Source organism: Glycocaulis albus (assembly GCF_014639075.1).
GTDB lineage: Bacteria > Pseudomonadota > Alphaproteobacteria > Caulobacterales > Maricaulaceae > Glycocaulis > Glycocaulis albus.
Genome location: NZ_BMFS01000001.1, coordinates 275,995 through 333,378 on the forward strand (window position 1 = coordinate 275,995; position 57,384 = coordinate 333,378).

At 64.3% G+C, this 57,384-nt stretch carries 45 protein-coding genes, 1 tRNA gene and 1 pseudogene (2 of these 47 cut by a window edge); 28 read left to right on the forward strand and 19 right to left on the reverse strand.

The genetic code is table 11. The annotated features are described in order from the left end of the window. From IEV75_RS01435 to IEV75_RS01455, 5 genes are all read left to right on the forward strand, one after another. Positions 1 to 448, forward strand: partial view of a glucose 1-dehydrogenase gene (locus IEV75_RS01435; RefSeq protein ID WP_188450764.1) — the 3' portion only. Its footprint begins 329 nt before the window's first position; the window shows 448 of its 777 coding nt (coding positions 330–777); the start codon falls outside the window, past its left edge; its stop codon occupies positions 446 to 448. 151 nt (positions 449 to 599) lie between these two features. Then, entirely contained in the window at positions 600 to 1,244 is a 645-nt protein-coding gene (gene kynB / locus IEV75_RS01440) for an arylformamidase (RefSeq protein WP_188450765.1), read from the forward strand. Next, positions 1,244 to 2,449: an aminotransferase class V-fold PLP-dependent enzyme gene (locus IEV75_RS01445; RefSeq protein WP_188450766.1), complete on the forward strand. Its 1,206-nt coding sequence runs from the start codon at positions 1,244 to 1,246 to the stop codon at positions 2,447 to 2,449. The genes kynB and IEV75_RS01445 overlap by 1 nt, the downstream gene beginning before the upstream one ends. A gap of 64 nt (positions 2,450 to 2,513) precedes the next feature. Further along, positions 2,514 to 3,617 carry an SMP-30/gluconolactonase/LRE family protein gene (locus IEV75_RS01450; RefSeq protein WP_217978769.1) on the forward strand — a complete coding sequence of 368 codons (1,104 nt, stop codon included), beginning with the start codon at positions 2,514 to 2,516 and terminating at the stop codon, positions 3,615 to 3,617. After that, positions 3,614 to 4,396: an SDR family NAD(P)-dependent oxidoreductase gene (locus IEV75_RS01455; protein ID WP_188450767.1), complete on the forward strand. Its 783-nt coding sequence runs from the start codon at positions 3,614 to 3,616 to the stop codon at positions 4,394 to 4,396. The genes IEV75_RS01450 and IEV75_RS01455 overlap by 4 nt, the downstream gene beginning before the upstream one ends. A 4-nt stretch (positions 4,397 to 4,400) precedes the next feature. On the opposite strand, the gene IEV75_RS01460 is transcribed toward IEV75_RS01455, so the two are convergent. Then, positions 4,401 to 4,721: a 2Fe-2S iron-sulfur cluster-binding protein gene (locus IEV75_RS01460; RefSeq protein WP_188450768.1), complete on the reverse strand. Its 321-nt coding sequence runs from the start codon at positions 4,719 to 4,721 to the stop codon at positions 4,401 to 4,403. Positions 4,722 to 4,759: 38 nt separating this feature from the next. After that, the gene (locus IEV75_RS01465) at positions 4,760 to 5,986 is read right to left on the reverse strand and encodes an NAD(P)/FAD-dependent oxidoreductase (RefSeq protein WP_188450769.1); all 1,227 of its coding nucleotides are present in this window, start codon (positions 5,984 to 5,986) and stop codon (positions 4,760 to 4,762) included. On the opposite strand from IEV75_RS01465, the gene tsaE reads away from it, so the two are divergent. From tsaE to IEV75_RS01495, 6 genes and pseudogenes are all read left to right on the forward strand, one after another. Then, positions 5,985 to 6,566 carry a tRNA (adenosine(37)-N6)-threonylcarbamoyltransferase complex ATPase subunit type 1 TsaE gene (tsaE, locus tag IEV75_RS01470; protein WP_233351708.1) on the forward strand — a complete coding sequence of 194 codons (582 nt, stop codon included), beginning with the start codon at positions 5,985 to 5,987 and terminating at the stop codon, positions 6,564 to 6,566. The genes IEV75_RS01465 and tsaE overlap by 2 nt on opposite strands. Next, the gene (locus IEV75_RS01475) at positions 6,559 to 7,644 is read left to right on the forward strand and encodes an aminoglycoside phosphotransferase family protein (protein ID WP_188450932.1); all 1,086 of its coding nucleotides are present in this window, start codon (positions 6,559 to 6,561) and stop codon (positions 7,642 to 7,644) included. The genes tsaE and IEV75_RS01475 overlap by 8 nt, the downstream gene beginning before the upstream one ends. Next, complete coding sequence (locus IEV75_RS01480; protein ID WP_233351709.1) at positions 7,641 to 8,363, forward strand: nucleotidyltransferase family protein; 723 nt, start codon at positions 7,641 to 7,643, stop codon at positions 8,361 to 8,363. Before IEV75_RS01475 ends, IEV75_RS01480 begins: the two co-directional genes overlap by 4 nt. Then, on the forward strand, positions 8,360 to 11,473 hold the full coding sequence (addB, locus tag IEV75_RS01485) for a double-strand break repair protein AddB (protein WP_188450770.1): 3,114 nt from the start codon (positions 8,360 to 8,362) through the stop codon (positions 11,471 to 11,473). The genes IEV75_RS01480 and addB overlap by 4 nt, the downstream gene beginning before the upstream one ends. Then, complete coding sequence (gene addA, locus IEV75_RS01490; RefSeq protein ID WP_188450771.1) at positions 11,470 to 15,168, forward strand: double-strand break repair helicase AddA; 3,699 nt, start codon at positions 11,470 to 11,472, stop codon at positions 15,166 to 15,168. The genes addB and addA overlap by 4 nt, the downstream gene beginning before the upstream one ends. A gap of 74 nt (positions 15,169 to 15,242) precedes the next feature. Beyond that, positions 15,243 to 15,531: pseudogene (locus tag IEV75_RS01495) on the forward strand (thioredoxin family protein). A gap of 315 nt (positions 15,532 to 15,846) precedes the next feature. On the opposite strand, the gene pyrF reads toward IEV75_RS01495, so the two are convergent. From pyrF to IEV75_RS01510, 3 genes are all read right to left on the reverse strand, one after another. Further along, entirely contained in the window at positions 15,847 to 16,536 is a 690-nt protein-coding gene (pyrF, locus tag IEV75_RS01500; protein WP_188450772.1) for an orotidine-5'-phosphate decarboxylase, read from the reverse strand. Continuing rightward, positions 16,533 to 17,360, reverse strand: coding sequence for an SDR family NAD(P)-dependent oxidoreductase (locus tag IEV75_RS01505; protein WP_188450773.1), 828 nt, complete (start codon positions 17,358 to 17,360; stop codon positions 16,533 to 16,535). Before IEV75_RS01505 ends, pyrF begins: the two co-directional genes overlap by 4 nt. 71 nt (positions 17,361 to 17,431) lie before the next feature. Continuing rightward, a complete protein-coding gene (locus IEV75_RS01510; protein WP_188450774.1) occupies positions 17,432 to 18,775 on the reverse strand; it encodes an alpha/beta hydrolase family protein in 1,344 nt (447 codons plus the stop codon). A 145-nt stretch (positions 18,776 to 18,920) separates the two neighbouring features. Between IEV75_RS01510 and IEV75_RS01515 the strand changes: the two genes are divergently transcribed. From IEV75_RS01515 to IEV75_RS01540, 6 genes are all read left to right on the forward strand, one after another. Next, on the forward strand, positions 18,921 to 20,147 hold the full coding sequence (locus IEV75_RS01515) for an argininosuccinate synthase (protein WP_188450775.1): 1,227 nt from the start codon (positions 18,921 to 18,923) through the stop codon (positions 20,145 to 20,147). Positions 20,148 to 20,206: 59 nt separating this feature from the next. Beyond that, a complete protein-coding gene (locus IEV75_RS01520) occupies positions 20,207 to 21,478 on the forward strand; it encodes an NHL repeat-containing protein (protein ID WP_188450776.1) in 1,272 nt (423 codons plus the stop codon). 67 nt (positions 21,479 to 21,545) lie between these two features. After that, positions 21,546 to 23,969, forward strand: a complete 2,424-nt coding sequence (locus IEV75_RS01525) for an FtsK/SpoIIIE family DNA translocase (RefSeq protein ID WP_188450777.1) — start codon at positions 21,546 to 21,548, stop codon at positions 23,967 to 23,969. A gap of 185 nt (positions 23,970 to 24,154) precedes the next feature. Continuing rightward, positions 24,155 to 24,847, forward strand: coding sequence for an endonuclease III (nth, locus tag IEV75_RS01530; RefSeq protein WP_188450778.1), 693 nt, complete (start codon positions 24,155 to 24,157; stop codon positions 24,845 to 24,847). Positions 24,848 to 25,048: 201 nt separating this feature from the next. Further along, positions 25,049 to 27,316, forward strand: coding sequence for an ABC transporter C-terminal domain-containing protein (locus IEV75_RS01535; RefSeq protein WP_188450779.1), 2,268 nt, complete (start codon positions 25,049 to 25,051; stop codon positions 27,314 to 27,316). Positions 27,317 to 27,459: 143 nt separating this feature from the next. Further along, positions 27,460 to 27,615, forward strand: coding sequence for a hypothetical protein (locus tag IEV75_RS01540; protein WP_188450780.1), 156 nt, complete (start codon positions 27,460 to 27,462; stop codon positions 27,613 to 27,615). Positions 27,616 to 27,620: 5 nt separating this feature from the next. Here the strand turns inward: IEV75_RS01540 and IEV75_RS01545 are convergent, their stop codons facing one another. The 3 genes from IEV75_RS01545 to katG all read right to left on the reverse strand — a co-directional run bounded on the left by IEV75_RS01545 (position 27,621) and on the right by katG (position 34,268). After that, positions 27,621 to 30,428 carry a phosphoenolpyruvate carboxylase gene (locus tag IEV75_RS01545; protein ID WP_188450781.1) on the reverse strand — a complete coding sequence of 936 codons (2,808 nt, stop codon included), beginning with the start codon at positions 30,426 to 30,428 and terminating at the stop codon, positions 27,621 to 27,623. 56 nt (positions 30,429 to 30,484) lie between these two features. Further along, a complete protein-coding gene (locus IEV75_RS01550) occupies positions 30,485 to 31,942 on the reverse strand; it encodes a pyridoxal phosphate-dependent decarboxylase family protein (RefSeq protein WP_188450782.1) in 1,458 nt (485 codons plus the stop codon). A 148-nt stretch (positions 31,943 to 32,090) separates the two neighbouring features. Then, entirely contained in the window at positions 32,091 to 34,268 is a 2,178-nt protein-coding gene (gene katG, locus IEV75_RS01555) for a catalase/peroxidase HPI (RefSeq protein ID WP_188450783.1), read from the reverse strand. A 230-nt stretch (positions 34,269 to 34,498) separates the two neighbouring features. On the opposite strand from katG, the gene IEV75_RS01560 reads away from it, so the two are divergent. Further along, entirely contained in the window at positions 34,499 to 35,422 is a 924-nt protein-coding gene (locus IEV75_RS01560) for a formylglycine-generating enzyme family protein (RefSeq protein ID WP_188450784.1), read from the forward strand. Positions 35,423 to 35,535: 113 nt separating this feature from the next. Here the strand turns inward: IEV75_RS01560 and IEV75_RS01565 are convergent, their stop codons facing one another. Beyond that, on the reverse strand, positions 35,536 to 37,293 hold the full coding sequence (locus IEV75_RS01565; RefSeq protein ID WP_188450785.1) for an arylsulfatase: 1,758 nt from the start codon (positions 37,291 to 37,293) through the stop codon (positions 35,536 to 35,538). Then, positions 37,274 to 38,935, reverse strand: a complete 1,662-nt coding sequence (locus tag IEV75_RS01570) for a sulfatase (protein WP_188450786.1) — start codon at positions 38,933 to 38,935, stop codon at positions 37,274 to 37,276. Before IEV75_RS01570 ends, IEV75_RS01565 begins: the two co-directional genes overlap by 20 nt. A 101-nt stretch (positions 38,936 to 39,036) precedes the next feature. Between IEV75_RS01570 and IEV75_RS01575 the strand changes: the two genes are divergently transcribed. From IEV75_RS01575 to IEV75_RS01590, 4 genes are read left to right on the forward strand one after another with little or no spacing between them, the layout of a single operon-like run. Next, positions 39,037 to 39,708, forward strand: a complete 672-nt coding sequence (locus IEV75_RS01575) for a TetR/AcrR family transcriptional regulator (RefSeq protein ID WP_188450787.1) — start codon at positions 39,037 to 39,039, stop codon at positions 39,706 to 39,708. A 23-nt stretch (positions 39,709 to 39,731) separates the two neighbouring features. Then, on the forward strand, positions 39,732 to 40,769 hold the full coding sequence (locus IEV75_RS01580; protein ID WP_188450788.1) for a glutathione S-transferase N-terminal domain-containing protein: 1,038 nt from the start codon (positions 39,732 to 39,734) through the stop codon (positions 40,767 to 40,769). 3 nt (positions 40,770 to 40,772) lie between these two features. Next, the gene (locus IEV75_RS01585) at positions 40,773 to 41,435 is read left to right on the forward strand and encodes a glutathione S-transferase family protein (protein ID WP_188450789.1); all 663 of its coding nucleotides are present in this window, start codon (positions 40,773 to 40,775) and stop codon (positions 41,433 to 41,435) included. After that, positions 41,432 to 42,694: a 2-hydroxychromene-2-carboxylate isomerase gene (locus IEV75_RS01590; protein ID WP_188450790.1), complete on the forward strand. Its 1,263-nt coding sequence runs from the start codon at positions 41,432 to 41,434 to the stop codon at positions 42,692 to 42,694. Before IEV75_RS01585 ends, IEV75_RS01590 begins: the two co-directional genes overlap by 4 nt. Here the strand turns inward: IEV75_RS01590 and IEV75_RS01595 are convergent. From IEV75_RS01595 to IEV75_RS01605, 3 genes are all read right to left on the reverse strand, one after another. Beyond that, positions 42,663 to 43,676 carry an NAD-dependent epimerase/dehydratase family protein gene (locus tag IEV75_RS01595; RefSeq protein ID WP_188450791.1) on the reverse strand — a complete coding sequence of 338 codons (1,014 nt, stop codon included), beginning with the start codon at positions 43,674 to 43,676 and terminating at the stop codon, positions 42,663 to 42,665. The genes IEV75_RS01590 and IEV75_RS01595 overlap by 32 nt on opposite strands. Before the next feature lie 68 nt (positions 43,677 to 43,744). Next, positions 43,745 to 44,023 (reverse strand): hypothetical protein, encoded by a 279-nt coding sequence (locus IEV75_RS01600; protein WP_188450792.1) that lies wholly within the window; start codon positions 44,021 to 44,023, stop codon positions 43,745 to 43,747. 60 nt (positions 44,024 to 44,083) lie between these two features. Then, on the reverse strand, positions 44,084 to 44,272 hold the full coding sequence (locus IEV75_RS01605) for a DUF3008 family protein (RefSeq protein WP_188450793.1): 189 nt from the start codon (positions 44,270 to 44,272) through the stop codon (positions 44,084 to 44,086). A 190-nt stretch (positions 44,273 to 44,462) separates the two neighbouring features. Here IEV75_RS01605 and IEV75_RS01610 point away from each other — a divergent pair, with 190 nt between their 5' ends. Together IEV75_RS01610 and IEV75_RS01615 are read left to right on the forward strand one after the other, a co-directional pair. Continuing rightward, entirely contained in the window at positions 44,463 to 45,224 is a 762-nt protein-coding gene (locus tag IEV75_RS01610; protein ID WP_233351710.1) for a cytochrome c oxidase assembly protein, read from the forward strand. Beyond that, positions 45,224 to 45,760, forward strand: coding sequence for a CopD family protein (locus IEV75_RS01615; RefSeq protein ID WP_188450794.1), 537 nt, complete (start codon positions 45,224 to 45,226; stop codon positions 45,758 to 45,760). Before IEV75_RS01610 ends, IEV75_RS01615 begins: the two co-directional genes overlap by 1 nt. Here the strand turns inward: IEV75_RS01615 and IEV75_RS13855 are convergent. Next, the gene (locus IEV75_RS13855; protein WP_217978797.1) at positions 45,673 to 46,245 is read right to left on the reverse strand and encodes a DUF2231 domain-containing protein; all 573 of its coding nucleotides are present in this window, start codon (positions 46,243 to 46,245) and stop codon (positions 45,673 to 45,675) included. The genes IEV75_RS01615 and IEV75_RS13855 overlap by 88 nt on opposite strands. An 18-nt stretch (positions 46,246 to 46,263) precedes the next feature. Between IEV75_RS13855 and coxB the strand changes: the two genes are divergently transcribed. The 3 genes from coxB to IEV75_RS01635 are packed head-to-tail and all read left to right on the forward strand — an operon-like array spanning position 46,264 to position 49,774. Further along, entirely contained in the window at positions 46,264 to 46,920 is a 657-nt protein-coding gene (gene coxB / locus IEV75_RS01625; RefSeq protein WP_233351719.1) for a cytochrome c oxidase subunit II, read from the forward strand. After that, positions 46,917 to 49,418, forward strand: coding sequence for a cytochrome c oxidase subunit I (gene ctaD, locus IEV75_RS01630; RefSeq protein ID WP_188450797.1), 2,502 nt, complete (start codon positions 46,917 to 46,919; stop codon positions 49,416 to 49,418). Before coxB ends, ctaD begins: the two co-directional genes overlap by 4 nt. After that, positions 49,415 to 49,774, forward strand: coding sequence for a hypothetical protein (locus IEV75_RS01635; protein WP_188450798.1), 360 nt, complete (start codon positions 49,415 to 49,417; stop codon positions 49,772 to 49,774). Before ctaD ends, IEV75_RS01635 begins: the two co-directional genes overlap by 4 nt. 98 nt (positions 49,775 to 49,872) lie before the next feature. Here IEV75_RS01635 and IEV75_RS01640 read toward each other — a convergent pair whose 3' ends face one another. After that, the gene (locus IEV75_RS01640; RefSeq protein WP_188450799.1) at positions 49,873 to 51,207 is read right to left on the reverse strand and encodes a ferredoxin reductase family protein; all 1,335 of its coding nucleotides are present in this window, start codon (positions 51,205 to 51,207) and stop codon (positions 49,873 to 49,875) included. A gap of 131 nt (positions 51,208 to 51,338) precedes the next feature. Here IEV75_RS01640 and IEV75_RS01645 point away from each other — a divergent pair, with 131 nt between their 5' ends. Next, positions 51,339 to 53,576 (forward strand): acyl-CoA dehydrogenase, encoded by a 2,238-nt coding sequence (locus tag IEV75_RS01645; protein WP_188450800.1) that lies wholly within the window; start codon positions 51,339 to 51,341, stop codon positions 53,574 to 53,576. Positions 53,577 to 53,645: 69 nt separating this feature from the next. Here IEV75_RS01645 and IEV75_RS01650 read toward each other — a convergent pair whose 3' ends face one another. The 4 genes from IEV75_RS01650 to IEV75_RS01665 form a co-directional block, all read right to left on the reverse strand. Next, positions 53,646 to 55,175, reverse strand: coding sequence for a serine hydrolase domain-containing protein (locus IEV75_RS01650; protein WP_188450801.1), 1,530 nt, complete (start codon positions 55,173 to 55,175; stop codon positions 53,646 to 53,648). 39 nt (positions 55,176 to 55,214) lie between these two features. Next, a complete protein-coding gene (locus IEV75_RS01655) occupies positions 55,215 to 56,390 on the reverse strand; it encodes a serine hydrolase domain-containing protein (protein ID WP_188450802.1) in 1,176 nt (391 codons plus the stop codon). 226 nt (positions 56,391 to 56,616) lie between these two features. Continuing rightward, positions 56,617 to 56,706 (reverse strand) — tRNA-Ser (locus IEV75_RS01660). Between the two features lie 280 nt (positions 56,707 to 56,986). After that, a protein-coding gene (locus tag IEV75_RS01665) for a calcium/sodium antiporter (RefSeq protein WP_188450803.1) crosses the window boundary here: on the reverse strand, positions 56,987 to 57,384 show its final stretch. It continues 547 nt past the right edge of the window; the window shows 398 of its 945 coding nt (coding positions 548–945); its start codon lies off the right edge, out of view — the gene reads right to left on this strand; it ends in the stop codon at positions 56,987 to 56,989.

Consider the following 57,384-nt stretch of genomic DNA (forward strand, 5'->3'; position numbering starts at 1 on the left):
CGCCTTTGACAAGACGTTCGACGTCAATGTGAAGGGGCCGTTCTTCCTCTCCACCGGCGCGATCCACATGATGAAAGAGACAGGCGGCGGCTCGATCGTCAATGTCGCCTCGGTCAACGGTCTGCGCCCCGGCTTCTTCCAGGGCGTGTATTCGATCACCAAGGCGTCGGTGATCTCGATGACGCAGGTGCTCGCCCAGGAGGCGGGCGGCCACAAGATCCGCGTCAACGCGCTCTGCCCGGGCCTCACCGAGACCAAGCTCGCGAGCGCGCTCACCTCCAATCCCGGCCTGGACGACATGATGAAGCGCAATTTCTCGCTGCAGCGCGTCGGCCAGCCCGAGGACATGGCCGCCGCCATCCATTTCCTTGCGAGCGATGCCTCCAGCTATATGACCGGCCAGTGCCTTGTTGTCGATGGCGGGATCATGGGCAGGGGGCCGTTGTAGAGGCAAATTAGCTTTCTCCCCCGTTTGCGGGGGAGTGGCCCGAAGGGCCGAGGGGGGATTGTTCTGAAAAAGCTCCCCTCCGTCAGCTTCGCTGACACCTCCCGCGTAAACGACGGGGAAGGAAACAAGGAGCCGCAAGGCACGCAATACCATGACCCGCATTATCGACATCTCCCCTGCCATCCGCCCCGGCCTGCCGGTCTGGCCGGGTGATACGCCGGTTCAGTTCCAGCGCACCTGGGACATGGGGAAAGGCTCGCCGGTCAATGTCTCGAAGCTGACCATTTCCACCCATACCGGTGCGCACGCGGATGCCCCTCTGCATTATAATGCCAAGGGCGAGGATGCCGGCGCGATGGCACTTGATGTCTTCATCGGGCCGTGCGTGGTTATCCATTGTCTTGACGAGGGTGAGCGGGTGAACGCCGATGTGCTGGCTGCGCGGCTGGAGGCGGTGTGCGGCGGCGATGTGCCCGGCCGCGTCCTGATCCGCACCTGCCACGTGGCGGCTCAAGATGCGTGGGACAGTGATTTCACGGCTATGGCGCCAGAGGCTATCGATCTTCTCCATGCCCGCGGCGTGATGCTCGTCGGCACTGACGCGCCCTCGGTTGATCCGGAAACCTCAAAGACCATGGATGCCCACAAACGCGTGGCCGCGCATGACATGCGTATTCTGGAAGGGCTGGTGCTCGATGATGTGGCCGAAGGGCGCTACGAGCTGATAGCCCTGCCGCTGAAGCTCGCCGGGCTGGATGCAGCGCCGGTACGGGCGGTCTTGAGGGAATTGAGCTGATGCAACTGGATGATGCGCGCGCGCTGGACCGCAATGACCCGTTTGCCCAAACCGCCAGGCTGTTCGACCTGCCGCAGGGCGTGATCTATCTCGACGGCAATTCGCTGGGCCCGCCGCCGCGTCCGGCGCTCGATGCGCTGGCAAGGGCTGCGCAAGCAGAGTGGGGCCATGACCTCATTGCCTCATGGAACAGCGCCGACTGGATGGGCCTGCCGCTGCGCACCGGCGTGCGCATTGCCCGCCTGATCGGCGTTGACGAGGCCAGCGTGATCGCGGGCGATTCCGTGTCGGTCAATCTCTTCAAGCTGGCGGCTGGCCTTGTCATGGGCGGGGCCAAGGGCGTCGCGGTAGAACGCGGAGATTTTCCGACTGACGGTTATGTGATGGAAGGGCTGGCGCGCCTGTCAGACTCCACTTTCACCTATATCGAGCCGGGCGCAGGCGTGGCCGGGCTGCTCGGCGGCGTGGATGTGCTGGTCAGGAGCGCGGTGCACTACAAGACCGCCGCCATTGTCGATATCGGGGCGGAAGAGCGCGAGGCTGCGCGGCTCGGCAAGACAATCATCTGGGATCTGTCGCACGCGGCGGGCCTTGTTGACCTGCATCTGGAGCGTGATGGCGCCAAGTACGCCGTGGGCTGCGGCTACAAATATCTCAATGGCGGGCCGGGCGCGCCTGCCTTCATCTATTGTCACCGCGATGTGGTCGAAGAGTTTGCCCAGCCGCTATCAGGCTGGATGGGCCACGCCAGCCCGTTCGCCTTCAAGGACGGCTACAAGCCCGCTACAGGCGTTTCCCGCTTCGGTGCCGGCACACCCCCCATCCTCTCCATGAGCGCGCTCTACGGTGCGCTGGAGGCGTTTGAGGGCGTCGACATGGGGCACGTTGAAGCCAAGGCGCGCGCGCTGGGCGATACTTTCCTGGCGGCTATTGCGCCGCTCGGCCTTGAGACGATCTCGCCGCCATCGGCGCAGCGTGCCGGCCATGTCAGCCTTGTTCATGAGGACGGCTATGCCATCGTGCAGGCGATGATCGCCGAAGGCGTGATCGGGGATTTCCGGGAGCCTGACGTTATGCGTTTCGGCTTCGCGCCGCTCTACCTCACGCATGCGCAGGTCTTCCGCGCCGGCCAGATCATGGTGGATATCGTCCGGTCAGGCCGCTACCGCGAGCCGCGCTTTGCCAGACGCAACCCGGTGACTTGAGACGGGCCGGCAGGCGGTCAGCCCTTGCCAAGCGCGTGCCTTTCAAGGGAAGCTTTACGCCAGCATGGACGCGTTCAAGGGGGCGATGATGGCGTGGATTATCCGGCTTGTGGCGGTTCTCTTTGGCCTGTTCGGGCTTGCCATATTGCTGCTGTTCGGGCCGGGTGCGCTCGATGCGCGCTATTTTAACCCGGCCCCGCCCGATCCCGCGCTGGAGGCGCTGTTTGCCGATCCGGTCGAGCCGGTGCTGACCGAAGAAGGGCTGCACGGGGCAGAGGATCTCGAACCCGGCCCGGACGGACGGCTCTATACCGGGCTTGCCGATGGCCGCATCATGGCGCGCGCGTCCGAGGGCGGCTGGGAGGAAGTGGCCCATACGGGCGGGCGGCCGCTGGGCCTTGCCTTCTCGCCGGACGGCGCCTTGCACGTTGCCGATGCGCTTCGCGGCCTGATCCGTCTTGATGAAGGCGGATGGACAGTGATCGATGAGCCGGGCGAGTTCCCGGCACTGGTCTTCACCGATGACCTGACCATTCTCGAGGACGGCACCATCATTCTTACCGATGCGTCGGGCCGCTACGGTTATGGCGAATACATGGAAAGCTTCTGGGAGGGCGAACAGACGGCGCGGATACTCGCCTACACGCCCGATGGCACGCGCCGCGTGCTCGCCGATGATCTGGCCTTTGCCAACGGGGTCGCCCACGACCCGGACTCAGGCGATGTCTTCATTAATGAAACCTGGGCGCGTCAGGTCCATGTGCTTGATCCGGTCACCGGCAATCTGCGTATCCTGATCGATGGCCTGCCCGGCTATCCGGACAATATCCACTGGGATCCGGAAGAGAACTTGCTGTGGATCGCCATGCCCTCGCGGCACAGCGAACTGATGGAGTTCTTCCATCCGCGCCCGCTGCTCAAGCGCCTCATGCGCCGTTTTGCCGATGTGTTCGGTGAGCCGGAGCTGCCCGCCCGCCCGGTCATGGGGCTGGCTGTGAACCGGCTGGGCGAGCCGGTCCGCGTGCTCTACGGGCCGACGCGCGAGGGCGAGCTGGGCGCGACCACCGTGGTGCCGTGGCAAGGGCAGATATGGACGGGTGGGCTGGACCGGCCAACGGTCGACGCCTTCCCTGTGCCGCCGCGCCTTGATGAGACCGCAGAGGAATGACTCGCATCCTCATCACGGGCGGGTCCAGCGGGATCGGTCTGGCGCTGACGCGCCGGGCGTTGGAACGCGGCTGGCAGGTTTCCTGGATCAGCCTTGATCCGGCGGAGATCAATAGTGCGCAAACCGCCCTGAATGGCGATTATCCTGATGCGGAGATTGATGCGCTGTGCGCCGACCTGACCGAAGCCGATGCCCTGGAACGCATCACCAAATGGGTGAAGAAGACCGCCGCGCCGGACATTCTGGTCAATAATGCCGGGATCGGGTTTTTCGGCGCTTCGGCCAGCCTCGACCCGGCGCGCGAACAGGCCATGATCGCGCTCAATATCTCTGCCCTGCACGCCATGACGCGCGCCTTTGTTCCCATGATGGAGAAGGAGGGCGGGACCATCGTCAACATCGCCTCCAATTCCGCTTTTCAGCCTGTGCCCTTCATGGCGGTCTATGCCGCCACAAAAGCTTTCGTGCGCCATTACTCGCTGGCGCTGGACCGGGAGCTGAAAGAGGCGGGCTCGAGTGTGCGCGTGATGACCGTATGTCCGGCGGCCGTGAAGGACACGCCCTTCAAGGGCGCGGCGGGCATGGAGGGCTTGCGCACGTTTGACAGCTTCACCTCGACAACCGCAGACGAGGTGGCGCGTGACGTCATGCGCGGGCTGGACGGGCGCAAACGGTTTGTGGTGTCGGGTGCAAAAATGCGCGCGGCATACATTCTCACCAAGCTCGCACCGGCAGGGCTGGTGCAGGCCATTGTCCGGCGCGAGGTGGAGCGGGTCTAGAGCGTTACCCCTGCTGTTCGGGCAGGCGCACGACCAGGCCGTCCAGCGCGTCGCTTACCTTGATCTGACAGGAGAGGCGCGAGCTGGCTTCCACGTCCGAGGCAAAATCCAGCATGGATTGTTCCATGGAGGAGCGTTCGCCGGTTTTGTCTTCCCAGGCCGGGTCGACATAGACATGGCAGGTCGCGCACGCGCACGCGCCGCCGCAATCGGCATCGATGCCGGGCACCATGTTGCGGATGGCGGTTTCCATCACGGTCAGCCCGTTGACGGCTTCCACCGTGTGTTCTGTGCCGTCATGCTCGATAAAGGTGATTTTCGTCATAAGATGCCCTGATCGGTAACTAGGTGTTGGCGCGGTATTTAGGCGAGAAGATCGCGCATCGCCACATCGAGATTGCGCAAGGCTTCCGGATCGACCGGTTTGCCGCTGCTGATCAGCTTTTGCGCTGCCATGTATTCGGGTCCGGAATTGACCGCCTCGCAGGCGATGATGCGTCCGGCTTTCAGGTGAAACACGGCAAAATTGCCCATTTCAGGATCGCCGCGCCGCACGATCGAGTCCGCGCCCTCTATCAGCCCTGCAATTTGCAGTTTGAGCGCATACTGGTCGGACCAGAACCATGGAACGGGGTCATAGTTCACGTCGGCGCCTGTAATGGCGGCCGCGACCGCCTTGCCCTGCTCGATCGCATTCTGGACCGACTCCAGCCGGATCGAGCGGCCATAGAGGCCCGAATGGAAGCGGGCGATATCGCCGCAGGCGAAAATGGACGGATCACTGGTACGGCAGGCCGCATCGACCAGAATGCCGTCCTTGCAGTCCAGCCCGGCGGCCTCGGCAAGGCCTGTATTGAGCGCAAGCCCGGCGGCGAGAAGTATGCAGTCCGCCTCGACCGTATCGCCGTCGGCGAGCGCGACGCCGGCGGCGCGGCCATTGCTGTCCATGATGGAGGCAACCGGTGTGCTGACGCGCAGATCGACGCCGTACCCGCGATGGATGGCGCCAAACCAGCCGCCGAGGATCGGGCTTGCCGTGCGCGCCATGGGCCGTTCTGCTGCTTCCAGCACCGTTACGGCGAGCCCGCGCTTGCGCGCCGATGCCGCCACTTCCAGCCCGATATAGCCCGCCCCGATAACGGCGAGCGATCTGGCGTCATTCAGCGCGGCAGAGAGATGATCGGCTTCTGCAAGCGTGCGCAGCACTTCCACGCCGGGCAGGTTGGCGCCAGGAATGGGCGGGATACGCGCCTCTCCGCCCGTGGCAATCACGCAGTGATCGAAACCGATGCGCTGGCCATCAGCCAGTAGCACTTCGCGGGCATCACACTCGATGGCGGTGACGCGCGTGCTGGTCAGGCAGGTGATGTCAGAGGCCGGGTAGAAGGCCTCAGGCTTGAGCCAGAGCCGCTCCTCCGGCATTTCGCCGGCGAGATAGGCCTTCGACAGAGGCGGGCGCTGATAGGGTAATTGCGGTTCAGCACCGATCAGCGTGACCGGGCCGTCATATTTGCGGCGGCGCAGTTCTGCCGCGCACGACAGGCCCGCCTGGCCCGCGCCGATGATCACCGTTCCAGCATTCGTGCTCATGACTGCTTTCTTGGCCGGTTTGCGGCGGGCCTGCAAGGGGAAGGGGCTGCCCCGGCACGCGGCGGGGCTCTTGCTGCCGGCGCGATTGCGCGCCTTACTGCGCGCCATGAAGGACAAGGCGATTCATCTGGACAGTATCGGAGCGACGCAGGTTCTGGGCCGGGCACTGGCCGGACTGGCCGTGCCGGGTGATGTCATCCTGCTGACCGGCTCGCTTGGTGCAGGCAAGACGACGCTGGCGCGCGCTTTTGTTGGCGAGATAGCGGGCGTGGAGGAGGTGCCCAGCCCCACCTACACGCTAGTGCAGGCCTATATCGCACGCGCCGGGTTTGATGTGCTGCACGCCGATCTCTACCGGGTTGAGGATACTTCAGAACTGATCGAGCTGGGTCTTGAGGATGCCGCGCAAACCGGCGTGCTGATCATTGAATGGCCGGACCGGCTGGATGATCACTTGAGTGAAAACAGGCTGGAGATCAGGCTGGATTTTGAAGGCGCGGACGGGCAAGAGCACAGGCGGATTGCGCGCCTCGCCGCGCATGGCAGCTGGGGGGAGCGCCTTGCCCGTATCCATGTCTGAGGATGAGCGCACCGGTGAGCGCTTAGCGCTTCTGGAACGTGCCGGCTGGGGCGGTGCGGTTCTCACCGCCTTCCCGGGCGACGCCTCCACGCGGCGCTATTTCCGCGCCAGCAGGGGGGAGGCGCGCGCCATACTGATGGACGCGCCTGGCGCTGCCGAAACACCTGTGGCACCAGACCATGCCAGCCCGCAAGAGCGTCATGCGCTCGGCTACAATGCGGTTGCGCGGCTGGCCGGAAACAATGTCGCGGCCTTTGCCGGTATCGCGCAGGCGCTGATCGAGCGCGGGTTTTCCGCCCCGCGCATTCTGGCGGCTGACATGGACGCGGGCCTTCTGCTGATCGAGGATCTGGGCGAGGCGCTGTTTGCGCGCGCCATCCCAGCCGGCGCCCATGAAGGAAAGCTCTATGCCAGCGCGGTAGACACGCTGGCCGCGATCTACCGCTCCAGCTTTCCCTCCGTGTTCGAGGCGCAGGGCCAGTCCTGGCGCGTGCACGCCTATGACGAGATGGCGCTGCTGGCGGAGACCGGGCTTTATCTCGACTGGTATTTGCCCCGCTTTGCGGCCCGGCCTTCAGATGATTTCCGCGCCGAATGGGAGGGTGTCTGGCAGGCGGTTTTTGCGGCCCTGGAGGCCCATGCGCCGGGGCTGGCGCTGCGTGACTATCACGCGGAGAACCTGATCTGGCTGCCGGACCGTGAGGAAGAGGGGCGCACCGGATTGCTGGACTTTCAGGACGCGCTCTTCGCCCACCCGGCCTATGATCTGGTCTCGCTCATTGAAGACGCCCGCCGGGACGTGTCGCCTGATCTGGCCGGGCCGCTGAAAGACCGCTTCTTCAAGGCAGCCAGGCTCAAGGACCGGGCTGCGTTCGATGCCGCCTATGCGGTGCTGGGCGCCCAGCGCAATGCTAAAATCCTGGGCATTTTCGTGCGTCTGGCAGAGCGCGACGGCAAGGCACGCTATCTCGATCTCATCCCCCGCGTTAAAGCCCATTTCGACCGTGATCTCGCTCACCCTGCCTTGCGCGATGTGGCCGCGCTGGTGCGCAAAGCCGTGCCGGAGGGTGCGCGATGAGGCCGTCGCGCGCCATGGTCATGGCGGCAGGGCTTGGCACGCGCATGCGGCCCCTGACCGATGACCGGCCCAAGGCGCTGGTCGAGGTGGGCGGGCGCGCGCTTGCCGACTGGACGCTTGATGCGCTGGCGCGGGCGGGTGTGTCCGATGCGGTGGTCAATATTCACCATTTTGCCGATCGCATGCGCGCCCATCTGGCCAACCGTCACGGGGCGCCGCGCATCCATATTTCCGACGAGACCGATCAGCTATTGGAGACGGGCGGCGGGCTGGTAAAGGCTGCGCCCCTGCTGGGCGCGGACCCGGTATTTGTCGCCAATATCGACGCGTTCTGGGTCGATGAGAGCGGCGCGGAGCTGGCGCGTCTGGCGGACGGATTTGATGCAAGGGTGATGGATTTCCGGCTGTTGCTGGCGCGCAAGGGCAATCTGCTCGGCCTTGAAGGGGCAGGCGACTTCGCCGTGCTGGAGGGGGGGCGGCTGGTGCGCTTTGCGCACGCGCCCGACGGCGCCGAACCGCTTTTCTATGCCGGGGTGCAGATCATGCATCCGCGCGTTCTGGCGGGCTGGCCGTGCGAGCCCTTCTCCACCAACCGCATCTGGGACAAAGCGCTCTCGGCAGGCCGTATCACCGGGCAGGTGATGGACGCGTTCTGGATGCATGTCGGCGATCCGAATGCGCGGGACGCAGCCGAGAATCGGCTAGCTTCAGGGGCATGAGCCCGCCACCGCGCATATTCGATACATCCTCCCCGCGTGTCTTCACGCTGGCGCCTGCGGCGGATTTCCTCAAAAGCCTTGCGCGCACATTGACAGCCGAGTTTCCGGACCCGGAAGCGCTGGCGGGGGTGACCGTGCTGCTGCCGACACGCCGGGCGGGCCGGGCGCTGGGCGAGGCGTTCAGCGCCATACAGGCCGAAAGCGGCATCAGCGCTGCCATATTGCCGCTGATCCGTCCGCTGGGCGATGTCGACGCGGATGAGCCGCCGTTTGAACCGGGCGAGCTTGAGCATCTGGCGCTACCGGCGATCAGTGCTGCACGGCGGCGTTTCGAGCTCGCCAGCCTGATCCTTGCCCGCGAAGAAGCCGCACGCCGGGAGATGACGCCCGATGGTGCGCTGGTGCTGGCCGATGCGCTGGCAAGCCTTCTCGATGAGCTTGCATCGGAGGAAATCACCGGGCTTGGCGCGCTGGAAGATCCGGCTGTGCGGGCCGCCCTGCCTGCCGACCGGCAGGAGGCGGCGCTGTTCCTCGATATCGTGCTGGAGCAATGGCCGCTGCATCTGGAAAGCCTTGGCTTTTGCGATCCGGCCTACAGGCGTTCGGCCCTGCTTAATGCGCTGGCAGACCGCTGGCAGGAAAGCCCGCCGCCCGGTCCCGTGATCGCGGCTGGCTCCACCGGTTCCATCCCGGCATCGGCGCATCTGCTCAGCGTGGTAGCAGGGCTTGAACGCGGCGCGGTCGTACTGCCCGGCTTTGCCGGCTTCATGGATGAGGCGAGCTGGAAGGCGATTGATGAAGGCCACCCGCAACGCGCCATGAAGGCGCTGCTCCGGCGGATCGGAATTGGCCGCAATGATGTGAGGGAATGGCCACTGGCGCCGGTAAAGGTGGCGCGCGATACCTTCAGTGCTGACAGGCACGAGGCACGCGCGCAGGCGCGGGCGCGCCTGATCACCGAGGCGCTGCGTCCGGCGGATGAAACCGCCGACTGGCTGAAACGCATCCGCGTGCTCGGCGAAGCCTGGGGCGGCGATGTCGTCGGGCTGGGTATAGACGGCCTATCCGTCATCGAGGCGCGCGATCCGGCCAGCGAGGCACGTGCCATCGCGCTGGCCCTGAGAGAGACGCTGGAGACTCCGGGCAGGACAGCCATGGTGGTGACGCCGGACCGGGCGCTGGCGCGGCGCATCACCACCGAGATGAGCCGGTTCGGCGTGGAATTGGATGACAGTGCGGGCGAAGCCCTGAGCGATACCGCGCCGGGGGCCTTTCTGATGCGCGTTCTGGAATGCGCCACCGATCCCGGTTCTGCGCTGGCGCTGGCGGCTCTGTGGGCATCACCGCTGTTTGCGCTGGGTGAGAAGCGTCCCGCCCTGATGGCCGATATCGCGGCCATGGAACGCAAGACCTTGCGCGGACGCAGGCCCGGCAACTGCTTTGCCCACGTGATCGCACGCGTGGAGGCCGGCAAGACATCCCGCTGGGTGGAGATCGTCACGCGGATCGAGACCGCCCTTGCGCCCCTGCTGACGCTGGAAGGCGATCAGCCCGCCGCAGTCTTTGCGCGGGCGCTCGCGCAAGCCGCCGAGAACCTGGCCGCCAGCGATACCCTGCGTGGTGCAGATCGGCTGTGGGCAGGCGAAGCGGGCGAGAATGCGGCCGGGCTGATGCGCGAGTTTCTCGAAGAGGCGGAGGCCTTGCCGCCGCTCTCCTTGCGGGCCTTTGCCCGCGTGTTTCTGGAAACCGCGCGCAGCCGGCGGGTGCGTCCGCGTTCGGGCGCGCATCCGCGCCTTGCCCTGCTGGGTCCGCTGGAAGCGCGCCTTTTGCATGCCGACCGGGTGATCCTCGCCGGTCTCAATGAAGGCGTCTGGCCGCAAAAGCTGGGCAGTGATCCTTTCCTCTCCCGCTCCATGAGGAAGGCTGCCGGCCTGCCGCCGCCGGAAAGGCGGCTAGGCCTTGCGGCGCATGATTTCGCCGAGCTTGCTTGCCTGCCCGATGTGATCCTGACGCGTTCGACCAGTACGGATGGCGCGCCGACGGTCGCCTCACGCTGGCTGTGGCGGCTGCAGACGCTGACGCGCGGGGCGCTGAAAGAAGGCATGGCGGAAAACGCGCTTAAGCCTCTCCACGACTATCTGGCGCTCGGCGCGCGTCTGGACGAGCCCGGCGCGCTCACACAGATCAGTGAACCTCTGCCCTGTCCGCCATTGGAGGCCCGGCCCAGCGCCCTGCCGGTGACGGCCATCGAGAAATGGGTGCGCGACCCCTATTACATTTATGCGCAGCGTATACTGAAGCTGGACGTTCTCGATCCGCTGGACCGCGAGCCGGGTCCGGCCGAGCGTGGCACCGCCTGGCACAGCGCGCTCGAGCTCTGGGTGAAGGAGCTCGGTGACCGGCGCAAGCTGCCTGATGATGCGCTTGAACGGCTTGTTGCGCTTGGTGAACGGGAGCTGGTTGAGGCGGGCTTTACGGAAAGCGAGATGGCGGTGGAGCTGGCCCGCTTTGCCCATGGCGCACGCTGGATGGTGGACTATGAGGCCGAGCGCCGGGCGCAGGGGCAGCTGCCGATACTGGCCGCCCTTGAAACGCGCGGCGAGATCAGTTTTCCAGCAGGCAATGCCCGTTTCACGCTCTCGGCGACGCCAGATCGCATAGACCAGGCGCCGGAAGGCTATGTGATCCTCGATTACAAGACGGGGACGGTGCCGTCAGAGCCGTCCGTGACGGCCGGCTTCTCTCCGCAGCTGACCCTGACCGGGGCAATTCTTTCCAGTGGCGGCTTTGCTGCCGTGCCCAAAGGGCCGATCCACCGCTATCGCTATATCGCAGTCAAAGGCACAAAGACGCCGGGCGGCGCGGTGGAAATTCCCGGCTTTGACGGCAAGAAGAAACAGGTGAGGGGCGACCCGGAGGAGATGCATGCCAAGGCGCTGGAACGCCTGAAGCGCTATGCTGCGAAGTTTGCGGACCTCGAACAGCCCTACCGGAGCCAGCCGCGGCGCCAGTTCGTCAACGAGTATGGCGATTACGATCATCTGGCACGGCGCAGCGAATGGTCCACCGCTCCGGATGCCGACAATCGGTACGCGGAGGACGGGGCATGAGCGCGCCCGGCTTTGATCCCGCCATCGCCGCGTCTGCCACCACCGCCCAGCGCGCGGCGGCCGATCCGCGCGCCAGCGTGTTCGTCGAGGCCAATGCGGGGTCGGGCAAGACGCGCGTGCTGGTCGACCGGGTGGCGCGCCTGCTGCTCGAGGGCGTGCCACCGGACCGCATATTGTGCGTGACGTTCACCAAGGCGGCAGCGGGCGAGATGCAGACCCGGCTATTTCTGAAGCTGGGCGACTGGTCGGTCATGGCCGATGACAGGCTGCGCGCCGAACTGCAGAAGTTGACAGGCGAGGAAGCGGAGCCGGATGCGGGCCGTCTGGCGGAGGCGCGAAAGCTGTTTGCGCGCGCGCTGGAAACGCCGGGCGGCCTGAAAGTGCAGACGCTGCACGCGTTCTGTGATTCCCTTCTGCGCCAGTTTCCGCTGGAGGCCGGCCTGCCGCCGGGCTTTGCCACGCAAGAAGACGCCCAGAGCGCGCGTGTGCGCCGCGAAGCGGAGCTGCGCGTCTATGAAACCGCGCGGCGTGAAGGCGGTGGCAAGCTCGCCGCTGCCATCGAGGCTATCACGGTGCGCGCTGGCCCGACGGGCTTTGAAGCCGTGTTCAAAAAGGCCGCCCATGAGCGCCACCGCCTGTCGGAGCTGTTCGAACATGCGCAAGGCGAAGGCCCGCTGATTGTGGAGGCTGCGCGCCTTCTCGGCATTGATCCGGATGCAGATGAAATGCGCCTGAAGGCCGATTTCGCCGCCGGGCTGGACCTTGAGGCGCTGCAGAGGTGCGCGGACGCGCTGGCAGGTTCATCCAAATCCCGCAGCACAGACGCGGCACCGCATTTGTATGCGACGCTTGAGGCTGTGCGATCGGGTGATACCGGGCGAGCGTGGGAGAGCTATTGCGGCTACATGCTGACGGCCAAGCAGGACAAGATCACAGCGGCCAGCCACCTCTATACCGGCGATGCCACCGCCGTCTGCCCCGAACTGGTCGAGCTGTTTGGCGAAGCCGGCACCGAGCGCGTCCGTATGGAGGCGGTGCTGCGCCAGCTTTCTGCCTCGCGCCTGCACGCGCTCACCTCTGCCAGCCTCACGCTCGCGCGGGCCTTCATCATCGAATATGAGCGCCTGCTCACGCGTGAGCGCGCGGTGGATTTTGCCGATCTGGTCGTGCGCGCCTCACGGCTTCTCGGCACGGCCGAGATGGCGGCCTGGGTGCGCTACAAGCTGGATGGCGGGCTCGATCATATCCTCGTTGACGAGGCCCAGGACACCGCCCCGGACCAGTGGGATGTGATCGATGCCCTGGCGGCAGAGTTTTTCGCCGGAGAAGGGCGCGAGCGGACGAGCGAGCTTGCCCGCACCGTGTTCTGCGTGGGCGATGAAAAGCAGTCCATCTATTCCTTCCAGAACGCTGATCCCGCCCGCTTCATCGCGCAGGGTGTGAAGCTTGCCGGGCTGACCGAGGGCGCAAAACTGGATTTTGTGAGGCCGGAGCTGAAAACCTCCTTCCGCTCCGCGCCGGAAGTGCTTGAAGCGGTGGACATGGCCTTTGCCGATGTGCGCGCTGCGATCGAGACCAAGGCGCTGGCCGGCGCGCCCGACACAAAATTTCACGATGACCGCGAACGCAAAGCAGAGGCTTTGCCGCTGGCCGGCACACATCCCTTTATGGCCTATCGGGGACATGAGGCGGCACGGCGCGGTACGCCGGGCTGTGTGGAAATCTGGCCCTTCACACCCCGATTGCCGAAGGGTGAGGCGGACAGCCTCGACGAAGAGGCGGACGGGCCGGTTGATACGCGCCCGCACAACTCCCCGCGCAACCAGCTCGCCGAAGCGGTTGCGCAGGAGATCAGGGCAATAATCGACCGCGGCGACGCGGTGTGGGAGGAAAAGCCTCAATGGCACAAGCGCGCGGCGACGCCGGGTGATATCGTCATACTGGTGCGTCAACGCAGCGGTCTCTTTGCGGAGATCATCCGTCAACTGAAGATAAAGGAAGTCCCGGTGGCGGGCGCGGACCGCATGGTTCTGCCAGGCCAGCTAGTGGTGCAGGACATGCTCTCACTGGCGCGCTTTGCCCTGCAGCCAGGTGATGATCTGGCGCTGGCTGAAGTACTTAAAAGTCCGGCCTTCCACCCTGTCGGCGCAGAGATGCCGCGCATCAATGAGGATGTACTGTTCCGCCTCGCTTATGGACGCAGGGGCACGCTCTGGGAGGCGCTCCAGCGCAGCGACGAGCCTGCTCTCGCTGATGCCAAAGCTGCGCTGAAGGCCGTGCGCGGACGCGTCGATACGCTGACCCCTTATGCCTTCTTTGCGCGTTTCCTGAGCGAGGCGTCCGATACCGGCGAAACCCGCGCGGCGCGCATCTATGCCCGCCTGCGTGAGGAGGCGCGCGATCCGCTGGAGGAGTTCCTCTCCCGCGCGCTGGCCCATGAACGCGAGGGTGCGCCCTCGCTCGCCCGCTTCATTGATGCCGTCACCCGCTCCGACAGTGAGCTGAAGCGTGATCCGGAAGGCGGGCGCGACGAGGTGCGGGTGATGACCGTGCATGCCGCCAAGGGGCTGGAGGCGCCCATCGTCTTCCTGCCGGACACAACCAGCCCGCCGTCCAAAGGCCATCCCCAGATTGCAGACCATGGGACAAGCGGGCTCCTGTGGTCGGAAAAGGATGCGTTCGCCCCGGACATTGTCACCGCGCTGCGGGACGCGTGGAAGAGGGATCAGGAGAACGAATCTGCCCGCCTGCTCTATGTTGCGATGACGCGCGCGCGTGACCGGCTGATCGTGTGTGGCCATACATATAGCAAGGATAAGCAGCCGAGACCGGACACCTGGTACGGTCGTCTCGCCGCCGCCTGGCGGGGCGATAGCTGGCGCAGCGTAGACACGGCGATTGACGATATTGCTGCCCATTATGAATGGGAAAGCCCGTTACAGGCCCGGCGCTATGGCGTGGACCCCCGCCCGGTGAAGAAGAAGTCCGGCGCGCCGGACGAACGCGTGGACGACCCTGTCCGGATGCGCACGCCAGCCCTTATCGAGACCATTGCCTCCCGCGCAATCGCCCCTTCGCGCCTGCTGGCCGGGCTGGAGGCGGGCGGAGAGCCTGCCGGCTTGTCTCCGCTGGCCGATGGCGGACGGGCGCGTTTCTTGCGCGGCACGCTCATTCACAAGCTGCTGCAGACCCTGCCCGACCTGCCGCCCGCCAGCCGTGCCGATGCGGCAGACCGGATGCTGGCGCGTCACCGCGAGCTTGATGAGGCGGAACGCCAGACCATTGCGCGCGAGGCGCTGGCGGTGCTGGCCGATCCGCAATTTGCCGGCCTGTTCGGTCCGGGTTCGCGCGCCGAAGTGGCGCTGTCGGGCAGCGCGCCGGGCCTTCCCTCCGGTGTGCGGGTCAACGGCCAGGTGGACCGGCTGCTGGTCACGCCCGACAGCGTTCTGGTTGTCGATTTCAAGACCAATCGGCCGCCGCCCGATAGTGTCGATGACGTGGCACCCGCCTATCTGGCCCAGATGGGGGCTTACAGGGCGTTGTTGCGTGTGCTCTATCCGGGCCGGGCCGTGCGCTGCGCGCTGGTATGGACGGATGCGGCCCGCCTGATGGAGCTGCCCGATGCAGCCATGGACGCGGCGCTGGAGCTGGCCGCACAGCCCGGCGCGCTTGACCGTTCGGGACCGGCTTCCTAGGTGTACGGGCATCGAGGCTGGCGGGCGTGCCGATGTCCGGGTGTCCGCTGTAAACCTTCCAAGGGAGAAAGCCCATGGCGACCAAAGCGGTGTCTGACGATTCTTTTGAAGCCGATGTTCTCAAGGCGGGCGGGCCCGTGCTTGTGGCAGATCTCGCCTGCGCTCGACCAGATCGCATCCGAGCACTCCGGCAAGATCACCGTAGCCAAGGTGAATATCGACGAAAATCCGATGACGCCGGGCAAATATGGCGTGCGCGGCATTCCCACTCTGATGATCTTCAATAATGGCGAGCTGGTCTCCACCAAGGTGGGTGCCATGGCCAAGGGCAAGATCGAGGAATGGATCAACGCGACGATCTAGCGGTTTCGCTGTTGGAATTGAAAAACCCCGGACGGAAACGTCCGGGGTTTTGTTTGAAGGATCAGGGTGTCATCCTCCGGCCGCGAAGCGGTCCGGGGGACCCATGCCTCTGTTAGTTCCGCAACGCATCCGCTGCATCGCTATTGTGTAGAAAAACAACACAATGGGTCCCCGCTCGGGGGCGGGGACCCCGGTGTTTATCACCGAGCTCCTCAACCGGGTTCCCGGGCTTGACCCGGGATCCAGAGATCATGGAGCGAAGTCAGTGCTGGTTGGCTCTGGGTTCCCGTCTTCACGGGAACGACGAAAGTGGGGTCAACTTCCCGCCATCTCCGCGTTGATGGCCAGCGCCGCCGCTCGCGGGTCGCTGGCGGCGTTGACGGGCCGGCCAACCACGATGCGCGTTGCGCCCATCGCGATGGCGTCCGCCGGTGTGGCAACGCGGGCCTGATCGTCGGCAGAGCTGCCTGCCGGGCGGATGCCGGGCGTGACAATGTCGAAGTCCGGCCCGAAGCGGGTCCGCAGCTCTGCGGCTTCGTGTGCGGAGGCGATCACGCCGTCACAGCCCGCTTCCAGGGCCTGTTCGGTGCGCATCAGTACGAGGTCGCGCGCACCATAGGCAAAGCCCATCTCCTTGAGCATGGCATCGTCATAGGAGGTCATCACGGTGACGCCGAGGAGCTTCAGAGCTGAACCTTCCCGGCCCTTGTGGGCTGCGCGCATCACCGGCGGCTCGGCATGGATGGTGAGGTAATCGGCGCCTGAAGGCGCGATGGAGCGGGTCGCCTTCTCTACCGTGGCGGAGATGTCGTGTAGCTTGAAATCAAGGAACACGCCGTGGCCTGCGCTTTTGAGCTCCCGGCACAGATCCATCCCGCCCAGCGGGAAAAGCTGCAGCCCGATCTTGTAGAAGCAGCCCGCATCGCCGATGGCGGCAACGAGCTTCTTCGCGCCCTCGACCGTCGGCAGGTCGAGCGCGGTTATCAGGCGGGCATCGGCGCTCACTGACCGGCTCCTGCGCGTGCGGCCATGCGCCGTTCCTGTGCGCGCATGATCGCCCGGCCCACCGGGTCGGGCAGGATTTTCGAAAGCGCGGTCAGGAATTTGTACCAGGCGCCCGGCACGCGCAGCACGATGCCGCGCTCCACCGCGTCATAACCGGCCGTGGCGACCTCCTCGGCGGTGAGCATCCAGAATTTCGGCATTTGCGACACGGTTGCCCGGGCGCCGTTCACATCGTGAAACTCAGACCAGGTGTAGCCCGGCGCGACCGCGCTCACATGCACGTTCTTTCCGGATAGCTCCAGATGCAGCGCCTCGGAGAATTTGATGAGCAGGCTCTTGGCGCCCGGATAGAGCGTGCCGGAAAAACGGGTATGGGCATTGGCGCTTGGTAAGAGCGCGGAGACCGAGGATACGTTGATGATGCGGCCAAAGCCGCGCTCTGCCATGCCCGGGGCCACAAGATGGGCCAGCGCCAGATAGTTCGTCACCATGAGCTGCAAAAAGCGGGTCTGGTCGGTCCATTTCGTCTCAATGAAATGACCCGGCTGCCCGGCGCCTGCATTGTTGACGAGGCCGTCAATCTGGCGGCCCGCATCTTCAACCGCCTTGACAATCTCTTTGGGTGCGCTCGCCTTTGAGAGGTCTGCCGGGACGATGAGGCTGTCCACGCCGAAGCGGGCCTTCATTTCCTCCGCCAGCTCCTTGAGACGATCCTCGCGGCGGGCAACAAGCGCAAGGTCCCAGCCCTTGCTGGCGAACTGCCGCGCGAAGGCCGCCCCGATACCCGATGAGGCTCCTGTTACAACAACCAGACGGCGGGCCATGGCATCGCTCCTTGTACTGTCCGCTTTGCGCGGAAAGTGGCGATGCCCGGCCTCCTTGTCCAGATCAGGTGTTAGCGGGCGTCACCACAGGTGTGGGCGATGATCTCTCCCGCGCCTTCGGCGATCAGGGTCAGCGCGTCTGGCGACATGGCATGCGGGGCTCTGGCATAGTCTGCCGGGGAGCCGGTTTCGCTCGCCTGGAAAAGATGGTTTACGCCGGGGACAATGCCGATCGTGGCGGGCAGTCCGGCGCGCGCCTCGCGCATGCGCTGCGCGTTGACCTCCGCCAGCACCTGCAGATCGTTCTGGGCAAAAATGCCTAGCACCGGTCCGTCATAGCCTGCCAGCGCGGCAGCAGGATCAAGTGCGGCGGCTTCCTGTACATATTGCTGACCCCAGAAGGCGGCCTGCTGGCGGGCTGCGTCTGCAGGAATGCCATGCGCCAGGAAAGCGGCCTCGACGGCGGCCCCGGCTTCACCGGGCGGAGCGCTGGCCAGTGCCTCCAGCATGGCGAGCTGGCGGGCGCGGGTTGCCTCGATGACGTCCTCACTCGCGCCCATGACGCGGTTCATCGCTTCGCCCTGCTCCAGCAGGGTTTCCTCCAGCGTCCCGGCCTGTGGTGCCAGCGCGACGATGAAATCGGGCTGACTGGCATCGGGCAGCAGGAAGGCGATGATGCCGCCCTCCGAATGACCCAGAACGCCCGTGCAGCGTGCGTCCACGCCGTCTGCCGTGCGCAGAAAGGCCAGCGCCTCGCCCGCGTCGCGCCCCAGCTCGCGCGGACCGGTGGCAGGTGTACTGTCCGATCCGCCCATTCCGCGGTCGTCAAGGCGCAGGCTGGCAATCCCGGCTTCAGCCAGCGTCTCGGCGAGAACCGCAAAGATGCGGTGATTGCCAATGGTGACATCGCGATCCTGACTGCCGGAACCGTTGAGCATGAGGACGGCAGGGTGCGGGCCGTCGCCTTCCGGCAGGCGCAGCGTGCCGGCGAGACGCACGCCGGCATCGACGAACACCTCGCTTTCGCCCGGAGCCAGCTCAGGGCCCGCCGCTTCAACAGCGCCGCGCGCCATTTCCAGCGGGAACTCGGCCCCACCCTGAGCAAATGTGCCAACAAGGCGTCCATCGGTCAGCCTTGCCGTATAGCGTGCGCCAGCAGCGGCCATCTGCAGGTCGATTTCGGGATACTCGATGGCAAAATCGGAAACAGGTATGGCCGACCCACCCTGATCGACCGAGACCATGACGGCGCTGTAGCCGTCCTCGTTTTCCTCGATCCGCAGCTCCAGACGCAGCTGGGCTGCGCCGACATCCAGAACGCCGTTCCAGCTGCCGGCCAGGCTCTCCTGGCTTTGGGCATGTCCGGCCATGGCCAGTGTTACAATGGCCAGTGCGGCCAGCATCGTGCGGAACATTACCTGTCTCCCCTGTCCGTGATTACGATCCCAGAAAGCATGAATGGCGCTACGTGATCCTTACTGCAAGATGACTTTCCGGACATGTAAGCCTCGATTATGGTGCGCCGCCGCAATACGAGCCGTCAGGAAGGATCACCGCCCCATGTCCAAATCCGTGAAGAAAATCGTGCTGGCCTATTCGGGCGGACTGGACACTTCGGTGATCCTGAAATGGCTGCAGGACCATTATGACGCCGAGGTCGTCACCTTCACAGCCGATCTGGGGCAGGGCGAGGAGCTCGAACCGGCGCGCCGCAAGGCCGAAAAGGCCGGTGTGAAGGAAATCTATATCGATGACCTTCGCGAGGAGTTTGTCCGCGATTACTGCTACCCCATGGTGCGCGCCAACGCCGTCTATGAGGGCCAGTATCTGCTGGGCACCTCGATCGCGCGGCCGCTGATCGCCAAGCGCCTTGTCGAGATCGCCCACGAGACCGGCGCGGATGCCGTGGCCCACGGCGCGACCGGCAAGGGTAATGACCAGGTGCGCTTCGAACTGGGCGTGGCTGCGCTCGACCCGGATCTGAAAGTCATCGCGCCCTGGCGGGAATGGGATCTCAACTCGCGCACCAGGCTGATCGCCTATGCCGAGGCCAATGGCATCGAGGTAGCCAAGGACAAGCGCGGCGAGGCACCCTTCTCCGTCGATGCCAATCTCTGGCACACCTCGTCGGAGGGCAAGATTCTTGAAGACCCGGCGGAAGAAGCCTCCGACATCGTCTATCAGCGTACCAATGATCCGGAGTCTGCGCCCGACAAGGCGGAATACGTCACAATCGGCTTTGAACGCGGCGATGCGGTGTCGATCAATGGCGAGGCGTTGTCGCCGGCAAGCCTGCTGACCAAGCTCAACGAGATGGGCCGCATCCATGGCATCGGCCGTCTGGATCTGGTCGAGAACCGTTTCGTCGGCATGAAATCGCGCGGCATTTACGAGACGCCGGGCGGGACCATATTGATGATGGCCCACCGGGGTATCGAGCAGATCACGCTCGACCGGGGTGCGATGCATCTGAAAGACGAGCTGATGCCGCGCTATGCCAAACTCCTCTATGAAGGCTTCTGGTTCAGCCCGGAGCGCGAAATGCTGCAGGCGGCCATCGACCACTCCCAACGCCATGTCACCGGCGAGGTGCGGTTGAAGCTCTACAAGGGCAGCGTGACGGTGGTGGGGCGGTCCTCGCCTGCGACGCTTTACTCGCTGGCCCATGTCACATTCGAGGAAGACATGGTCTATGACCAGAAGGATGCGGAAGGCTTCATCCGCCTCAACGCCCTTCGCCTGAAGCTGATGGCCCGGCGCAAGCGCGTGCTGGGGGAGAATGACTAGGCTGCCCCAACCGCCATTAGCGCTTGCCTTGACGGGCGCAGGCGGCAAACGTTCTGCCCATGATTATACTTGCTCTTGCCCTTGCGGCCTCGCTCGCCCTGTCTGATACGCCTGCGCCGGGTTCGCTTCTGGACCAGTCACAGGCCTTGCGCGCCGAGACACGCCTGCTCGCCGCTGAAGGCGACTGGGCAGGCGCGGCGGAGGCAAATGCGGCGGCGCTGGCGCTGCAGCCGGGCCATTTTGGACTTCTGACCAACGCCGTGGCGCTGACGGCCAATGCCGGTGATCTGGACGGCGCGCTTGATGCGCTTGATGCGCTGGCACAGGCCGGGTTTGCGCTGGATCTCGCCGCCGCGCAGGGGCTGGCGGAGGCGCTGGCTGCGCATGATCCTGAAAGGCTTGCCGGTCTGCGCGAGCGTATGGCGCAGAACATGGAGCCGGCTGGGCAGGCCGAGCGCTACATGTCGGTTCCCTTGCGTGATGCGCTCGTGGAAAACTTTGCTGTCGATATCGATGCGGAGCGGATTTATCTCGGCACGGTTGCCGATGCGTCGCTTTATTCGGTGCGCCTTGATGATCCGCAGAACCCGCGCCTGCTGGCCGGTCCGGAAGACGGGATGGGCTCGGTGTTCGGCCTCGCGCTCGACGGGCGTAACCGTCTGCTCTATGCGGCCACGGCGCGCATTCCGCTCTCGCCGGAGGGTGTGCCCGGTGACCGTGAGACGGCCCTTGTCGCGTTTGACCTGATGACTGGCGAGGTTTCCGCCCGGCACCGCTTCGCCGGGGCGGGGCGGTTCTCCGATGTCGTGGTGCAGGACGGCATCGTCTATGCCAGCGATAGTGTGGAGGGGCGTATTTACCGGCTGGAGCGCCCCGGCGGTGAGCTGGAAGTTTACGCCGAGGACAGCCGCTTTGCCTCGCTGCAGGGCCTGGCCCTGGCACAGGGCGCGCTCTGGGTGGCGGACTATGCCACGGGGCTGTGGCGCATTGATCCGGTCAGCCGCGAAGCCAGCCGGGTGGAGGTGCTGGAAGGCAGCCTGATCGGCTTTGACGGGCTGGCGGCGGACAGCTATGGCGAGCTTTACGGGGTTCGCAATGGCGTGCAGCCGCACGGTGTCTTCCATATTGCGCTGGAGCCTTGGGGCGGCGGCGCGCGCGTGCGTCCGGTCCTGACCGGCCACCGCGACTTCGACGAACCGACAACGGTGCGTGTGTCCGACGGACGGCTGTTTGTTCTGGCCAATGCGCAGTGGGAACTGTTCCCCGAGGATGGCTCGCCGCCGCAGCGTGAACGGCGTAATCCGGTCATCCTTTACATGCCGGTGCCCTGAAAAACCGCCATTTGATTAACCGGCATTTACCAGCCGGGAAGATTTGCCCCTCACACTGGGGCGTGACATGGCCAGACACTCTGCCTCCGATACCCGCGCCGCGAACCGCGATGCGCCCGTGCCAGCCCGTGCCGGACTGATTGCGCGCGTGCGCGCGGTGCTGACCGGAGGCGCGATGAGTTTTGCCGGCGCGCTGACGCTCATTGCCCTTTTCAGCCACAACCCGCTTGATCCGAGCCTCAATGCCGCGACCGGCCAGAGCGTCACCAATCTGGCAGGGCCATCGGGCGCCATTGCCGCTGACCTTCTCTTGCAGACCATGGGCTGGGCTGGCGCGGGCCTTGCGCTGATCGTTCTGGGCTGGGGCCTGATCCTCACCCTTCAGGGGCCGATACGGCGCCCTCTGCCGGTTGTCCTGTTTCGCATATTGTGCGGCGCGTTTGCGCTTTGCGGGTTTGCCGTGGCGGTTTCGGCGCTGCCGGTGCCGTTAAGCTGGCCCTTCGCATCAGGGCTCGGCGGACTTCTTGGTGACAGCCTGCTGTCGGGTGTGTCCGGGCTGGCCATGCAGGCCGAGATAGCCGGCGCCAACGCGATTGCAGCGGTGATAGGGCTTCTGGCGGCCATTCTCGGCACGTTTTTCTGTTTCGGGCTGAATACACATGATCTGGCTGCGGCGAGTGCGGCTGCGGTGCGGATATGGGAGAGAGTGCGCAGCTGGATCGACCGGCTGGCCGATGAAATACCGGCCAGCTGGCGCAGCGCCGAGGACCGTCCGCTGGAGATATCCGGAGAGGCGCGCGCCGAGAACGCGCCGGCCATATTGCGTGGCGGGCGTGCCCCTGCGACGGGCGCTGTCACGCCGCGCCGCAATATAGAGACCGCAGCGCGCACCGCCCCTGACGTGAAGATTGCGCCCAAGGGCAAGCCGAAACCCTCTGACCGCGAGGCGCGCGAGGCCCAGACCGCCCTGCCGTTCAGCTCCGGCTCGGAGTTTGAAATGCCGCGCCTCGACCTGCTGGCGAAGGCGGCGGCGCGCAAGGATGTGGTCGATGCTGACGGCTTACGCCAGAATGCGGAATTGCTGGCTGCGGTGCTGGGTGATTTCGGCGTCAAGGGCGAGATCGTCGAGGTGCGCCCCGGCCCCGTGGTGACGCTCTACGAGCTGGAGCCGGCACCGGGGGTGAAGACCAGCCGGGTGATCAATCTGGCTGACGATATTGCCCGCTCCATGGCCGCTGTTGCCTGCCGTGTGGCGGTGGTGCCGGGGCGCAATGCCATCGGTATCGAGCTGCCCAATACCAGCCGCGAGACGGTGTTTCTGCGAACGTTGCTCTCATCCTCCGGTTTTGAGAAGAACCGGGCTGAGCTGCCGCTGGCTCTGGGTGAAACGATTGGAGGAGAGCCATTTACAGCCGACCTTTCGCGCATGCCGCACCTCCTGATCGCGGGTACGACGGGTTCGGGTAAATCGGTCGGCATCAACGCCATGATCCTGTCGCTGCTCTACCGGCTGCCGCCCGAAGAGTGCCGGATGATCATGATCGATCCGAAAATGCTGGAACTGTCGGTCTATGACGGCATTCCGCATCTGCTCTCGCCGGTGGTGACGGATCCGAAAAAGGCTGTCGCGGCGCTCAAATGGACCGTGCGCGAGATGGAGAGCCGGTACTTGCGCATGTCCAAGGTGGGCGTGCGCAACATGGCCGGCTTCAACGAGAAGGCGGCCGAGGCGCGCGAAGCGGGCGAGATGCTGTCACGTACCGTGCAGACGGGTTTTGACCGGGAAAGCGGCGAACCGGTCTATGAGACCGAGACGATCGAGCCGGTCCATATGCCCTATATCGTCGTGGTCATCGACGAGATGGCCGATCTGATGATGGTGGCGGGCAAGGAGATCGAGGGCGCGGTGCAGCGTCTGGCGCAGATGGCGCGTGCAGCCGGTATCCATGTCATCATGGCCACGCAGCGTCCGTCGGTAGATGTCATCACCGGCACGATCAAGGCGAACTTCCCGACGCGCATTTCCTATCAGGTCACATCCAAGATCGATTCACGCACCATTCTGGGCGAACAGGGGGCTGAACAGCTGCTGGGCCAGGGTGACCTCCTGCTGATGGCAGGCGGCGGACGCATACGCAGGCTGCACGGTCCGTTCGTCTCCGACCGCGAGGTGGAAGAGGTTGCCAGCTTCCTGAAAAAGCAGCGCGCGCCGGAATATCTCGATGCTGTTACCGAGGAAATTGACGAGGAGGGCGGCATTCCCGGCCTGGATGGCGGGGAGGGTGGTTCGGGCGATGATCTGTTCGACCAGGCCGTCGCCGTGGTTGCGCGCGACCGCAAGGCCTCCACGAGTTATATCCAGCGCCGGTTGCAGATCGGCTATAACCGGGCCGCCTCGCTTATCGAACGCATGGAAGATGAAGGCATGATCGGCCCGGCCGATCATTCCGGCAAACGGGAGATATTCCTGCCGGAGCGGGAGCGGGTTTAGGGGTGCTCCATCTGCACTCGTCATTCCAGAAGCGGCGAAGCCGCTATCTGGAACCCAGCTTGTTGTTAAAAGTGCCGGGTTCCGGGTGTCGCTACGCTCCCCGGGAATGACGAAGGATGAGCATTTCAGGTGTCCACGCCACCCCGCCCTTGCCAGCCTTGCCCCCTCCCGCTAGCTCCACTGCCATGAGCGAAAAGTCCAGAAAGCCCCGCAAAGCCCCCCGTCCCCGCGCGATTCCGCGCGCCGAGGCAGCCGCGATCTTCGAGACGCTGTCGCGTATCATGCCCGAGCCGAAAACGGAGCTGGAATACTCCAACCCGTTCACGCTGGTGGTGGCAGTGGCGCTGTCAGCGCAGGCGACAGATGTGGGGGTCAACAAGGCGACGCGGCGACTGTTTGCCGAGGCCGATACGCCGGAAAAAATGCTTGAGCTCGGCGAGGATGGTGTGCGCGAGCACATCAAGACCATCGGGCTGTTCCGCAACAAGGCGAAGAATGTCATCGCGCTTTCGCGCATGATTATCGAGGAGTTTGGCGGCGAGGTGCCGCAGACCCGCGACGAGCTGATCCGCCTGCCGGGCGTCGGGCGCAAGACAGCCAATGTTGTGCTGAACGAGGCGTTCGGCCAGCACACGATTGCGGTCGATACCCATATCTTCCGCGTCTCCAATCGTACGAGGCTCGCGCCCGGCAAGACGCCGGACGAGGTGGAGGCAAGGCTGGAGCGCATCACGCCGCCGGAATACCTCAAAGGTGCCCATCACTGGCTGATCCTGCACGGGCGCTATGTTTGCAAGGCCAGAAAGCCGGAATGCTGGCGCTGTGCGATTGCCGAGTATTGCCGGTTCAGGCCGAAGACGCCTCCGCCGGGCAGCTAGACGCAAGCAGAGGTGCAAGGCGGCCTGTTATTCAACTCGCAATGCAATTCCGGCGTGTTTTGAGACGCATGGTCAAGCGATGGCCGATTTTTTGAGACGCCTGTCCTAACGGCGCCTCTGCGTCGCGGTTAATTTTCTCCTACCAGAAAGCGCGCCCTCAAGGGCGGCGCGAGCAAACAAGCTCTTGGTGGGGAGATCATCATGACCATTGCAACCAGTCCTCTGGCGGGGAACGGCTCCGTCATTCGCAAGAAGCCGGCGGTCGCGGGAGTATCCGCCCTTGCACTGATCGCGGCGTGCGCATCGGCGGCGCTTATGGCCACGCCTAGTGCCGCCCTGGCGGCACCGGCCGATGCGTGCCGCCTTGAAGACAACACGATAGGCGGCGCCTCGGCAGGCGTGGACGCTACCGCCTGCGGTCGGCTTGCCACCGCGAGCGGTGAAGGCTCGGCAGCCTTCGGTCACATGTCTGTGTCGAGCGGCCTTCAGAGCGCGGCCTTCGGCAAGAACTCGCAGGCGCTTGGGGAAGCATCCACGGCGCTCGGCTATAATGCCCGGTCTGACGAGGAAGGCGGGCTGGCGATAGGCGCGCTTGCCTGGTCACAAAATGTCGGCGCACTGGCGATTGGCGCGCAGAGCTCAGCCACCGCCGATATGGGTATTGCATTGGGTTCCGGCGCGCAGGTGAGCGGTGAAGGCGGGGTCTCCATCGGCGCCGAAGCAGATGCGGCCGGCACAGCGTCGGTTGCCGTCGGCCTGCAGGCCGAGGCCCTGGCGCTGCAAGCCACGGCGCTTGGCGGCGGCTCGGAAGCCAATTTCGACTACACGACCGCAGTCGGGTCGCAAGCCATCGCTGATGCCGCGGGCGCAAATGCTTTCGGCTATGATGCGCAGGCCACGGCCACCAATGCGTTCGCGCTGGGCCGCTCCGCGCGCGCAGGCGGCACGGACGCGATGGCGTTAGGCCGCGAGGCCGAAGCCACCGGCACGCTTTCCATCGCCTTCGGCCAGGGTAGTGCGTCCTCCGGATTCAACACTATTGCACTGGGCTCGGGGTCGAACGCTTCGGCAACTGGCGCGATGGCGATGGGTGCGCTTGCACAAGCCAGCGGGCTCTCCAGCACGGCGCTTGGCTTTCTTGCCAATGCCAGCGCTTTGAACGCGATGGCTTTCGGACGCAGCGCGGCGGCCAGCGGGGATGAAGCAATCGCCATTGGTAGCTCGGCCTCGGCGGCGGGGCTGTATGCGTTGGCCTTCGGGCGTGAAGCTGATGCGCAGAACTTCAACTCCATTGCCTTCGGGCGCGGTGCCACGGTGACGGCGGACAATGCGGTAGCCATCGGCGCGTTCTCGCAGGCGGTGGAAGAAGACACGGTCTCCTTTGGCGACATCACCAGCGAGCGCCGTCTGGTGAATGTCGCTGATGGTATCGCGGACACGGACGCGGCCACGGTAGGACAACTCAATGCCCTGACGGGCGGTTCGGGCGTGACGTTTGACAGTTTTGGCAGCGATATCGCCAGCTTCTTCGGCGGCGGGGCGGCCTATGCTGCCGGGGCGTTCACGGCGCCGGCCTATGTGATCCAGGGCACGAGCTTCGGTGATGTCGGCAGCGCGTTCGCGGCGCTTGACGGCAAGGTTACCGAGAACGCCACGGAGATACAGGCGATCAAGGATGCGGCACCGCCATCGGGTGACAGCTCGGCCGAAATTGCGGCCCTGCAGGCGCAGATCGAGGCCCTTCAGGCCCAGATGCAGGCGCAGATGGAAGCCTTGCAGCAGGCCTCGACACAGCTGGCCGAGTTGCAGACCGGCGGTGTCCAGGGCGGCCAGACGAGCTCTGGCAATGATATCGCCATCGGTTCGGGCGCGCAGGCCGGCTCCCAGGATGCCGGTGGCTCGGGCCTGGCTTCTGCTTCTGCGGATATGGGGCCGGCGCAAACCGGATCAGGCTCGATTGCCATTGGCGTCAATGCGCAGGCAACCAATACGAACGCCATTGCGATCGGATCGGGTGCCGAAACCACGCGCGACAACCAGGTGGTGATCGGTACTGCCAGCAACACCTATACGTTTGCCGGCATCAACTCGGCTGCCAGCCGCGCGGCCCAGTCCGGCCCGACCTACATGGTAACGTCCGACGCGTCTGGAAACCTCGCAACCATGGACTTCCAGCCCTGGTTTGACCGGGTGGACGGGCTTGAGACCAGTGTTGCGGCCCAGAGTGAGCGTCTGCGCGATCATTCTGACGGTATCGCCATGGCGATGGCTCTCAGCGGGGCAACGATCCTGCAACCGGGACAGAGCTTCGCCTTCTCGGCCAATTATGGCCATTACAGCAATTCCGGCGCTGTCGGCTTCGGCGCGATCGGCCGTTACCGGGAAAATGTCTTCCTCAATGTCGGTGTCGGGACCGGCTTCCGTACCGGTCAGGTTGCTGGCCGCGCGGGCGTGAGCTGGGGCTGGTAGGGCCTTTAGCTTCGCGTTGAGGAGGGAAGGGCCGGAGCCACCACTCCGGCCCTTCGCACGTCTGTGCCGATGGAACCGGCGGCTGACGGGCACGTTCTTCCTTGCACACGCCTCGTGGCGGGGCGGAAAGAGGGAGTAGGATAATGCGTTCCAACCGGAAGCTGGTTTATGCAGGCGTGGCGGTTTTGCTGATCGCAATCGGAGCGGTCGCGTACGCCGTCTGGCGCGACAGCCAGACCAATACCATGGAAATCAATATCGGCGACGAGACCTTGCGGATCGAGACTGACGGGCGCTAGCCGCGCTACCCGATAGCCCGGTGATAATGGCTGATGGCCACGCTCGCTTGCGTGATAAGCGGGTGAAGCTGTTCCAGCGGACGGATGATGCGCGCCTGAATTTCAGGATAGCCCCGCAGTGCTGGTGAATCGGTTGTGCTCGGCTCCTCGATGGCGTCGAGCGCACCGAGCGCTTCGCTGGCTTCGGGGAATATCTCGTCCAGGGCGGCGACCGCTTCCGGGATGCGCAAGGCGAGCACGAGGTCGATCAGGTCAGCGCGCGTAAGATCGTGGCGCGGCGAGAAGCCCGGCAGGCGTGAAATGATGAGGAATGCCTGCATGATCAGTGCCTGACGCACGGCGTGCAGCGCCTCAACTGCCTGCCGGTCCGGGTCCTCGCGCCATTCACGGCCCGCGATCAGCTGGTCGAACTTCATCAGATCGGCCGAGAGATGGTTTGCCAGCCGGACCAGCGCCGTATGGCGGGACTGGTCGGACAGGCGTCCGGCCAGATCCAGAAAGGCATGCTGCATGACGGTTGATTTTGCCCAGGCGGCACGTCCGGTCCACTCGCTAGCGTCAAACAGGCGGGCATAGCCGCGCAGCGCGCTGAGACTGGTCAGCGTGCGCGCGCGCATCACCATGGCAATCAGGCTTTCCATGCGCGGCGAACGGGCGATGAGGTCCATCATGCGTTCGGGCTCGGACTGGGTCGACGCGCCTATGCCGCCAGACACATTGACCGGAATGGCCAGCTGCTGCAGCGCTGCATTGTGCGGAATGGCGCGCAGCATGGACAGGTCAAGCGCCTGGCCCGGCGCGCCGGGACGCTTGGCTTTGCGTGAGCCTGACTTCACCAGCATGTTGGGGGCGAAAGCCGTGATCGCGTTGCGGTAGTCGGTATTGGCGAAGAGGTCTTCCTGCCAGCTTTTGAGCGCGCGGTAGATGTCCCAGGTGTAGTCGATCTCCGCATAGAAGGGGTCGGCCCTGTTGCCGTCGGGAATGTCCAGGGCATGCAGCGCCGTTTGCAGGACGACCGAATCGGCGAGTTCCTGACGGGCAAAGTGCACGAAGCCATCGCCCCCCTGATAGCTGGTCTCGTGGATCAGCGGCACGCCGGCGGCCTTGAAACGTGACCGCGCCCAGGGGGTCAGCAGATGGTCCAGCCGCTGCGTCAGGCTGCCGGGATGGGCGCCGCGCCCCATGGACTCCCCGTGCGTATTGAAGACGACGATTTCAATATCTTTCACGCCGTGCCGGGCCAGCGCCCGGGCGACGAGAATATGCAGGCGTTCAATGGCCAGCTCCGCGCCGGCCTGCCCCATGAAGCGCCCGGCGTCAGAAAATCCCAGCTGGATGGACAGGCGCCCGCGGGCCTCAACATAGCCGCGGTAGGCGGGTTCGCTGATCAGCCGGTCCATCAGGCGGCCGCCGCGCTCCAGCGCGTCGGGTGTTTCGAACAGGGGTGAGATATCCACCTTGTCCGCCACCCCATAGAGCCGGGCCAGATAGACGGCGCCCATCACGGTGGCGGGGGTCTCGCATTCTGCCAGCAGGAAGCGGATCGGCGTGTCAGCGTCGATGTGCTTGAGGAATTGCGCGCACATCATGAACTGACGGCGTGCTGTCATCTGCTCGAGGAAAACGGAGGCAAAGCTGACCGCGTGCAGCTCTGCGCTCTGCGCACGTTCGGCGGCGCGGGCGAGGGCGAGGCGTCCGAAATCCTCCTCGTCTTCCTCCAGACCCAGATCGGCGCGCACCGCGCTTTTCAGCTGGGCTGCGTTAATGCGCAAATGGATGTGGGCTGCGCCGAGGCCTGCAGACGCCATTTCGGCGCGCAGGGCGGCAAGTGCAAGCTTTGTCTCGCCTGATGCTTTCCCGGCAAGGCCATCGAGTTCGGCTATCAGCGCGTCTAGCGATACCAGCCTGTCGGGATGCGCGGCGGTCAGGGCGTTCGCGGCGCGCACAACCGTGCCGGGGTCTTCCAGATCGCCTTCGAAAAGGCTGGCATGCTGGCGCGCCAGTTCGCCAGCACGCTGCAGACTGCCGGCAATGTCATCCGCACCGGCATTGGCGGCCAGCCCGGCATAGCGCTCCAGCTGGATGGCTTTCTCCTCCAGCCGGAAGGCAATGGACCGGCCCCAGTGAATATCTGTGCGGCCATCAAGATCATAGCCGACCCAGCTCGCCAGCGAGATGAGATCGGGGTTCAGCGTGTGCCAGCGGTCCGGGAAGTGATGGCGGGCTGTGTCGAGTATCAGCCGGTCCAGCTGCGCCAGGGCGGTGCGTGCCTTTGACAGCGCTTGCTTCACTTCCGCGTGCTCGCTCAGGAGAGAGATATCATCATCGGGCCCGTGCTCCAGCCGTTCGGGATTGGCTGGTGTGCCGTCAACAGCGGCGTTGGCGAGTGCGGTCCGCATGGCCTGCGACAGGGCAAAGGTGGGGTGGGCGGTGAAGACGATACCGGCCTTGCGGCGGGTCACGGCCTCTGCAAAGGCGTCAAAGCCTTTGGCAGCGAGGGTGTCCAGGCGGACCTTGAGCGCGTCCAGCGCGGCACCGGACAGCCCGTCCGCGTGGAGGGCTCGCAACGCGTCTGCGCGTCCGGCAAGCCCCAAATCGGCCAGTTCACGCACAAGCGCGCCCAGCCCCTCCACCGAAATTGCCCCGCGGTGCAGGCCGGAGAAAATCTCGTTTGCAAGATCGCCTACGGCGTTCTTCAGCGGGGCGTCCCAGTCATCACCCCACCCGCCTTTCAGCGCATCAAGGCAGTACCGGGCGAGGGCGCCGGGTGTGCCGGGCAGCCGGGTGTCTGGATGGTCTTCTCGGCTTGTCATCGGATGGCCTTGGCTTGCATGGGGATGAGGAATGCTGGCGTGAATGCTGCGCGGCGTCAGGCGCTGCCGGATGTGTTTTGCGGTTTGGCGTAAAGCCGGTTGATATACTCGGTCAGAATACGGTCACGCGCCGTATGGGGCAGCGCATCCATCAATGCATTGATCGGGCGCATCTCGGCACCGGGACCGCCGGCGCGTGCCTCGAATACGCCGCTCATGGAATCGAGGAGTTCAGCCGGATCCATCGCGGCGATGCCGGCTATATCCTCTGGCTTGTGCGCAGCCACCTTGTAGGCCGCGTCGGCGCGCAGACGGGCGGTTTCGGCGCGCAGATCGTCCAGCATGGCATCGACATTGGGCGCGTTCACGAAGCCGACCGAGATGTGCAGATTGGCCGGTGACGGACCAAATCCGAACTGGGGCTGAAGATACCAGCCCCTGGCCTTCATGGCGTCGGACAGGGCGAAAATGTCGAAATCCTCGGCGGCAAAGGCCAGCAGGTTGCCCGGCGGATTGCCGAGGAGCTTCAGACCCTCGATTTCGCGGATGGCATCGCAGACCTTGCGCGCGCCCTCCTGTGTCGCCCGGGCAAAGCGCAGATAGCCTTCCTCGCCGATGAAGTTCAGCGCGGCCCAGGCGCCGGCAATCGGACCGCCAGAACGGCCCGACTGGATGGTCGGGTTGACGATGGTGTAGCCGGTCCAGCCTGACCAGGCGAAGATCTGGTGCTTTCTGAGCTCGCCATCAGTGTAAAGAATGCACGAGGCACCTTTCGCGGCATAGCCCCATTTGTGGAAGTCGAGCGACATCTGCGTCACGCCGGGCGTCGAGAGGTCGAAGTCGGGGATGTCGGCGCCCAGCTGGCGCGCGAAGGGCAGATACATGCCACCAACGCAGCAATCGACATGGAAGAGAAGCCCGGCCTTCATCGCGATCCGGCCAATATCGGCAATCGGGTCGACAACGCCGTGCGCATAGGACGGTGCGGAGCCCACCAGCATGACGGTCTGGCTGGTGATCGCCTTTTCCATGGCATCCGGCAGGGCCGTGAAGGCTTCAGTGTCCACCGGCGTGACGACCGGCTTCACATCGAAATACTTGCACGCCTTGTAGAAGGCCGGGTGGGCCGTTTCCGGCAGGACCAGCTCTGGCTCCGTAATATGGGGTTTCGTGGCGCGGGCATGATCGCGCGCCGTCTTGACCGATAGCAGGATGCTTTCGGTCCCGCCCGTGGTGAAGCTGCCCTTGGCGCCGGGCGGCGCGTTCTGCAGGTCCAGCGCCATGGCGATGACGTCGCGTTCCAGTTCCAGACAGGACGGGAAGGACGTCGGATCAAGCCCGTTCTCTGTCAGGAAGGCGCCATAGGCCTGTTTCACCGTCTCCATGGCTTCCGGTCCGGCGTCATAGACATAGGCAAAGACGCGGCCCTCCTTCCAGCGCACATCATTGCCCTTGCGCGCTTCCAGTTCAGCCAGCAGCGACTCGGCCGTGCGGCCTGTCTTCGGGAATGCCATGTAGGAAAGCTCCGTGAAATGTGAGGTATGCGAGGCGTGCTACGACGCTAGCGGTACTTGCGTCCGGATCAAGCCTGCGGCGGCATACAAAAACGCCCGGATGCGGGTCAGCATCCGGGCGTCCGGGTTTACGTCAGTCAGGTGCCGGTCAGGCGGCCAGATCGAACCGGTCCGCGTTCATCACCTTGGTCCAGGCGGCAACGAAGTCCTTCACGAACTTCTCCTTGTTGTCGTCCTGGGCATAGACTTCCGAGTAGGCCCGCAGGATCGCATTGGAACCGAGGACCAGGTCGGCACGCGTGGCCGTCCAGCGGGTCTTGCCCGTCTTGCGGTCGACGATCTCGTACAAATTCTTGCCCTTGGGCTCCCACTTGTAGCCCATGTCGGTCAGGTTCACGAAGAAGTCGGTCGAAAGCGCGCCTTCATTGTCGGTGAACACGCCGTGCTTGGAGCCGCCATGATTGGCGCCGATGACGCGCAGACCGCCAATCAGAACCGTCATCTCCGGACCCGTGAGGCCCATGAGCTGGGCGCGGTCGAGCAGAACCTCTTCCGGCTTGGTATCGTAGTCGCTGCGGATCCAGTTGCGGAAACCATCCGCGAAGGGTTCGAGCGATTCAAAGCTCTCGCCATCGGTCATCTCGTCGGTGGCATCGCCGCGGCCGGGGCTAAACGGCACTTTCACGTCATAGCCACCGGCCTTGGCGGCTTTCTCGATACCGACATTACCGGCCAGAACAATCACGTCGGCGATGCTGGCGCCGGTTTCTTTCGCGATCGGCTCGAGCACCGACAGCACCTTGGCCAGGCGGGCCGGCTCATTGCCTTCCCAGTCCTTTTGCGGGGCAAGACGGATACGCGCGCCATTGGCGCCGCCGCGCTTGTCCGATCCGCGATAGGTGCGGGCGCTGTCCCAGGCGGTGTTGACCATTTCAGCGATGCTCAGGCCGCTGGCGGCAATCTTCGCCTTGACCTTGTCCACATCATAGCCGGTCGGGCCTTGCGGCACCGGGTCCTGCCAGATCAGGTCCTCGTCGGGTACGAACGGGCCATAATAATTCGCCTTCGGCCCCATATCGCGGTGGGTCAGCTTGAACCAGGCGCGGGCAAAGGTGTCAGCGAAATAGTCCGGATCCTTGTGGAAGCGCTCGCAGATGGCGCGGTAGGTAGGGTCGACCTTCATCGCCATGTCGGCATCCGTCATGATCGGATTGTGCTTGATGGAGGGATCGGAGGCGTCGGGGAACTTGTCTTCCTCGGCAATGTTGATCGGCTCCCACTGCCAGGCACCGGCGCGGGACTTCTTCACCTCCCACTCGTATTTGAAGAGCAGGTCGAGATAACCCATGTCCCACTTGGTCGGGTTGGTCGTCCAGGCGCCTTCCAGGCCGGAGGTGTGAGCGGTGTTCGCCTTGCCGTCAAAGCCCGGATTGTCCCAGCCGAGGCCGGCCAGCTGCAGGTCGCTGGAGGCGGGGTCTGCACCGATACGGTCAGCCATCGTGCCGCCATGGGCCTTGCCGACAGTGTGACCGCCTACCGTCAGGGCAGCGGTTTCCTCGTCATTCATCGCCATGCGGGCGAAGGTGGAGCGCACGAACTTGGCCGTCTTGGCCGGGTCCGGATTGCCGTTCACGCCTTCCGGGTTCACGTAGATGAGACCCATGTGTGACGCGGCCAGCGGATTGATCATGGTGTTCGGGTCGTCGATGGACGTGACCCGCTCGTCCGACGGCGCGAGGATTTCGCTGTCACTACCCCAGTTGATATCGATCTCCGGGCCCCAGATGTCCTCACGGCCAAAGCCGAAGCCGAAGACTTTCAGACCCATATTGGCGTAGGCGACCGTTCCAGCCAGGGCCAGAAGGTCGGCCCATGACAGGGCATTGCCGTATTTCTTCTTTACCGGCCAGAGCAGGCGGCGCGCCTTTTCGAGGCTGGCATTGTCCGGCCAGGAATTAAGCGGTTCAAAGCGGATATTGCCCGAGCCGGCGCCGCCGCGGCCATCGCCCAGACGGTAAGAACCGGCCGCGTGCCAGGACAGGCGGATGAACAGGCCGCCATAATGGCCCCAGTCAGCCGGCCACCATTCCTGGCTGTCGGTCAGCAGGGCATCGACATCATTCCAGACACCCTTGAAGTCGAGCTTCTTCACCGCTTCACGGTGATTGTAATCGACATCCATCGGATTTGCCCGGGCACCGTGCTGGTGCAGGATGTCGAGATTGAGCGCGTTCGGCCACCAGCGGGTAGGGTGCGTCGTATAGCTGGTATTGCCGCCATGCATGACCGGGCATTTGCCGGTCCTTTTCGCATCATTTCCGTCCATGTGAATCTCCCATCGTGGTGGCGTGTCTTGAGGGGCAGACGCGCTACGCCAGAAAGGGCGTGCCCAGCGCCCGGTAGGCTATCTCTATCAAGCGGGCCGTGCGAAATTAAATCGATTATCCTGATTGGCGGTATAGCCCGGGTTTATGCTGCATGCGCGAAGCAGAGGAATTTTTTATAGATTGCGACCCGCTCGCAATTCGCGCCGGCTGTCGTTGAAGGAAGTTTGCGATGACAAACAAGCAGTTGGCACTGGCGACTGTGCTGGGCGGGGCAGTCTGGCTTGCCGGCTGCGGGCGTGACCCGGTCGTCGAGGCCTGCCTGCCGGTAAGCGCGCCGGACCCGGAAGCTCCAGGATCGGGCATGGTGTGGATTCCACCCGGCACGGTGCAGCTGGGATCAGAGGATTTCTTCCCGGAAGAGCGCCCGGTGCGCAATGCCAGAGTGGACGGATTCTGGATAGGTACCCACGAGGTGACCAATCTGGAGTTTGCCGCCTTCGTAGCCGCAACCGGCTATGTCACGCTCGCCGAACGCGAGGGCGTGGATGCGGGCGGCGGGGGTGTGTTCGGTCCCGGCGTGCAGGTGCGCGACTGGTCTGACATCCGCACCTGGTGGCGGTTTGACCCGGGCGCGAGCTGGCGTCATCCGCAAGGGCGCGCCAGCACGATCGAGGGCCGGGACACCTTTCCCGTTGTCCAGATTGCCTATGAGGATGCGCTGGCCTATGCGCGCTGGCGCGGTCATGACCTGCCCGGTGAGGCCGAGTGGGAGATGGCTGCACGCGGCGGCCTGACCGGCGCGCCCTATGTGTGGGGCGCAAACGTGCGCCCGGACGGCACCTATATGGCCAATCACTGGCAGGGAGTCTTTCCGGTGCAGGACAATGGCGCGGACGGCCATGCGGGGCTGGCGCCTGTGGGCTGCTTTGCGCCCAACGGGTACGGGCTTCACGACATGGCGGGCAATGTCTGGGAATGGACGCGCGATGAGTGGGAGCAGCCGGGCTTCCGCGTCATCAAGGGCGGGTCATTCCTGTGCTCGGACAGCTATTGTCACCGCTACCGCCCTGCGGCGCGCCAGCCGGGGGATGAGCGGTTCTCCACCGAGCATCTGGGCTTCCGCACAATCTGGCGCGGGCCGGCGCCAGACTAGATTCTTTGCGCCAGGTCCCGGCTCTGCTGCGCAGGCCGGGAGTTCAAGGCAGATGTATTTTAAGGGTGAAACCCCGGAACGCATGAAATGCGTATCCGGGGCCATTTTCCGGTTCAGCGCTGGCGGGTGAGCACCAGAATGAGGCCGCCCCCCAGCAGCATCACCACAAGCATGCCCAGCCCCGCGAGCATGAGGCCATGCTGGTCGAAAAAGGCCTTCCATCCCAGTGCGGCGATTCGTTCGGATGAATTGAAACCGTCCGGCACCGGGATTACGCCCACCCGCGCTTCATAGGCGCGGTAGGCCTCCATCATGGAGGCGAAGATTTCCGGCTCCGCTTCAGAGAGATCGCGCGCCTCGCCCGCATCCTCGGCCAGGTTGAAGAGGCGCCACTGTCCGTCACCGTGGGGCGGCATGCTGCGCGCCAGTTTCCAGTCGCCGCGCCAGAGGGCGGACATGCCGGACATCTCAAGGCCTACCGCCTCGTCGGGTCCGTACACGCCGTCGGCTTGCCCTGTCAGGACCGGCAGGAGCGAACGGCCCGTCATGGGCTCGCGTCCCGGCAGGGCTTCGGCTCCGGCCATGTCGAGCAGGGTCGGGGCTATATCGGTGACAAAGCTGAAGCCGGAGACCAGGCCACGCGCCTCCACTCCCGGCCCGGCCATGATGAGGGGTACGCGCACCCCCCCTTCGCCAGCGTGAAACTTGAACAAAGAGAGGGGCGAGGCGGAAGCGCTCGCCCATTCCGGGCCGATGAAGGCGTAAGTGCCCTGTTCGCCCAGGTTTTCGGTATCACGCGAATAACCCTGCATGGCGAGCCACATGCCAAAGGCCCAGTTGTCCGTAGGGCGGTTAAACTCCGGCCCGTTGTCGGACAGTATCACGACCAGCGTGTTGTCCAGCTGACCTTGCGCCTCCAGCCAGCCCAGCAGGCGGCCGACATGGTGGTCGGCAGCCTCCAGCATGCCGGCGGCAACCTCCCGGCTGGCAACGGCAAACTCGCGTTCGCGCTCTGGCAGGCTCTCCCAGTCGCGCAAGGCCGGCGGCTGCTCTGCCAGCTGTGTGCTTTCAGGCACAAGGCCGCGTTCGATGGCCGCGCGGCGGCGTTCCTCGCGCAGCGCGTCCCAGCCCCCATCATAGCGGCCCGCATAGCGCTCGGTGAACTCGCGCGGTGCCTGCACAGGTATATGGTTGGCCTGCAGCGACAGGACGGCGAGGAAAGGCCGGTCGGGATCACCGTCCTCAATATAGCCAATCAGCCGGTCGGTCAGGAATGCGGAGGAATAATGCTCGTGGGTGAATTCCAGCACCGGCTCGAAATCCTCCCACCATTCCGCGCGGGTATAGTGGGGCAGGTAGGTACGGTGCTCCCAATTGTCCGCGCCGGAGGAATCCAGGATGAAGCTGCGGTCGAAGCCGCGCGCGGCGGGCAGGGCGGTTCGTGATCGTCCCAGGTGCCATTTACCGGTGATGAAGGCCTGATATCCTTCTGCCTGCAAATGCTCGGCAATGGTAGCCACGGCCGTATTGAGTTCGCCCTCATGACCGAACTGGCCCTGATATTCCGGGATCACCATGTGCTCAAGGGTTGGAATGCCGGTGCGGTGACTGTCGGCGCCGGTCATCAGCATGGCACGCGTCGGGGCGCAGGTCGGCGCGACGTGAAAATTGGTGAATTGCGCGCCGCGCGCGGCGAGCGCATCCATGTTCGGCGTTGATATCTCGCTGCCATAGGCCCCCAGATCGGTGAAGCCGATATCATCCAGTATCACGAGCAGGATATTGGGCTGCTCGTCGCCGAGCGCCGGAGTACTGAGGCTGAGCGACAGGGCGATGGTGGCAAGGACGCGCCTAATTGGGCCAGTAGACATACTCGTCCTCCTCGCTCTCGGGCTGGCCGAGTGGCTGGTCGATACTCACGGGCATTTCGGCAATGGACGGCCACAAGGGCTCGCTCTGCGTGGCAGCATGGGCGTCCAGCAGGGCGATCAGCTCTGCCACCCGCTCCGGTTCGGTGGCGGAAAGGTCACTGCGTTCCTCAGGGTCAGTGGCAAGGTCGAACAGCCAGATGCGGTCCGGGCGTGCCGTGCGTTGCAGCTTCCAGCCGCGATGGATCACCGCCTCGTAATGGCCGCTGCGCCAGAACAGGGTTTCACGCGGCTCGCCATCCATTTCGCCGGTCAGGAAGGGGGTGAGGTCCACGCCGTCCATCACCCGGTCCGTGACCGGAGCGGCCCCGCCAAGGGCGGCGAGCGTCGGGGCGAAGTCGATATGCTGGGCAAGGCCGGTCATCTCGCTGCCCGGCTCTATTACGCCTGGCCAGCTGACAAAGGTGGGCACGCGGATACCACCGCCGAAGAAGGTTGCCTTCCAGCCCCGATAGGGCGCGTTGATATCTTCAAGGCCGATATAGTGCGCGCCGCCATTGTCCGAGGTGAAGGCAATGACGGTGTTGTCCGCGATGCCGTTGGCTTCCAGCGCGTCCAGCACCTCGCCAATACCCCGGTCGAGCGCGCGGATCATCGCCGCATAGACGCGAAGCGGGTGGTCCTCGATATGAGCGAGCGCGTCATAATCCTCACGCGTGGCCTGCAAGGGCGAGTGCGGCGCCCAGTGCGCCAGATAGAGAAAGAAGGGCCGGTTTCGGTTGGCCTCGATCGCTTCCACCGCCTCGCGGGTGAAATAGTCGGTGATATAGCCGTCAGGCTCGAAGCGCGGCGAATTATTGTGCGTGACGGCCGCCCGGCCAATCGCCCAGTAGACCTGATCGATGGGATCGAAATCCTGACGCGCTTCCACGATGTCTGGTGAACCGGCAGGCGCATAGAGCAGGCCGGCCAGCTCCAGGCTTTCATCAAAGCCCTGGCTGAGCGGGTCTGACCCGTTTGTATTGCCCAGATGCCATTTGCCGATATGCACGGTGTGATAACCGGCCCCGGACAGCATTTCCGCCAGGGTGACTTCCTCGGTGGGCAGGCCCATATCGGCAAACTCGGGTATCTCGCGATCCGTTTCGCGGATCAGGAAAGGGCGGCGCTCTGACTGGCCGCGCTCCACATGACGGATCACTTGCGTCATGCCGGGCGGGGTGGGGGTGAACTCAAAGCCGATACGGGTGGGATAGCGCCCGGTCATCAGGGCGGCGCGGCTGGGGGCGCAGGTGCCGCTGGCGGCATAGGCATTCGTCAGCTGCACACCCTCGCGGGCTATGCGGTCGATATTGGGCGTTGGTACGCTGCCGCCGGCCACACCGCCATGCAGACTGATGTCATTCCAACCCAGATCATCAGCGACGATGAGGATGATATTGGGCGGGCGCGCGCCCTCATGAGCGGTATCGGGTCCGCGCTGCCAGTCCACCGCCCTGTTTGGCCCTATCGGGTTGCGGATGTCCTGCACGATACCCGGCAGATAGATGAAATAGCGGTCGAACGCCCAGAAGCCTGCCAGCGCCAGTCCGGCAAGGATGGCTGCGCCGACGAGCAGCGCTCTGACCCAGACGGATTTCACCATGTGCAGCCTCCCCCGGATTTGGCTTGCCTCTTGTGGCCAGCTCATTATTATACAATTGTAAAAATATTAGCCTGCCTTGTCCAATGGATTTTTCGATTCCCATGCCCGACCTGCCGCCATCACGCGCCGACAATCAGAGAGGACCGGGCCGTCCGGCCAAGATGGCGCCCGACGAGCAGCGCCGGCGGATTCTCGATGCGGCGGCGGCGCGTTTCGCCCGGCACGGATTCGATGGTGCCTCCTTGCGTGACATCGCGGCCGATGCCGGCCTCGCGCACGCCGTGATCCGTCATATGTTCGGCAACAAGGACGATTTGTGGGATGCGGCGGCGGCAGATCTGTTCGGCCAGATGAATGACGCGATACTGCAGGCGCTGGCAGATGTGGACATGAACAATCCGCGCGCGCGGATGGAGGCGCAGGTGCGCGCAACCGTGCGTACCGCGTCACGCATTCCCTGGCTGGCGGCCTTTGTCATGCAGGCGGGACTTGCCGGCGGGGAACGCTATGAGAGGCTGGTCGAGCAGCATTTGCGCCCGGCCTATGCCTTCACGCTGGAGCCGTTCTTCCAGCTGAAAGAGGCGGGCCGCGCGCACGCTTTCGATCCGCATTTCCTGTTCATGCTGTCGACCAATGCGGCCATCGGCCCGTTTGCGCAGAGCGCCAATGCGCGCGCGCTGGCCGGCATGGAATTGTCCGATCCGGAGACAGCAGACCGCTATGCCGACGTGCTGATCGCCGTTCTCAAACACGGTGCCCTGCGCCGCGCATAAAAATATTCAGGGAGTGACATGCCATGATGCCGTGTGAGTACATCGTCTACGGAGCCGACCCGTCCTACTTCACCCGCAAGGTGGAGGCCGCGCTGCGCTATATGCGCATTCCCCATGCCGCAAAGCCCAAATCACCCGATGTCGCGCCAAGGCTGGAAGCGCGCTCCGGCACCCACCTCATCCCGGTTGTGGAAACGCCTGAAGGGTGGGTGATCCATGATTCCACCCATATCATCGAACTGCTCCACATGCGCTTTCCCGCGCATCCGGTGATCCCGGCGAGCCCCGTCCAGTACATTGCCTGCCGCCTGATGGATGACTGGATCGATGAATGGTTCACCCGCGCGGCGCTGCACCTACGCTGGATTGACGATGCGGATGCTGCTGTCTGTGCGCGCAAGATCGCCATGGATATGGGCGGCGGCACGCATGACCGCCCGCTGACGGCGCAGGAGGAAGAGTCTGTTGCCGCGACAGCCGCCTTTATCCAGCCCTGGGGCCGCAAGGCGATGACGGTGATGGGGGCGGGGCCGGAATATCAGGACGGTTTGCGCGCCGAGTTTGCTGATTTCCTGCGCCAGTGTGCGGCTATCCTTGGCAAGGATGGTGGCCTGTTCGGCCAGCGCCTCTCCATGGCTGATCTCGGGCTTCTCGGCGCGATGAAGGCCCACTTCGCGGCTGATGATTACGCGCGCAATTTTGTACAAGGCGCGGCACCGGCCATGCTGAACTGGACGGATAAGGTCTGGGAGCGGCAGGACGAAGGCGAGAGCTGGCTGGCCGGCGATGCGCTGCCCGACGGCATGTCTGGTCTCTTCGCGCTGATGGCGGGCGGGTTTGTCCCTTATATGGCCGCCAACCGGGCGGCGCTGAAAGCGGGCGAGAAGTCTTCGTACTTCACCATCGCGAGCGGGCAGGAGGTGCGCATGATCACCCGCAAGCCTGTGGAAGATACCCGTCTTGCCACCAAGGCGGCGATTGATGCCCTTCCCGAAACGGGCCGCAAAAAAGTGCGCGAACTGCTCGCGGCTCACGGCCTTCTCGCCGTGTACGGAGATTAGGCGATGTTCAATCTTTACACCGCGCCGACGCCCAATGGCTGGAAAATTTCCATCGCATTGGAGGAGCTTGGCCTGCCCTATCAGGTGCATGTGCTCCAGCTCCTCAAGGGCGAGCAGAAAAGCCCGGATTATCTGAAGATCAATCCCAATGGCCGCATCCCGGCTCTGGTAGATCATGATGAAGGCGGCCGGGCGGTGTTTGAGTCCGGCGCCATCCTGATGCATCTGTCTGAAAAGACCGGAAAACTCCTGCCCGGAGACGCGGAAGGGCGCTCGCGCGCCATCCAGTGGCTGTTCTGGCAGATCGGCGGGCTGGGGCCGATGCAGGGTCAGGCCAATGTCTTTTTCCGCTATCTGCCGGAGAAAATCCCGCTCGCCATCGAGCGCTATCAGGGCGAGACCCGCCGTCTTTACGAGGTGATGAACACCCGCCTTGCCGACGCGCCATATCTTGCCGGAGATGAATACTCCATCGCCGATATTGCCTGCTTCCCCTGGGTGTTCGCCCATTTCTGGGCGGGCGTGAAGCTGGACGGGCTCACCTATCTGCTAGACTGGAAAGCCCGGCAGGAACAGCGCCCGGCGGTCCTCAAGGGGCTCTCCATTCCGCCACTGCCGGACCTTTCCGGGCTGGAAAAGGCGGGGCAAGAACTGGTGAAGCCATGAAGACGCTGCTCCCGCAAATCGTCACCAGCCCGGCTCTGCGTTCGGTGCAGCGCACTCTGGCCGCGGCGCGGCGGCGGCTTAACCTCTCTCGCCCCGTGGTGCGCTATTTCCATCAGGTGGATGATCCCTATTCGGCACTGGCCGCACGCGCCCTGCCGCATCTCGAAGCCGTCTGGGGCGCAAGGGTAATACCTTGCATCGTCCCGCCGCCCGATGTGGCCGCGGCGCCGGATACGGAGCGGTTGACGCAATGGTCGCTGCGCGATGCGGCGACGCTGGCAGACGGGCTGGGGATGGAGGCGAGCTTTACCTCAGCGCCGTCAGCCGAGTTGCTGGCGCGCGCGCAGGCCGCACTGGCGGGGATCAGTGATGCAACGGTGTTCTCTGCGATCTCCAGCGCTATTGAGCGCGCCTTCAGGACCGGCAAGGCGTCTGCCATTCCGCTGTCGGACGGGGATGCGCGGGCGGCTCTGGCACGTGGAGCGAGGGCACGGCGAGGACACTATCTGGGCGGCATGTTCCAGTTTGAGGGGGAGTGGTATTGGGGCCTCGACCGTCTGCCCTATCTGGAAGACCGCCTAGCAAGAATACGTCCGGGCGGGGTGCGCTTCGCCGAACGGCTCGAGGTGCGCCTGGAGGGAAAAAAGGCGTCCGCAGGGACGGTGATCGAGGCGTTCGTGTCCTTGCGCAGCCCTTACACCTATATCGCGATACCGCGTCTGAGGGCGCTGGCTGAGGTGACCGGCGCGGAGCTGCGCCTGCGCCCTGTCCTGCCCATGGTGATGCGCGGACTGCCCGTGCCCTTGCCCAAGCGTCTCTACATCATGCGCGACACCAAGCGGGAGGCAGAACGCCTCGGCCTGCCTTTCGGCAAGGTGTCAGACCCGGTGGGCGCGCCTGTGGAACGCGGTCTTGCCGTGCTGTTTGCCGCCATGGATCAGGGCAAAGGGGCAGACTTCCTCTATTCCTTCCTGCGCGGCGTGTTCGCTGAAGGTGTTGATGCGGGCACGGATGAGGGGCTTGAAAAGCTGGGCGTGCGCGCCGGGATACGTGCTGACGCCATGCAGGCTGCGCTGAGCGATGAAAGCTGGCGGGTGAAGGCTGAAGCCAACCGCGCGGCCATGCTGGATGCGGGCCTGTGGGGCGTGCCGAGCTTCCGGGTCAATGACCGCTCCGCCCATTGGGGGCAAGACCGGCTATGGGCGGTCGAAGCGGACCTTAACGCCGCTAGCGCCCGTAATACTCCCGGAACCAGCTGACGAATCTGGCGATGCCGGTGCGTATGTCCGTCTGCGGACGATAGCCGGTCAGGCTCTGCAACAGGCTGGCATCGGCCCAGGTGGCGGGCACATCGCCGGGCTGTATGTCCATGTAGTTGCGGATCGCCTTCACCCCTAGCTCCGCCTCGATGATGTCGACAAAGTCCAGCAGCTTTACCTGGCTGGAGTTGCCGATATTGACGATGCGATAGGGCGCAGCGGGGCTCAAGGAATCGCCCGGCGCAATGTCTGCGCCGCTTGCCGGGCGCACCGGCACTGCGTCCATCAACAGGCGGATACCGCGCACCAGATCGTCCACATAGGTGAAATCGCGGTACATCTCGCCATGGTTGTAGATGTCGATCGGCCGGCCCGCGAGGATGGCATCGGCGAACTTGAAGGGTGCCAGATCGGGGCGCATCCACGGGCCATACACGGTAAAGAAGCGGAACATGGTGGTGGGCAGGTTCCAGAGGTGAGCGTAGGTGTGGCCCATCACCTCATTGGCCTTCTTGGTCGCCGCATACATGGTCAGCGGCGTGTCGGCCTTGTCGGTCTCTTTGAACGGCATCTCCTCATTCGCGCCATAGGCGGACGAGGTGGACGCCATCAGGAGGTGCGAGACTTTGAGCTCGCGCGCCAGCTCCATCACATTGAACGTGCCGACAATATTGGCCTCGATATAGGCGCGTGGGTTTTCAAGGCTGTAGCGAACGCCTGCCTGCGCGGCGAGATGGACGATGATGTCGGGCGCAAAGCCGTGTACGGCTTTTGCGAGCGTGTCATTGTCCTCCAGCATGGCTTCGGTTTTGCTGAAGCCCGGCATGCCTTCGAGAATGCGGTGGCGGGCCTGTTTCAGGGTGACATCGTAATAATCGGTCAGACCGTCATAGCCATGGACCTGATGGCCTTCCTCCAGCAGGAGGCGTGCAAGGTGAAAGCCGATAAAGCCTGCCGTGCCGGTGATGAAAACGCGCTTCATGGTCAGGCTGTATCTCCCGCAAGTCCTTGCCGGACCTTATGCGCGGTGACGCGCGGGAGGTAAAGCAGTCAGCGTCCGTTCTGGCCCTGGCCGCTGTCGGCGTCGGTGCGCCGCAAGGGCTCGGAGAAGCGTTCCGGCACCTTGCCTTCCATCTTTTTCAGCCAGCGGTCAAAGCCCGGATTGTTTTCCCGGCGCCGGTGCAGCCATTTGCGGGCGGTCTGCGATGTCGCCACGATCAGGGCCAGACCGATCGGGATCAGGACGATGCCAAGCGGGATGGGCGACCAGGCCACTGCCAGGCCCGCAATGACCAGCAGTATGCCAAATATTTTAATTAAAACAGACATGTGACCTCCATTGTTCCGATGAAGAAGCGCGGAGAGGCATCAATCCCGTCAGGGTGGTTGTCAGGATCGTTCCACCTTTTCAGGCTTGTTCTTGCGGGAGGTGGAAGCGAGGTCTTCCAGTTCTTCCTCGCTCATCGTCTCAACCATCTCCCTTGAAGCCCCTTTCAGCTCACTCTTGCTTGTTTCGCCACGCTTGGCGGCCAGCGCCGCACCGGCGGCTTTCTGCTGGGCTTTGGATTTTGCAGGCATGTATCATCTTTCCTGTCGCGGCCGTTCAGCACCGCACGCATAACCGGAAAACAGGTATGCAGGCATATCGTTCCGGGAAGGCTGCGGACGGGGCGTGGAACCATCGCGTCCCGGACGGGTTGATCCAGTACAGGAAAACCGGGCAGGAGGGCGGGATGCTCCTAACCCAATGGCTATTCAGGACGGTGCCATGACCCTCATGACGAGCGGTCAGTCAGCCGCCTATTGCGGACCGGCGCCCCGGCCGGACGGTCTGCTTGCTGCGTGGAACGGCGATCCTTGGCTGATTGCAGCGCTGATCGGGCTGGCGCTGGCGGGCGGCGTATTCGCTGTGCGCCGTGGCACACCGGCAGGGCCGCGCAACCCGGCACTGCTGGGCGCGTGGCTGCTGGCGTTCGCTCTCTTCGTCACGCCGCTTTGCGCAATGGCGGTTGCGCTGTTCTCCATGCGCGCGGTCAATCATCTCCTTCTGGTGGCTGTCCTGGCGCCCCTGCTCGCCTACGGCCTCGGCGGGCGGCGCTTTTCCGGCGCGCCGGGCGCAGCGGCAATTGTGCATGCCATCATCTTCTGGTTCTGGCACGCGCCTGCCCCCTACGCCGCCGCGCTGAGCCATGATGGCATTTACTGGCTGATGCAGCTCAGCCTTCTGGCGAGCGGGGTCTGGTTCTGGCGGGCCTTGATGGCGCGCTGGAGCGATATCGTCTCCACGGCGGCCACGCTGGCCGGCTTTGCCGCGCAAATGGGGCTGCTCGGCGCACTGATCGCATTTGCCCCTGATCCGCTTTATGCGCCACACGCCGCGACGACGCCAGCATGGGGCCTCACCGCTCTTGAAGACCAGCAGCTTGCCGGCCTCATCATGTGGGTGCCGGGTGTGCTGCCCTATCTCGTGGCATTGGGGCTGGCGGTGGCTGCCGCTCTTTCCCGTAGCGGGGAGACAGCAGCGCGGTGATGCTGGTAGCGCTCAAGACAATTCATATCATGGCCATAGCCGTATGGGCGGGCGGGCTTGTGGCCCTGCCTTCCCTGTTGCGCCGGGACGAGGAAATGCCGAGCAGGGCCGCTATCGTGCGCCTGCACCATTTTTCCCGCTTTGCCTATGACGCCCTGGTGTCGCCGGCAGCCGTTCTGGCGATTGCTACCGGCACAGGGCTGATCTTCTTCGTGGTGGCTGATGACTGGCTGTATCTGAAGCTTATCGCGGTGGCCGGCATGGTGGGCGTCCACATGCTGATTGGCCGCGTGCTTGACCAGCTGGAATCGCCCGATGCCCGTCCAACGAGCTGGAAGCGGGCTGCGCTTCTGGCGGGCGCGGTCATCACCATTCTCGCCGTGCTGGTACTGGTGCTGGGCCGCCCGGACATCCCGGAAAGCTGGATGCCCGGATGGCTGCTGGAAGGTCAGGACGGGGAATTGCCTTTCATATCGGATGGTTTCAGCGCCGGATCGTTGTCCTCCTCCGTGCCGGGCAGGGAGACACCGACCTGATGTTCAAACACCAGCTTTCCACCATGCCAGCCTGCAATACCGACCAGGCCGAGCGCCAGCCAGCTCAGGATCAGGCCCCAGGGGAGGATCGCCTCCGCACCCTGCTGCAGGCGCAGCGACCAGCTGGCGGCCATGACGCCAAGCAGCACCATGGCGGCAACGGCATGGCTCCAGGCCGCGGCACGGCGGCGCACGCCGGGTACGAGCAGCAGCTCGGCGGCACCGGCAAGGGCCGCAAGGCAGCCCATCGCGAAGCCGCCACCGCTCGCCCACAGCGCCGCGCGCGCCCAGAACGGGTCGCCTGTCCACCAATAAGCGACATCGCAGAAGGCCAGTGCGAAACTGCCGGCTATCGGAAAGGCGACCAGCATGGCGTGGATGGGGTGGCCGGCCAGCGCGATGCGGCTGTCGAGGTCATGATAGGCCGGATCGGCCGCAGAGGGGTTGTGAAACGTCTCGCTGCCCGCGCTGTCCTTGTCCGCCATGGATTGATCCCCTTGTGTGTGGCCCCGGTGCTTGCCGGGTGTGAAGGCGCTCTGTCCAGTCTGGATCCCGCCGGACCCGCCGCCCAGTCCATCGCGGGCGTATGGTGGGTGATGATGGCCGGATCGCTGGTCATTCTTGCCCTGATGATGGGCCTGATACTGTTTCCCTTCTGGAAACGGCACCAGCCGCGTGAGGTTCCCGAAACGCTGTGGCTGTGGGGCGGCGGGCTCGGTTTTCCGCTGGTGGTGCTGGCGGCGCTGCTTGCCTGGGGCCTGCCATCGGGACAATCCATGCTCGCAGGGCGCGAGACGCCAGTCTACACGGTGGAGGCCGAGGCCTATCAGTGGGGCTGGAATTTCCGCTATCCGGGAGAGGACGGCGTGACGCCGGAGGTCCTGCACATCCCGGCGGGCGAGCCGGTGGATGTTGCCATCACCTCGCTCGATGTCATCCACGCCTTCTGGGTGCCGCGCCTTGCAGGCAAGGTCGATGCGATACCGGGCACAACCAACACGCTGCGCATTCTGGCGCCGGAGCCGGGCATATATGAGGGCATGTGTGCCGAATTCTGCGGGCTGGAGCATGCCACGATGCGGTTCCGGGTCGTGGCTCATGCGTCAGATGAGTACGAATCGGCGCTTGATGCGGCGCTCGCCGGGCAGGAGCAGCCATGAGCGGTAACACACCTGTCAGCCTGCACCGCGCGCTGGACGCGGTATGGCGCGCACCGAAAGGCATCGCGGCGCTGTCGGCGGTCAATCACACGGTGGTCGGCCGGCGCTTCATCATCACGGCTTTCATCTATTTCGCCATTGGCGGCCTTCTGGCCATGCTGATCCGGGCCCAGCTGGCCCGGCCGGACAATCCCTTTCTGGGAGCGGATGCCTACAACCAGATCTTCACCATGCACGGCACGGTGATGATGTTCCTGTTCGCCATTCCCCTGATCGAGGGGATTGCGCTTTATCTCCTGCCGAAAATCCTCGGCGCGCGCGATCTTGCCTATCCGCGGCTCTCGGCGTTCGGCTACTGGTGCTATCTGTTTGGCGGCACGATAATTCTGGCGGCCATGCTGATGGGTGTGGCGCCCGATAGCGGCTGGTTCATGTACACGCCGCTGGCATCCCAGCCCTATTCACCCGGCATCAACTCCGATGTCTGGCTCCTGGGCGTCACCTTTGTGGAGATTTCGGCCGTCTGCGCGGCGGTGGAGATCGTGGTGACGGTGCTGAAGGTGCGCACCGCCGGGATGGCGCTCACGCGCATGCCGCTCATGGCGTGGTATCTTCTGGTGACAGCCGCGATGATGCTGATCGCCTTTCCGCCCCTCATCCTTGGCAGTGTGCTTCTGGAGATCGAACGCGCCTTCAACTGGCCCTTCTTCGATCCTGAACGCGGCGGCGCGCCGCTTTTGTGGCAGCACCTGTTCTGGCTGTTCGGCCATCCGGAGGTCTACATCATCTTCCTGCCGGCAGCCGGCGCGGTATCGACCCTGATCCCTGTCTTCGCTCGCACGAAAATTGTCGGCTATGCGTGGATTGTCGCAGCGATCATTGCGCTTGCTTTCCTCAGCTTCGGGCTGTGGGTGCATCACATGTTCACCACCGGCATACCCCATCTGGCGCTCGCCTTCTTCTCGGCGGCCTCCATGCTGGTGGCGGTGCCGACCGCGGTGCAGGTATTTGCCTGGATCGCGACGCTGATGCGCGGGCGGCCGCAGATGACGCTGCCCATGCTCTATCTGATGGGGTTTTTCTCGGTCTTCATCCTCGGCGGGCTGACTGGGGTCATGCTGGCGCTCGTGCCCTTCAACTGGCAGGCCCATGATACGCATTTCGTGGTGGCCCATCTTCACTATGTGCTGATCGGCGGCTTCGTGTTTCCCATGCTGGCCGCAGCCTATTACTGGATGCCGCTGATGACCGGACGCCTGCCCGTCTTCCAGGTCTCCAAGGCGGCATTCTGGCTGATCTTCCTGGGCTTCCACGGCACCTTCCTCATCATGCACTTTACCGGGCTGATGGGCATGCCGCGCCGGGTGTTCACCTATGAGGGCGGGCTGGGCTGGGACATTCCCAACCTCATTTCGTCAATTGGCGGCTTCGTGATGACGGCAGGCTTTGCGCTGTTTGTAATCGATATCGTGCTGCAGACCCGGTTCGGACGGCGTTTCCGGCGCAATCCCTGGGGCGGGACGGGGCTCGACTGGGCCATGCCAACCCCAGCACCGAGCTATAATTTTGCTTCCCTGCCGCTGGTGACGGGGCGTGATCCGCTGGGGGACAATGCGCGCCTTGGCGCCGATATCGCGGCGGGCAAGGGCTATCTGCCGGGGGCGCCCAGGGGCGAGATGGAGACGCTGTGCGTCGACATGGCAACCGGCGAGCCGGAGCATGTGCTGATCTTCCCGAAGAATGACTACACGCCTTTTTTCATGGCGGCGGGCCTGGCGGTCTTCTTCGTGGCCTTCCTTTTGAGCGCCTACTGGATCGCCCCGCTCGGACTGATCATCGCCACGATCTTCGGCTGGCGCTGGTTGTGGTCTCTGGGCGCGAAGGCAGATCCCGACCCCATCGATGCCGGTCACGGCCTCAGCCTGCCTGCGCATTACGTAGCCGGATCGGTGCCGACCCTGCTGGGCCTGAAATACTTCCTCGCCGCCAATGCGGCCTTCTATGGCTCGCTGATGTTCGGCTATCTCTTCTTGTGGACGACCGCACCCGACTGGCCGCCGCCGGAGTTTCTTGGCGCCAACCCGCTGCTGGTCGCAGCCATTGCCATCGGTCTCGCGGCAGGGTCCGGGTTTGCCTTCAATGCCCGGCGGGCCAATCTTGCGGGCAGGGCTGGTGCGCGACGGATCCATCTGGCCGGCTCGCTCATCGCGAGCGTCGCGGCGCTCGCCGGGCTTGGCGTACTGGCCGTTGCAGAAGCGCCTGCACCTGATGGCCATGCCTATGCGGCGGTCACCATGGTGGTGATCGGCTATGTAATGCTGCATGTCTTGCTGGGCGTCCTGTTTGCCGCCTATGCGCTGGCGCGGTGTCAATCGGGCTTTGTATCCGCCCTGCGGTCAGCCGATATGCGCGGCACGGCGATCTGGCAGCTCTACACCGCCATTACAGGTCTCGGCGGGCTCGCCCTTATCATTCTCGCACCGGGAGGCATGGGATGAGCGGTGCGCTTCGCAAGGTGCGCGGGCCGGACCTGATCTGGCTGATCGCCGGGTTTAGCGTGTGGGGCGCTGGCTTCTCGGTGCTCTATGGCCTGCACGCGGTTGGTTGCCGGGCAGGCTGGGAAGAGGCGGGTATTGCGGGCCTGTCGGCCAACCGGATCATGCTGCTCGCGGTCTATCTCGGTCATGGTGTGCTCGGCGCGGCGCTCTGGTTCCCGCTGAACCGGATAGCCGGGCGCTGGGAGGGCGCGTCCGCCGATACCGTGCGGCGGGTGGCGGTCATAGTGACGCTGGCAGCAGTGATCTCGACGCTGTGGACCGGCGCGCCGGTGCTGTTCCTGGAGGCGTGCGTCTAGCTGTTCACGATAAACGCGAAGCCCGCGGCCAGCGCGATCGTGAAGGCAATCAGAGCGATAGCGATGACGAGAGCGAGGACCGGTCGCATTCAGCTCTCCTATACCAGATCGAAGATTTCAGAATCGATGGCGGTGAGCGGCACACCCATCGCCTGCAGATCGGACTTCACCGCATCGGTCAGCGGCCCCGGACCGCACAGGAAGTGCGGCCAGCCGCGCGTCTCTTCGGGCAGATGTTTGGCCAGGATCATCCGGTTGATGAAGCCGGTCTCGCCCTCCCAGCCGTCTGGCGGGTTTTCAAGTACATGGACGATCTTGAGGTTCAGCTTGCCCTCGAGCTCTGCCAGCTCATGGCGGAAATGGGCGCTCTCCCAGTCCTTGTTGCCGTAGATCAGGATGACCGGGCGCGGATCATCGCGCTCCTGCAGGGCGTGAATATTGCTCATCATCGGCGTGATGCCGACCCCGCCGGCAATCATCACGAAGCCCCTGGCGTCCGGATCATTGTCGATGGAGAACGCGCCATAGGGGCCGTCCAGATAGGCTTTCGTGCCGGGACTGGTATGCACGGCCCACTCACTGAAATCGCCCAGCGGCTTGATCGACAGCGTCACTTTCGGGCCATGCTCTGGCGGGGTGGAGATGGTGAAGGGATGCTCCTTCAGGGCAAAGGGCGTTGCCCCCAAAGTCAGCCAGACAAACTGGCCGGGACGCCAGTTCTTCAGGCCTTCGCCCATGGGTTCGAGCACGAGCGAATGCACGCCGCCTTCGCGCGGGATGTTCTCCACGATGCGCCAGGGATTGCGCCACAGGCGGAAGGGGCGGATCGCGCGTGTCCACACCATCAGGCCTATCCAGCTGACGGCGACGCCCAGCCAGAGAATGCGTTTGTCGGCCTCGGCGGTGAAATGCCCAACGCCGATAATGTGCGTGACGGCTGCGCCAAAGGCGATGATGGCCAGCGCGATATGGCCATAGCGCCAGAGCTCGTAAGGGATACGCAGCGTCTTGCGGAACTCGGACGTAATGACGAGCAGGATGAACGCGCCGAGCGCGACACGCCCCATGGTCAGCTCCCATCGCGCCGTCAGCGGGTTGAGATCGCCCAGCGCCTCCTCAAACCAGATATAGAGGATAGCGAAATGGCCCAGCATCAACGCGACCGCTCCAATCGCGAAGTAGCGGTGGAACAGGTAAACGATGTCAATGCCATAGGGCCGGGTTATCGGCTGGAATCGCGCGGTCAGCACAAATTGCAGGCCAGCAGCGGCCAGCGCGCCAAAACCCAGCCCCATGGAGAAATCCCATAGAAAGCTGGTGCCGGATGCGCGCTCCCCGGTCAGCAGGACGATAAAGGGCAGGGCCAGTGCCAGCGCTGCAACAGCGATCCAGACAAGCGCCTTGAGTGACAGGGAACGGACAGCGAAGCTCATGGGATGGGAACGCGTGAGGGGCGAACGCGTTGCAAGCCGGTGGTGGTATCTTTCGGGGGCTGCCTTGGATTACACTGGCTGGATACGCGCGGGCGCGCCGCGCGCTCACATCCCGATTACGGAGATTACCCATGGCCACATGGCGGCAGACGCTGATCAGCAAGCCCGTCATGGGCTGGTATGCGGGGGTCATCCCGCCCATGTCCCAGACCGAGGCGGAGGCCATTGAGGCGGGCACGGTCTGGTGGGACCGCCAGATCATGTCGGGCCGGCCCGACTGGGCCTATTTGCGGAATGTGGAGACCGGCAGGCTTACCGATGCCGAACAGACCTTTATAGATGGTCCTGTCAGAAAGCTTTGCGCGCTTCTGGACGACTGGCATATCGAAAACGAGGCGCGCGATCTGCCGGAAGAGGTCTGGGAGATGATTATCCGCGAAGGCTTCTTCGCGATGATCATCCCCACCGAATATGGCGGCAAGGGCTTCTCGGCGCTGGCGCATTCGGAGGTCGTGCGCACCATCGCCACGCGCTCGATCACGGCGGCGGTAACGGTGATGGTACCCAACTCGCTCGGGCCGGGCGAATTGCTGATGCTCTATGGTACACAGGCGCAGAAAGATCATTACCTGCCGCGCCTTGCCAGCGGCGAGGATATTCCCTGCTTCGCCCTTACGGGCATTGAGGCGGGGTCTGACGCCGGCGCCATGACCGATACCGGGGTGGTCGTGGAGCGCGAGATTGACGGCAAGCGAGTCCTCGGTATCGAGATCAATTGCGACAAGCGGTATATCACGCTAGCCCCTGTTGCCACGATTGCGGGCCTTGCCTTCCGCTTACGCGATCCTGACCGGCTTCTGGGCGGCGAGGAGGAGCTTGGCATCACGGTCGCGCTGGTGCCCACCGATACGCCGGGGCTGGACACCGGGCGGCGGCACATTCCCTCAGGGCTTGCCTTTCAGAACGGGCCGGTGCGGGGCAAGGACGTTTTTATTCCCCTCGATCAGGTGCTGGGCGGCGAGGAGCAGATCGGCAAGGGCTGGGGCATGCTGATGGGCGCGCTGGCGGCGGGGCGCGGCATCTCCCTGCCGTCCATGAGCTGCGCCGGGGCGGCAGTGTCGGCGCTTTCATCGGGCGCTTACGCCCGGGTGCGCGAACAGTTCGGCCTCTCAATCGGCAATTTCGAAGGGGTGAGGGAACCGCTCGCGCGCATCGCGGCCAGTGCCTATCTGATCGATGCGGGCCGCCAGCTTACGGCTGCCGGAATCGATCTCGGCGAGAAGCCTGCGGTGATTTCCGCGATCATGAAATATCACGCAACCGAGCGTTTGCGGCAGGCGGTCAATGACGCCATGGATATTCACGGTGGCCGCGCGATCATGGAAGGGCCGCGCAACTATCTGGCCACGGCCTACCGCTCCATTCCTGTCGCCATTACGGTGGAAGGCGCCAATATCCTCACGCGCAGCCTGATCATTTTCGGGCAGGGCGCGATCAGGTGCCATCCCTATCTGCTCGATGAGATGCAGGCCGTGGCCAACCCGGACAAGCAGGCCGGGCTGGAGGCCTTCGACAAGGCGCTGTTTGCCCATATCTGGCACGATATCAGGAACTTCACCCGTTCCTTCGTGCATGGGCTGACCTTTGGCCGGTTTGCGCATGCGCCGGCAGGCGCCGGCAAGCTTGCAGCGCGTTACCGCCAGCTCACCCACGCCTCTGTACGCCTGGCGGTCGTTTCAGAGATGGCGCTGGGCATTCTGGGCGGAGCGCTCAAGCGCAAGGAAGCGCTGTCGGGCCGTCTGGGAGACATCCTATCTGAGATATATCTCTTGTCCGCCGCGCTGAAGCGTTTCGAGGCCGACGGGGAGCCCGAGGCGGACAGGCCGCTGCTGGATCTGTGTTTCGAGGACGGTCTCTATCGCATCCAGCAGCGCCTGCGGGACGTGATCCGCGAGTTTCCGGGCCCGCACTGGCGGATTGCACTGCGGCTGGTCCTGTGTCCGCTTGGCCAGCACAGAAAGCCACCATCGCACCGGCTGATGAATGCGGCTGCGCAATGTGTGCTGGAGCCGGGCGGGACGCGGGACCGGCTGACCCGCGGGGTTCACACCGGCGAGGGCAATGACCCGCTGGCGGCGCTGGAGCGGGCCTTCCACGCCATAATCCGGCGTGACGCGTTACTGGCAAAACTGAAAGAGGCCGATGTCACGCTGGAGGATGACGCCGCGAGGCGTATCTTAAGCGAGGCGGAGATCAAGGAGATCAGCCAGGCCGATGCGCTGATCCGCGAAGTGCTGCTGACGGATGATTTCAGCAAGGAGGAGATGGCCGCCATGTCCGGCACGTCCTCCCCGCGCAAGTCCGGCTGAACAACAAAAGGGCAGGAACCGTCCTTGTTCCTGCCCTTCTTCCGGCTCATTCCTCTGGCGCAAACAGGCCTAGCGCCCGGTCTCGCCGTCTTCGGTGCCTTCGGCTTCCTCGTCTTCCAGCGGGCCGACATACTGCCAGTTCATGAAGGGCTGGCTGGCGAAGGACACGCGCCAGGCACCCGGCTCTCCATAGAACTCCACGCGGTCAAACGGGCCGCCGGCGCGAAGGCCGGTCACCTGCTCGAACAGGCCGGAATCGATCTGCTCGAAATACTGCGTCTGGCCGAGCGAGGTAATGGTGATCGCGTTGGGGCCGACGGCCTCCACCACGGCATGCATCAGCGGATGCGGCTCGCGCGCGTGATCACGCCGGTTCACCAGATAACGGCCTTCGAACTGTTCGGCCTCTGCCACTTCGCTCCAGCGGGGGGCAGGGTCTTGCGGGAACAGGCGTCCGGTAATGGCGGCGCTCAGCTCGCCTTGCGCGGGCCGTCCGGCAGGGGCCGCCACGATGGACAGGAAAATGCCGGTGCCGGTTTCGGGCGACAGGATCATGTTGGAGCGGAAATCACGCATCGCGCCCGCGTGCCCGATCAGGCGCGGGCCTTCCTCGCGATAGACGAGATAGCCGTGGGCCATGCCCGGCAGGCGGGGCGCGTTGGCGATCGAGTTGGCTTCCAGCAGCGCCACAGACTCTTCTGACAGGATGCGCGTCCCGTCGAGCGCCCCGTCATTCATCATGGCGATCATGAAACGTGCCATGTCCGGCCCGCTGACGGTAGCCGAGCCGGCCGGCATGACCATGGAGTAGTAGTCGAAGCTGCGCGCGCTGTAGCGGCCATGTTCCAGATCGTGACCGAGAGCAATGCGCCCTGCCAGCGCGTCGGGAAGCGGTTCGCGGAAGGTGGACGAGGTCATGCCCAGCGGTGCGAAGATATGGTTCTCCACATAATCGGCGAAATGCTCACCGGACACCTGCTCGACGATATAACCCGCCAGCGACGTGCCCCAGTTGGAGTAGGCGACTTCAACACCCGGCGCCATCACGCGCTGCGGAACGTTGTTGCGCGTCCATTCGGCGTGATCGATCAACTCTTCCAGATTGCCGGTGGTGAAGCCCCCGACATCGCTCATTCCGGGGGTATGCTGGAAGAGGTCGCGCACGGTGATGGGCTGGCCGTCGAAGGGTTCGATCTCGAAGTCGATATGCTGGTTCACGTCATCGTCCAGCGAGACACGCCCCTGTTCGATGAGCTGCATCAGTGCAACCCAGGTAAACATTTTCGAGATGGAGCCGGGCCGGAATAGCGTGCTGTCGCCGTCCACGGGTATGCGGTTTTCGACATCGACAAATCCGTAGCCGCGGCTGAGAACGATCTCGCCGTCATGGACCACGGTCACAAGGGCGCCGGACACCTCGCGCGAGGCAATCTGCTGGGCCATTACGCCGTCGATGAAGGCAGGCAGCGTGTCGAGTGCCTCTTCGTTAAAGCTGGCAGCAGGCTGGGCCGGCTGGGCCATGGCCGGCGCGAATGCCGCCGGGGTGATGGCAAGGACGGCGGCCGATGTCGCCATCAACAGTGTGCGGATCGTGGTCATTGAGGTCTCCCCTGGTATCAGATCTTGTTTTTGTGGTGGTCAGTCTGCGACCGCTTCAAACACGGCTTCGGCAAGCGCCGGAGCACCACGCGCGGCCGGGCCGATCGTGTTGACCAGCAACACGATGGTGACCTCTTCGTCCGGGTAGTGCATCAGCGAGGCGTTAAACCCGTTGATAGATCCGCCATGGCCGATAAAGCGGTGCCCGTGGCGCTCGCCGACCATTATGCCGAACCCGTAATCCATGCCCGCGAGAGCCGGGTGCGGGTCCTCGAGATATTCACGCGCGAGGCGGCCATCGTTCAAGCGGGCAGGCGCCAGCATCTGCTCAAGGCTTTCCTGTGAGACCACGCGCCCGTCCAGCAGCGCATCCATCCACACCAGCAGATCGTCAGGCGTGGACCGGATGGCTCCGGCCCCGGCGGCAACCGTCAGCGACAGGTGGGTCGTGTTGGTGAAGCCGGCCGGGCTGTCCGGCGCGCTGTCATAGCCCTGAGCCCGTCCCGGTACGATTTCGGCGGCATTGTCCATGCGGGTATGGTTCATGCCCAGCGGGTCGAAGATGCGCGTGCGCAGGAAATCGGCCAGCGGCTCACCCGCTACACGTTCAGCGATATAGTCCAGCAGCATGTAGCCCGAATTGGAGTAGCTCCAGCCCGTGCCGGGGTCGAAATCGTAGAGCGGATCGGCGTTCGCGATATAGGCGACCATACGGGGCTCATCATGGTCCAGCGGCGCGGTGGTGCCCATAAAGCCTTCAAGCGAGGTGTAGTTGCGGATGCCCGATGTGTGCTGGAGAAGCTGGCGGATCGTCACTTCATCACTGCGCGGAAAATCGGGAAAATACTGGTCCAGCGTGTCGTCGAGCGACAGCCGGCCCTCTTCCGCCAGCAGCAGGATGGCTGCAGCGGTGAACTGCTTGGTGACCGAGCCGATGCGGAAGACCGTATCGCCGGTTACTTCCACCTGATGCTCCAGATTGGCGAGGCCATAGCCGCGCACCAGCAGTGTCTCGCCGCCGCGGGCGATGCCGATCGACAGGCCGGGCGCCTGGCTCTCGTCCAGCACATTGCGGGCAAAGGCGTCGACTGCGGATTCCAGCTCGCCGGCTGCGGCAGAGGCGGAGGTCTGCGGACCGGTTTGCGCGGCCACGCTGGCAGGCGTGTAGGCCCACAATAGAAGTGTCGAAGCGGCAATCAGAAACAGTCGGTTCATGGGTCCCTCCCGCCAGCAAATTCTGGACTTGGCGATAAAGGAACCACCCGGAAACGGAAAAATCAATCCTGATCAGAAAACTTAATCCTGAACAGGATGTAATGAAGGTGCAGCAGACCGCAGCCAAGCTGGTGGTCTGCGCGCAGTGCTGGTGCATGCAAATGCCGGGGAAATATACAGTCCAGGACGATGGGCCATGCTGCGCGAAGGCCGCAGGGCTGATCAATGGCGGTGAGGGTGGGATTCGAACCCACGATACGGTTTCCCGCATACACGCGTTCCAGGCGTGCGCCTTCGACCACTCGGCCACCTCACCGCAAGGCGGCGCAAACTATCTGAGAACCCCGGCCAGTCAAGCGCGCTGGCAGAGGCGCGCTGTGCAAGGCGCACTGCGAGCTCTTGAGGGCCGTGCGGGTGGCGCCTGTCTCCACCACGATCTGCGTAATGCACAGATGGTGCCGGGCTAACCGGAACCTTGGGCCAACTTTGCTCCGGAACGCTGTCATGATCGATATGAACCGTATACTTGATGCCTTTCAGAATGCCCCCAATGCCCGGCGAACCGCCATGGTGGGTGGCGGCGGTCTGGCCGCCGCCTATACCGCCATGGAGGCGATGTAAGCGGCATAAAGAAGCAGGAAAACAAGACCCGCCAGGCGGCCAATGCGGCGCTGCCGGATGACAATGGCCAGCATAAGCAGCGTCACGGCGAGCATGACCACAAGATCGAACCCCGCCAGGCTCCCGGTAACCTGAATGGGCGAGATCAGGGCTGTAATGCCCAGAATGCCCAGAATATTGAAGATGTTGGAGCCGACGATATTGCCAAAGGCGATCTCCCCTTCGCCCCGGCGTGCGGCACTGAGCGAGGTTGCCAGCTCAGGCAAGGAAGTACCCACCGCGACGATCGTCAGCCCGATGACGGCCTGTGATACGCCCAGCGCGCTGGCGGCGGCGACCGCGCCCTCCACCAGCAGCCAGGCCCCGCCGATCA

Excerpts from the sequence above, each read along its gene's own strand:
- tsaE (WP_233351708.1), top strand. The coding sequence starts at position 5,985 with ATGACTGCTTTCTTGGCCGGTTTGCGGCGGGCCTGCAAGGGGAAGGGG.
- addB (WP_188450770.1), top strand. The coding sequence starts at position 8,360 with ATGAGCCCGCCACCGCGCATATTCGATACATCCTCCCCGCGTGTCTTC.
- IEV75_RS01575 (WP_188450787.1), top strand. The coding sequence starts at position 39,037 with ATGCCCGACCTGCCGCCATCACGCGCCGACAATCAGAGAGGACCGGGC.
- nth (WP_188450778.1), top strand. The coding sequence starts at position 24,155 with ATGAGCGAAAAGTCCAGAAAGCCCCGCAAAGCCCCCCGTCCCCGCGCG.
- IEV75_RS01465 (WP_188450769.1), bottom strand. The coding sequence starts at position 5,986 with ATGAGCACGAATGCTGGAACGGTGATCATCGGCGCGGGCCAGGCGGGC.
- kynB (WP_188450765.1), top strand. The coding sequence starts at position 600 with ATGACCCGCATTATCGACATCTCCCCTGCCATCCGCCCCGGCCTGCCG.
- IEV75_RS01445 (WP_188450766.1), top strand. The coding sequence starts at position 1,244 with ATGCAACTGGATGATGCGCGCGCGCTGGACCGCAATGACCCGTTTGCC.
- IEV75_RS01615 (WP_188450794.1), top strand. The coding sequence starts at position 45,224 with ATGCTGGTAGCGCTCAAGACAATTCATATCATGGCCATAGCCGTATGG.
- IEV75_RS13855 (WP_217978797.1), bottom strand. The coding sequence starts at position 46,245 with ATGGCGGACAAGGACAGCGCGGGCAGCGAGACGTTTCACAACCCCTCT.
- IEV75_RS01570 (WP_188450786.1), bottom strand. The coding sequence starts at position 38,935 with ATGGTGAAATCCGTCTGGGTCAGAGCGCTGCTCGTCGGCGCAGCCATC.
- IEV75_RS01515 (WP_188450775.1), top strand. The coding sequence starts at position 18,921 with ATGTCCAAATCCGTGAAGAAAATCGTGCTGGCCTATTCGGGCGGACTG.
- IEV75_RS01565 (WP_188450785.1), bottom strand. The coding sequence starts at position 37,293 with ATGTCTACTGGCCCAATTAGGCGCGTCCTTGCCACCATCGCCCTGTCG.
- IEV75_RS01635 (WP_188450798.1), top strand. The coding sequence starts at position 49,415 with ATGAGCGGTGCGCTTCGCAAGGTGCGCGGGCCGGACCTGATCTGGCTG.
- addA (WP_188450771.1), top strand. The coding sequence starts at position 11,470 with ATGAGCGCGCCCGGCTTTGATCCCGCCATCGCCGCGTCTGCCACCACC.
- IEV75_RS01455 (WP_188450767.1), top strand. The coding sequence starts at position 3,614 with ATGACTCGCATCCTCATCACGGGCGGGTCCAGCGGGATCGGTCTGGCG.
- IEV75_RS01645 (WP_188450800.1), top strand. The coding sequence starts at position 51,339 with ATGGCCACATGGCGGCAGACGCTGATCAGCAAGCCCGTCATGGGCTGG.
- IEV75_RS01540 (WP_188450780.1), top strand. The coding sequence starts at position 27,460 with ATGCGTTCCAACCGGAAGCTGGTTTATGCAGGCGTGGCGGTTTTGCTG.
- IEV75_RS01450 (WP_217978769.1), top strand. The coding sequence starts at position 2,514 with ATGGACGCGTTCAAGGGGGCGATGATGGCGTGGATTATCCGGCTTGTG.
- IEV75_RS01460 (WP_188450768.1), bottom strand. The coding sequence starts at position 4,721 with ATGACGAAAATCACCTTTATCGAGCATGACGGCACAGAACACACGGTG.
- katG (WP_188450783.1), bottom strand. The coding sequence starts at position 34,268 with ATGGACGGAAATGATGCGAAAAGGACCGGCAAATGCCCGGTCATGCAT.
- IEV75_RS01480 (WP_233351709.1), top strand. The coding sequence starts at position 7,641 with ATGAGGCCGTCGCGCGCCATGGTCATGGCGGCAGGGCTTGGCACGCGC.
- IEV75_RS01655 (WP_188450802.1), bottom strand. The coding sequence starts at position 56,390 with ATGAACCGACTGTTTCTGATTGCCGCTTCGACACTTCTATTGTGGGCC.
- ctaD (WP_188450797.1), top strand. The coding sequence starts at position 46,917 with ATGAGCGGTAACACACCTGTCAGCCTGCACCGCGCGCTGGACGCGGTA.
- IEV75_RS01545 (WP_188450781.1), bottom strand. The coding sequence starts at position 30,428 with ATGACAAGCCGAGAAGACCATCCAGACACCCGGCTGCCCGGCACACCC.
- IEV75_RS01585 (WP_188450789.1), top strand. The coding sequence starts at position 40,773 with ATGTTCAATCTTTACACCGCGCCGACGCCCAATGGCTGGAAAATTTCC.
- IEV75_RS01510 (WP_188450774.1), bottom strand. The coding sequence starts at position 18,775 with ATGTTCCGCACGATGCTGGCCGCACTGGCCATTGTAACACTGGCCATG.
- IEV75_RS01535 (WP_188450779.1), top strand. The coding sequence starts at position 25,049 with ATGACCATTGCAACCAGTCCTCTGGCGGGGAACGGCTCCGTCATTCGC.
- IEV75_RS01505 (WP_188450773.1), bottom strand. The coding sequence starts at position 17,360 with ATGGCCCGCCGTCTGGTTGTTGTAACAGGAGCCTCATCGGGTATCGGG.
- IEV75_RS01640 (WP_188450799.1), bottom strand. The coding sequence starts at position 51,207 with ATGAGCTTCGCTGTCCGTTCCCTGTCACTCAAGGCGCTTGTCTGGATC.
- IEV75_RS01525 (WP_188450777.1), top strand. The coding sequence starts at position 21,546 with ATGGCCAGACACTCTGCCTCCGATACCCGCGCCGCGAACCGCGATGCG.
- IEV75_RS01605 (WP_188450793.1), bottom strand. The coding sequence starts at position 44,272 with ATGCCTGCAAAATCCAAAGCCCAGCAGAAAGCCGCCGGTGCGGCGCTG.
- IEV75_RS01560 (WP_188450784.1), top strand. The coding sequence starts at position 34,499 with ATGACAAACAAGCAGTTGGCACTGGCGACTGTGCTGGGCGGGGCAGTC.
- IEV75_RS01650 (WP_188450801.1), bottom strand. The coding sequence starts at position 55,175 with ATGACCACGATCCGCACACTGTTGATGGCGACATCGGCCGCCGTCCTT.
- IEV75_RS01600 (WP_188450792.1), bottom strand. The coding sequence starts at position 44,023 with ATGTCTGTTTTAATTAAAATATTTGGCATACTGCTGGTCATTGCGGGC.
- IEV75_RS01595 (WP_188450791.1), bottom strand. The coding sequence starts at position 43,676 with ATGAAGCGCGTTTTCATCACCGGCACGGCAGGCTTTATCGGCTTTCAC.
- IEV75_RS01590 (WP_188450790.1), top strand. The coding sequence starts at position 41,432 with ATGAAGACGCTGCTCCCGCAAATCGTCACCAGCCCGGCTCTGCGTTCG.
- IEV75_RS01580 (WP_188450788.1), top strand. The coding sequence starts at position 39,732 with ATGATGCCGTGTGAGTACATCGTCTACGGAGCCGACCCGTCCTACTTC.
- IEV75_RS01520 (WP_188450776.1), top strand. The coding sequence starts at position 20,207 with ATGATTATACTTGCTCTTGCCCTTGCGGCCTCGCTCGCCCTGTCTGAT.
- IEV75_RS01475 (WP_188450932.1), top strand. The coding sequence starts at position 6,559 with ATGTCTGAGGATGAGCGCACCGGTGAGCGCTTAGCGCTTCTGGAACGT.
- IEV75_RS01610 (WP_233351710.1), top strand. The coding sequence starts at position 44,463 with ATGACCCTCATGACGAGCGGTCAGTCAGCCGCCTATTGCGGACCGGCG.
- IEV75_RS01550 (WP_188450782.1), bottom strand. The coding sequence starts at position 31,942 with ATGGCATTCCCGAAGACAGGCCGCACGGCCGAGTCGCTGCTGGCTGAA.